The organism is Picosynechococcus sp. NKBG042902, from assembly GCF_963864045.1.
GTDB lineage: Bacteria > Cyanobacteriota > Cyanobacteriia > Cyanobacteriales > MRBY01 > MRBY01.
In genome coordinates, this window is record NZ_CAWLTV010000057.1 from 1 (window position 1) to 48,004 (window position 48,004).

General features: G+C 50.2%; 48 protein-coding genes and 2 pseudogenes. 19 read left to right on the top strand and 31 right to left on the bottom strand.

The annotated features are described in order from the left end of the window. The 6 genes from AACR41_RS03020 to AACR41_RS03045 form a co-directional block, all read right to left on the bottom strand. On the bottom strand, window positions 1-1,332 hold a 1,332-nt coding region (locus tag AACR41_RS03020), incomplete at its 3' end, for a glycosyltransferase (RefSeq protein WP_030007810.1). 271 nt (window positions 1,333-1,603) lie between these two features. Next, a complete protein-coding gene (folD, locus tag AACR41_RS03025; RefSeq protein WP_012306517.1) occupies window positions 1,604-2,470 on the bottom strand; it encodes a bifunctional methylenetetrahydrofolate dehydrogenase/methenyltetrahydrofolate cyclohydrolase FolD in 867 nt (288 codons plus the stop codon). 81 nt (window positions 2,471-2,551) lie between these two features. Beyond that, window positions 2,552-3,487, bottom strand: coding sequence for a succinate--CoA ligase subunit alpha (locus AACR41_RS03030; protein ID WP_030007811.1), 936 nt, complete (start codon window positions 3,485-3,487; stop codon window positions 2,552-2,554). Between the two features lie 46 nt (window positions 3,488-3,533). Further along, the gene (locus AACR41_RS03035) at window positions 3,534-4,700 is read right to left on the bottom strand and encodes an ATP-grasp domain-containing protein (protein ID WP_030007812.1); all 1,167 of its coding nucleotides are present in this window, start codon (window positions 4,698-4,700) and stop codon (window positions 3,534-3,536) included. A 285-nt stretch (window positions 4,701-4,985) separates the two neighbouring features. Then, window positions 4,986-5,612, bottom strand: coding sequence for a hypothetical protein (locus AACR41_RS03040; protein WP_030007813.1), 627 nt, complete (start codon window positions 5,610-5,612; stop codon window positions 4,986-4,988). Between the two features lie 641 nt (window positions 5,613-6,253). Further along, window positions 6,254-8,089: a PhoX family protein gene (locus AACR41_RS03045; protein ID WP_030007814.1), complete on the bottom strand. Its 1,836-nt coding sequence runs from the start codon at window positions 8,087-8,089 to the stop codon at window positions 6,254-6,256. A 518-nt stretch (window positions 8,090-8,607) separates the two neighbouring features. On the opposite strand from AACR41_RS03045, the gene AACR41_RS03050 reads away from it, so the two are divergent. From AACR41_RS03050 to AACR41_RS03060, 3 genes are all read left to right on the top strand, one after another. After that, window positions 8,608-10,176: a photosystem II high light acclimation radical SAM protein gene (locus tag AACR41_RS03050; protein ID WP_030007815.1), complete on the top strand. Its 1,569-nt coding sequence runs from the start codon at window positions 8,608-8,610 to the stop codon at window positions 10,174-10,176. 130 nt (window positions 10,177-10,306) lie between these two features. Then, on the top strand, window positions 10,307-11,038 hold the full coding sequence (locus AACR41_RS03055) for an SPOR domain-containing protein (protein WP_152551022.1): 732 nt from the start codon (window positions 10,307-10,309) through the stop codon (window positions 11,036-11,038). A gap of 62 nt (window positions 11,039-11,100) precedes the next feature. Beyond that, a complete protein-coding gene (locus AACR41_RS03060; protein WP_030007817.1) occupies window positions 11,101-11,391 on the top strand; it encodes a cupin domain-containing protein in 291 nt (96 codons plus the stop codon). Here the strand turns inward: AACR41_RS03060 and rsmA are convergent. From rsmA to AACR41_RS03080, 4 genes are all read right to left on the bottom strand, one after another. Continuing rightward, a complete protein-coding gene (gene rsmA / locus AACR41_RS03065; protein ID WP_030007818.1) occupies window positions 11,376-12,197 on the bottom strand; it encodes a 16S rRNA (adenine(1518)-N(6)/adenine(1519)-N(6))-dimethyltransferase RsmA in 822 nt (273 codons plus the stop codon). The two genes, AACR41_RS03060 and rsmA, sit on opposite strands and share 16 nt — an antisense overlap. Before the next feature lie 56 nt (window positions 12,198-12,253). Then, window positions 12,254-12,844: a precorrin-6Y C5,15-methyltransferase subunit CbiT gene (cbiT, locus tag AACR41_RS03070; protein WP_012306526.1), complete on the bottom strand. Its 591-nt coding sequence runs from the start codon at window positions 12,842-12,844 to the stop codon at window positions 12,254-12,256. A gap of 22 nt (window positions 12,845-12,866) precedes the next feature. Beyond that, window positions 12,867-13,814 (bottom strand): prolyl aminopeptidase, encoded by a 948-nt coding sequence (gene pip / locus AACR41_RS03075; protein ID WP_030007819.1) that lies wholly within the window; start codon window positions 13,812-13,814, stop codon window positions 12,867-12,869. Between the two features lie 72 nt (window positions 13,815-13,886). Continuing rightward, the gene (locus tag AACR41_RS03080) at window positions 13,887-16,169 is read right to left on the bottom strand and encodes a hybrid sensor histidine kinase/response regulator (RefSeq protein WP_030007820.1); all 2,283 of its coding nucleotides are present in this window, start codon (window positions 16,167-16,169) and stop codon (window positions 13,887-13,889) included. A gap of 263 nt (window positions 16,170-16,432) precedes the next feature. Between AACR41_RS03080 and AACR41_RS03085 the strand changes: the two genes are divergently transcribed. After that, window positions 16,433-17,140, top strand: a complete 708-nt coding sequence (locus tag AACR41_RS03085; RefSeq protein ID WP_030007821.1) for a hypothetical protein — start codon at window positions 16,433-16,435, stop codon at window positions 17,138-17,140. 86 nt (window positions 17,141-17,226) lie between these two features. Here AACR41_RS03085 and ftsH4 read toward each other — a convergent pair whose 3' ends face one another. Beyond that, window positions 17,227-19,104 carry an ATP-dependent zinc metalloprotease FtsH4 gene (ftsH4, locus tag AACR41_RS03090; RefSeq protein WP_030007822.1) on the bottom strand — a complete coding sequence of 626 codons (1,878 nt, stop codon included), beginning with the start codon at window positions 19,102-19,104 and terminating at the stop codon, window positions 17,227-17,229. Between the two features lie 191 nt (window positions 19,105-19,295). Next, window positions 19,296-19,931: a tRNA (guanosine(46)-N7)-methyltransferase TrmB gene (gene trmB, locus AACR41_RS03095; RefSeq protein ID WP_030007823.1), complete on the bottom strand. Its 636-nt coding sequence runs from the start codon at window positions 19,929-19,931 to the stop codon at window positions 19,296-19,298. A gap of 141 nt (window positions 19,932-20,072) precedes the next feature. Here trmB and AACR41_RS03100 point away from each other — a divergent pair, with 141 nt between their 5' ends. Together AACR41_RS03100 and larB are read left to right on the top strand one after the other, a co-directional pair. Further along, the gene (locus tag AACR41_RS03100) at window positions 20,073-20,510 is read left to right on the top strand and encodes a DUF2996 domain-containing protein (RefSeq protein ID WP_030007824.1); all 438 of its coding nucleotides are present in this window, start codon (window positions 20,073-20,075) and stop codon (window positions 20,508-20,510) included. 33 nt (window positions 20,511-20,543) lie between these two features. After that, window positions 20,544-21,314 carry a nickel pincer cofactor biosynthesis protein LarB gene (gene larB, locus AACR41_RS03105; RefSeq protein WP_030007825.1) on the top strand — a complete coding sequence of 257 codons (771 nt, stop codon included), beginning with the start codon at window positions 20,544-20,546 and terminating at the stop codon, window positions 21,312-21,314. On the opposite strand, the gene AACR41_RS03110 is transcribed toward larB, so the two are convergent. After that, entirely contained in the window at window positions 21,311-22,441 is a 1,131-nt protein-coding gene (locus tag AACR41_RS03110) for a PP2C family protein-serine/threonine phosphatase (RefSeq protein ID WP_012306534.1), read from the bottom strand. The two genes, larB and AACR41_RS03110, sit on opposite strands and share 4 nt — an antisense overlap. Before the next feature lie 49 nt (window positions 22,442-22,490). On the opposite strand from AACR41_RS03110, the pseudogene AACR41_RS03115 reads away from it, so the two are divergent. Both AACR41_RS03115 and AACR41_RS03120 read left to right on the top strand, forming a co-directional pair. After that, window positions 22,491-22,877: pseudogene (locus AACR41_RS03115) on the top strand (ATP-binding protein); the annotation flags it as partial. A 42-nt stretch (window positions 22,878-22,919) separates the two neighbouring features. After that, on the top strand, window positions 22,920-23,768 hold the full coding sequence (locus tag AACR41_RS03120) for a sulfurtransferase (RefSeq protein WP_030007826.1): 849 nt from the start codon (window positions 22,920-22,922) through the stop codon (window positions 23,766-23,768). Between the two features lie 16 nt (window positions 23,769-23,784). Here the strand turns inward: AACR41_RS03120 and bchM are convergent, their stop codons facing one another. Continuing rightward, window positions 23,785-24,480 (bottom strand): magnesium protoporphyrin IX methyltransferase, encoded by a 696-nt coding sequence (gene bchM, locus AACR41_RS03125; RefSeq protein WP_030007827.1) that lies wholly within the window; start codon window positions 24,478-24,480, stop codon window positions 23,785-23,787. A gap of 70 nt (window positions 24,481-24,550) precedes the next feature. Beyond that, window positions 24,551-25,036: a CYTH domain-containing protein gene (locus tag AACR41_RS03130; RefSeq protein WP_030007828.1), complete on the bottom strand. Its 486-nt coding sequence runs from the start codon at window positions 25,034-25,036 to the stop codon at window positions 24,551-24,553. A gap of 82 nt (window positions 25,037-25,118) precedes the next feature. Here AACR41_RS03130 and AACR41_RS03135 point away from each other — a divergent pair, with 82 nt between their 5' ends. From AACR41_RS03135 to AACR41_RS03150, 4 genes are all read left to right on the top strand, one after another. Continuing rightward, window positions 25,119-25,832, top strand: coding sequence for an ABC transporter ATP-binding protein (locus AACR41_RS03135; protein WP_052349711.1), 714 nt, complete (start codon window positions 25,119-25,121; stop codon window positions 25,830-25,832). 238 nt (window positions 25,833-26,070) lie between these two features. After that, window positions 26,071-27,126: a hypothetical protein gene (locus tag AACR41_RS03140; RefSeq protein WP_052349712.1), complete on the top strand. Its 1,056-nt coding sequence runs from the start codon at window positions 26,071-26,073 to the stop codon at window positions 27,124-27,126. Between the two features lie 133 nt (window positions 27,127-27,259). Further along, window positions 27,260-27,703 carry a SufE family protein gene (locus AACR41_RS03145; protein ID WP_030007831.1) on the top strand — a complete coding sequence of 148 codons (444 nt, stop codon included), beginning with the start codon at window positions 27,260-27,262 and terminating at the stop codon, window positions 27,701-27,703. A gap of 67 nt (window positions 27,704-27,770) precedes the next feature. Then, complete coding sequence (locus tag AACR41_RS03150; protein ID WP_030007832.1) at window positions 27,771-28,136, top strand: hypothetical protein; 366 nt, start codon at window positions 27,771-27,773, stop codon at window positions 28,134-28,136. Between the two features lie 119 nt (window positions 28,137-28,255). Here the strand turns inward: AACR41_RS03150 and AACR41_RS03155 are convergent, their stop codons facing one another. The 4 genes from AACR41_RS03155 to AACR41_RS03170 all read right to left on the bottom strand — a co-directional run bounded on the left by AACR41_RS03155 (window position 28,256) and on the right by AACR41_RS03170 (window position 32,248). After that, window positions 28,256-29,317 carry an Mrp/NBP35 family ATP-binding protein gene (locus AACR41_RS03155; protein ID WP_030007833.1) on the bottom strand — a complete coding sequence of 354 codons (1,062 nt, stop codon included), beginning with the start codon at window positions 29,315-29,317 and terminating at the stop codon, window positions 28,256-28,258. Between the two features lie 14 nt (window positions 29,318-29,331). Beyond that, window positions 29,332-30,219, bottom strand: a complete 888-nt coding sequence (gene crtR / locus AACR41_RS03160; RefSeq protein WP_030007834.1) for a beta-carotene hydroxylase — start codon at window positions 30,217-30,219, stop codon at window positions 29,332-29,334. A gap of 347 nt (window positions 30,220-30,566) precedes the next feature. Further along, window positions 30,567-31,373 (bottom strand): EI24 domain-containing protein, encoded by an 807-nt coding sequence (locus tag AACR41_RS03165; RefSeq protein WP_030007835.1) that lies wholly within the window; start codon window positions 31,371-31,373, stop codon window positions 30,567-30,569. Window positions 31,374-31,465: 92 nt separating this feature from the next. After that, the gene (locus AACR41_RS03170; protein WP_045442365.1) at window positions 31,466-32,248 is read right to left on the bottom strand and encodes an NAD-dependent epimerase/dehydratase family protein; all 783 of its coding nucleotides are present in this window, start codon (window positions 32,246-32,248) and stop codon (window positions 31,466-31,468) included. A gap of 69 nt (window positions 32,249-32,317) precedes the next feature. Between AACR41_RS03170 and AACR41_RS03175 the strand changes: the two genes are divergently transcribed. After that, complete coding sequence (locus AACR41_RS03175; RefSeq protein WP_030007836.1) at window positions 32,318-33,193, top strand: lysophospholipid acyltransferase family protein; 876 nt, start codon at window positions 32,318-32,320, stop codon at window positions 33,191-33,193. Here the strand turns inward: AACR41_RS03175 and AACR41_RS03180 are convergent. The 11 genes and pseudogenes from AACR41_RS03180 to pgl all read right to left on the bottom strand — a co-directional run bounded on the left by AACR41_RS03180 (window position 33,190) and on the right by pgl (window position 42,106). Next, complete coding sequence (locus AACR41_RS03180; RefSeq protein ID WP_012306547.1) at window positions 33,190-34,050, bottom strand: ABC transporter permease; 861 nt, start codon at window positions 34,048-34,050, stop codon at window positions 33,190-33,192. The genes AACR41_RS03175 and AACR41_RS03180 overlap by 4 nt on opposite strands. Window positions 34,051-34,102: 52 nt before the next feature. Beyond that, window positions 34,103-34,441: a circadian clock KaiB family protein gene (locus tag AACR41_RS03185; protein WP_012306548.1), complete on the bottom strand. Its 339-nt coding sequence runs from the start codon at window positions 34,439-34,441 to the stop codon at window positions 34,103-34,105. A 14-nt stretch (window positions 34,442-34,455) separates the two neighbouring features. Further along, window positions 34,456-35,619 (bottom strand): cysteine desulfurase family protein, encoded by a 1,164-nt coding sequence (locus AACR41_RS03190; protein ID WP_030007837.1) that lies wholly within the window; start codon window positions 35,617-35,619, stop codon window positions 34,456-34,458. Between the two features lie 166 nt (window positions 35,620-35,785). After that, window positions 35,786-37,252, bottom strand: a complete 1,467-nt coding sequence (locus tag AACR41_RS03195) for a hypothetical protein (protein WP_030007838.1) — start codon at window positions 37,250-37,252, stop codon at window positions 35,786-35,788. Window positions 37,253-37,502: 250 nt separating this feature from the next. After that, window positions 37,503-37,808, bottom strand: coding sequence for an NADH-quinone oxidoreductase subunit NuoK (nuoK, locus tag AACR41_RS03200; RefSeq protein ID WP_198158715.1), 306 nt, complete (start codon window positions 37,806-37,808; stop codon window positions 37,503-37,505). Between the two features lie 22 nt (window positions 37,809-37,830). Then, the gene (locus AACR41_RS03205; RefSeq protein WP_030007839.1) at window positions 37,831-38,448 is read right to left on the bottom strand and encodes an NADH-quinone oxidoreductase subunit J; all 618 of its coding nucleotides are present in this window, start codon (window positions 38,446-38,448) and stop codon (window positions 37,831-37,833) included. Between the two features lie 62 nt (window positions 38,449-38,510). Further along, complete coding sequence (gene ndhI / locus AACR41_RS03210) at window positions 38,511-39,122, bottom strand: NAD(P)H-quinone oxidoreductase subunit I (protein WP_012306553.1); 612 nt, start codon at window positions 39,120-39,122, stop codon at window positions 38,511-38,513. A gap of 51 nt (window positions 39,123-39,173) precedes the next feature. Next, window positions 39,174-40,292, bottom strand: coding sequence for an NADH-quinone oxidoreductase subunit NuoH (nuoH, locus tag AACR41_RS03215; protein WP_030007840.1), 1,119 nt, complete (start codon window positions 40,290-40,292; stop codon window positions 39,174-39,176). Window positions 40,293-40,502: 210 nt separating this feature from the next. Then, complete coding sequence (locus AACR41_RS03220; RefSeq protein WP_315862045.1) at window positions 40,503-41,141, bottom strand: FHA domain-containing protein; 639 nt, start codon at window positions 41,139-41,141, stop codon at window positions 40,503-40,505. 45 nt (window positions 41,142-41,186) lie between these two features. Next, a pseudogene (locus AACR41_RS16515) lies at window positions 41,187-41,279 on the bottom strand (hypothetical protein); the annotation flags it as partial. Between the two features lie 68 nt (window positions 41,280-41,347). Next, window positions 41,348-42,106, bottom strand: a complete 759-nt coding sequence (gene pgl / locus AACR41_RS03230) for a 6-phosphogluconolactonase (RefSeq protein ID WP_030007841.1) — start codon at window positions 42,104-42,106, stop codon at window positions 41,348-41,350. A gap of 95 nt (window positions 42,107-42,201) precedes the next feature. Between pgl and AACR41_RS03235 the strand changes: the two genes are divergently transcribed. From AACR41_RS03235 to nusB, 3 genes are all read left to right on the top strand, one after another. Beyond that, window positions 42,202-43,029 carry an HpsJ family protein gene (locus AACR41_RS03235; protein WP_030007842.1) on the top strand — a complete coding sequence of 276 codons (828 nt, stop codon included), beginning with the start codon at window positions 42,202-42,204 and terminating at the stop codon, window positions 43,027-43,029. Window positions 43,030-43,286: 257 nt separating this feature from the next. Then, window positions 43,287-44,051 carry a DUF502 domain-containing protein gene (locus AACR41_RS03240; RefSeq protein WP_030007843.1) on the top strand — a complete coding sequence of 255 codons (765 nt, stop codon included), beginning with the start codon at window positions 43,287-43,289 and terminating at the stop codon, window positions 44,049-44,051. A gap of 57 nt (window positions 44,052-44,108) precedes the next feature. Then, window positions 44,109-44,750: a transcription antitermination factor NusB gene (gene nusB, locus AACR41_RS03245; RefSeq protein ID WP_012306559.1), complete on the top strand. Its 642-nt coding sequence runs from the start codon at window positions 44,109-44,111 to the stop codon at window positions 44,748-44,750. A gap of 24 nt (window positions 44,751-44,774) precedes the next feature. On the opposite strand, the gene AACR41_RS03250 is transcribed toward nusB, so the two are convergent. Then, on the bottom strand, window positions 44,775-45,395 hold the full coding sequence (locus tag AACR41_RS03250) for a CPP1-like family protein (protein ID WP_030007844.1): 621 nt from the start codon (window positions 45,393-45,395) through the stop codon (window positions 44,775-44,777). A gap of 1,018 nt (window positions 45,396-46,413) precedes the next feature. Between AACR41_RS03250 and AACR41_RS03255 the strand changes: the two genes are divergently transcribed. The 3 genes from AACR41_RS03255 to AACR41_RS03265 are packed head-to-tail and all read left to right on the top strand — an operon-like array spanning window position 46,414 to window position 47,962. Further along, window positions 46,414-46,824 carry a hypothetical protein gene (locus AACR41_RS03255; protein ID WP_030007845.1) on the top strand — a complete coding sequence of 137 codons (411 nt, stop codon included), beginning with the start codon at window positions 46,414-46,416 and terminating at the stop codon, window positions 46,822-46,824. Between the two features lie 53 nt (window positions 46,825-46,877). Then, on the top strand, window positions 46,878-47,333 hold the full coding sequence (locus AACR41_RS03260; protein ID WP_143596760.1) for a hypothetical protein: 456 nt from the start codon (window positions 46,878-46,880) through the stop codon (window positions 47,331-47,333). Between the two features lie 11 nt (window positions 47,334-47,344). After that, the gene (locus AACR41_RS03265; RefSeq protein WP_030007847.1) at window positions 47,345-47,962 is read left to right on the top strand and encodes a hypothetical protein; all 618 of its coding nucleotides are present in this window, start codon (window positions 47,345-47,347) and stop codon (window positions 47,960-47,962) included. The last annotated feature ends 42 nt before the right edge of the window (window positions 47,963-48,004 follow it).

The window sequence follows — 48,004 nt, forward strand, 5'->3', positions numbered from 1 at the left end:
CACTTCCATATACCGCTCCACATGGGACTGCCAAGTATATACCCGGCGCACATTGCGAATCCCCTGTTGCGAAAACGTTTGCCACCGTTGGGCGTCCCCTAAAATTTTGCTAATCTTCGCCGCAATATCCTGGGGTTCAAGGGGATTGACCAAGTAACCATTTTGACAATTTTTCAAAATATCCACTGGCCCCCCATCCTCAGTGGCCACAATGGGTAAACCGCTGGCCGCCGCCTCGATCAACGTTAAACCAAAGGGCTCCGTTAAGGCTGGATTTACAAATACCCCTTGGGAAAGACTAGCCAGCCGATACAGTTCCCCAATTTCCTGGGCAGACAAAAATTTAGGATAGGCCACTTTGCCATACAGGTTATACCGATCAATTGCCCACAACAATTCCGTAAAGATCGCCTGGGCATTGCTGCTTAAATCCCGTGGATCGTCTCGCGTACCCGAAAAAACAATCAAATTAGCCTGCTGTTGCAACGATGGTGATGTCCCAAAAGCTCGAATTAGGCCCAGAATATTTTTGCGCTGATCCAAACGGGACAAGGCTAAAATCATCGGCTTACGGGGTTCCTGCAAAAACACCGCCAATTTCTGCCAAACTGAACCTCGCCATTCATCACCCGTAGGAGGATAAAAACATTGCAGATCCGTCCCCGGTGGAATCACCCGCATATTTTCCGGATGGTAAAAATCGTACTGGGCATACTGACCCTGGATTTCCTGTTGGGTACTGGTAATCACCCTGGTAGCTGAGGCAAGGGTTTCTTCCTCCGCATTAATTCGCCGGGTTAAACGGTAACGACTCTCGATCAGTTCCCCTTTAACCCCACTGGCAAGCAAGCGCTTGCGTTTGCTGCGACCGAGGGAATGGCCTGTGTGAAATAAAGGAATTCCCAGATGATTCGCTAGACGGATGCCCACATAACCGGCATCGGCATAATGACTGTGGATCAGATCCGGGAGTCTGGGTTGATGGTTGAGATAGGTTAAAGTGTTGTCTGCGAAATTATCGAGGTAATCCCACAGTTCTTCTTTGGGAATATAGTCATCGATCCCGGCCGAGATGCGAATAATATTGGCTTTTTCGCTAATGGGTTCGCAGGACTGACCATAATCGGCACTCACTTTTGGGTCAATGATCTGCTTGGTAATCAAATCGACCTGTTCAATGTCTGGGTGCTGGGCCAGGGCAGCCGCAAGTTCGACCACATATTTCGTCTGACCACCCGTATCAGCATCACGACCCAATTCTAAATTTTGACTGCGGATAAGACCGTGAATACTGATTAAAACGATGTATCGAGGAGATTGGGGACGCATCATCGTTGCTCTGGGGGCATACCCAATATCAACCGTCGCAAGGGGTTTGGTTCTCGTTGAAAAATGAATCGCAAAACGCAACCAAAAGGTAACTGCTGTTGTGATGTTAGCGTACCCTTTAGCCCAGTAAGGATCCTTGAAAAATATCTTCATTAATCAAAAATTGGCCAAAGTAGGTCAATTTCTCTGGGCAATTTCCCTGGCTAAAGACCATAAAAAAACCTCCCCGGAAGGAGAGAGAATTTCATACAAATCTGTACCTAAAAATAAATGCTTATTTCGCCTTAGCTTGGTAACTGTTGAAGGTATTTTGTAGGAGCATCGCTACAGTCATGGGGCCGATGCCACCGGGGACGGGCGTAATCTGGGCGGCGACTTGGGCGGCCTCTGTGTAGGCGACATCTCCCACCAGGCGCGATTTACCCGTTGCCGTATCAACGATGCGATTGATGCCCACATCGATCACCACAGCACCGGGCTTGATCATGTCAGCGGTAATAAATTCGGGTCTGCCAATGGCGGCTACGAGAATATCTGCTTCCCTGGTCACCGCAGCGAGGTCTTGGGTGCGAGAATGGGCGATCGCCACCGTGGCATTTGCTTCTAAAAGCATCAAGGCAATGGGTTTCCCGACCAAAATACTCCGGCCCACCACCACGGCTTTTTTCCCTTCGAGGGGGATGTGATATTCCTTGAGCAGTTCCATTACGCCGTAGGGGGTACAACTGCGCAGGCCCGGTTCGGAGCGTACAAGATGGCCTAGGTTTAAGGGGTGCAGCCCATCGGCATCCTTTTCCGGAGCAATGGTCAAGAGCAAGCCCACAGCATCTAGGTGGGGCGGTAATGGTAATTGCACCAAAATCCCGTCAACCCGCTCATCTTGATTCAGGTCTTGGATCACGGCTTCAAGTTCGCTTTGGGTGGTATCGGCGGGAAAATGCTTACCAAAGGAGGCCATGCCAATCCGTTCACAGGCGCGTTCTTTGTTACGGACATAGGCAGCGCTAGCAGGATTATCCCCAACCATCAGCACGGCGAGACCGGGGGGACGACCCATTTTTGGGGTGAGGGCCGCGATTTGGGTTTTGAGGTTTGCTTGGATTTTTTGGGCAAAGCTTTTGCCGTCAAGGATTTGTGCCATGGATGTCGGGGATGCTGAGCATTTCGGTTGCCAAGTTTATCTTAGATCCGATGCTGGGGATAGGGCTTGAATCAGGCAAATTTAAGGAGTTGTAGGAGAATTTTTGGGGCGACGGCTGCGACTGCGTGGGGGTTGAAGGGCTTTTTTGATCAGGGTTGGAATTTCTTTAAGATTACGGCCAAAGGCGAGTTTTTCCCGTTTAAAGGCGCTGTGCATTTCCGCAGGGGTGTAAGTGTCGCTAATGCAGTAGGAAAGTTGGTTGGCGATGATGGTTCCGGCATCATAGCAACTGCGCTGGATGGGAGCGTGACTGCCACAGAGGTAAGTGACCACGGGGGTTTGGATCTGGTCGCGGATCAGAGGAATCAGATCGATTTCTTCTTGGGAGCCATAGCGACCTAAAAGGGCGATCGCCTTGGTTTGGGGATCTTGATCGAGGTAGTGGAGCCACTGGGCAAAATGGGAACCCGGCAGATCAGCGTTGCCCACATCCACCACATAGGATTGGCCTAAACCCGCTTGATTGAGCAAAATTGCCACTTCCTGGGAGAGGCTACTAAACCGACTGAGAAGCGCAACCTCACCGGGTTGGAAATGATTAACGAAGCTTGTCCCTAGCCACAGTTGCCCCGGAATCACGAGTCCACTGCTCCCTGGCCCTAGGATCTGCACCTCTTCTTGTTGGGCTTGGCAGAGCAGACGCACCATATCCAGGGGCGGCACTCCCGCAGAAACGATGATTAGTTGTTTAATCCCGGCGGCGATCGCCTCAAAGGCCGCATCCAAAACCTCAAAGGGTTCGACAAAGATCAAACTGGTGGTAATCTCGCCGACCTGGGCCTTGGCTTCCATGACTAAATCAAAAATGGGAATGCCGTCAAGGGTCTCGCCACCGCCCCCAGCACTGACGCCCCCAATAATCTCGGTGCCATAGGCGACCATCCGGGGGAGATAATATTGGGCGAGGGGCGTATGGATCCCTTGAATCAGAATATTGTGATTTGTGTGCCAAGCCATTGCCGTTGTGTCTAAGTCCTGTGTGTGAGAAAAGTTGAAAGGCGTTTTAGGTTCCGGGTTTACTGAGGGCGATCGCCTGTTTGACGGCGGCCTCTAAATCTTCTTCCCAATGGCAACCGGGCGCGATCGCCGGGTCAAGGGAAGGTAAACAGCGCACAATAATGTGTTGGGGCAACTCAGGTAGCTCTGGATCGGGGTCAGCATCCGGGGCGATCGCCAATTGGGGTAAACGGGCCGTTAAAGTTGCCAAAATGCGTTGGTTAATTTCTGCTTCCGCCACCAAGTTCAACAAAACCACCTTGATCTGCGGTAGTGCAGCCAATTGTTCAAGAATGATCTCGATCTGTTCATCTAGGTCGTAGGGTGAAAACACTCGACCCTGGGCGCGGGGGCCAAGGAGCCAACAACAGGCTGGATGACCCTTGAGATCATGGAGCATATCCCAAATCACCGCCGCTGCCCCCACCCCATAACAAACAATGCCCACCGCGCCCCCCTGGACATCATGTTGCCAAGAGAGGGGGGCCGCCTCTGGGGTAAAGCTGAGTTGGTTTTGGTGCTCGTAAAATAGGGCGATTTCAGGGTGCTTACGGAGAGCCGTATCGTGAACCGTGACCTTACCATCAAGGGCCATTAATTCCCCTGCTTGGTTAATGCCCAGGGGATTGATTTCCACCAATTCCAAGTCCTTGGCAAGGAGCAAATCGTACATTTTTTTGATGATGTCGCTCAAGGCGGGGACTAATGCGCCCCGGATACCCATTTTGTTGAGGAGATGGCGCGCTTGGAACGGGGAGAAAAAGTCTTTGATCACCACTTGATGGAGGTTCGCCAAAAGCTGATCGATTTCCATGCCGCCGTGGGCCGACCCCAAAAGCACAGGCCGCTGCAATTCGTAGTCTAAAACCACCGCCAAGAAAATTTCCTGCTTGCGCTCGTAGTGGGCCTCGGCCAGTAAAACATCAGGGTATTGCCCAGCGATCGCCAAATTAAAAATATTCCGCGCGGCGGCGATCGCATCGATGGTATTCTGCACCCGTTTAATGCCCCCAGCTTTACCCCGTCCCCCAGCCCGCACCTGGGACTTCAGCACAATGGGATAGGGAATTTGCAACTGTTTCAGTTCCCGGGGATCCGCAATAATCTGGGACGGCAACGTGGGTATCCCCACCTGTTCAAAAAGTTGTTTTGCTTGGTATTCGAGCAATTCCATTAGCGCAGAGGCAACCTCTATATTTCTCAACTCAAGCCTAACTTAAAACCTGAACCCTAGTCATCAAGGCCAGAGGTTCCAGTGCCGAGGCGCAATGATTGGGCTTTATCTTTTTTCACGTATTTAGGTAATTAGGCGAACAAGGGAAAAAAGTTAATTGCAGTTAAAGAAATGGTGTTTTTTAGATTAAGTTTTATCTGGGATCTCAACGGATTATTTAGGGTTGTTTGCACCCAATAAATTCTGAGCCATTCGCCCCCAAGACAAGCCATGGATCGCGGCGGTCTAGCCGGGAAAATACGCATCTAGCTTTTGTTTTAGGCGGATTTGGGCTTCAAACAGATTTGGGTAAGCTTCCCCCCGGTGGGTATGGTGATCGTAAAGGAGATTCTCGCCCGCAAAATGATCTGGATCGCAAACATAGCTGATTAGATTTAACCCCAAAGCTCGATTTTCAAAGATCAAGACCGGGAGCAAGGATGGGTCGGGCACGGCATAACCAAACCGGGCGATCGCCTTTTCTGCCACCGTAATTCCAATGATCGTTTCATCGCCCCAGAGAATCTCACTATCGGGAATCGTCAAAGCATAAAACCACAGGCGATCAAGGGCTTGCCAGTCCGTTGCCGTAGCCCGTTTGGTCAAATTTTCCCAGCGACTGGGGTCAGGTTTTAACAAGGTCGCAAAGGCTGCCACCAAACCATGACTCGGTTGATAGCCAGCGGCGGTACGGTGCAGTAACACCTCAACGTAATACCCCCGGCGCTGTTCTCGACAAATGACCTTGAGGCTCCCCTGGGCATCCGCAATTTCCCACCAAAGTAGTTGCAGAGGCTCCTCATAGGCTTGGGTACAAACCCGTTGGAGCTGGACTTCAGGATCTTGGCCCGTGGCGTGGGTCGTTGGGGACATGGACAAAAATTGGGTGGTGACAGAGCGAAATCTAGCTTAACCCCTAGGCCGATGAAAGAGAAAAGTCACCCCAGAGTTGAACCGTTGGGGTGACCGGACTGTAACGCCAAATCCTAAGTGACATACTCCCGACTCTGATGCTTATGCATACGGAGCGGGCTTCTCACCAACTCCAGCCATTGCTTCGGATACTCGATGAGCTTTATTAACGACACGAGATGCCCCTCCGCGCCGGAACAATACAAAAAAGATTTGTTCATCCTTTGTACTGCTGGAATTTTACCCGCCCACAGAGGCGACTACGAGCAGTCTGTTACTGGACGGAACCCCATATTCCAGGTTTTCAAGGTTCGATGCACAGGAAGCGATTAGCTTTTGTTGGTTTAACCTGTGCGCTACAATGGTAGCAAATTAAAAGCACATTGACAACTATGAAGCAAGTAACGACGCGAATATCAAGTAGGGAGTACGAACACCTGTCCAAGTTTTGCGAAGTAACGGAGAGAACTCAATCCGATGTTATTCGTGAGTTGATCAGAAAATTGTCAATCTCAGGGGTGTTGAACCCCATCGATTGACCACCTGTCCATCCCGACGCCGAAGTCGCGGGGCTTTCGGTGAAAAGCTAAATCATCAAAGTGCTATGAACCAACGATGCCGCCATCTTTACGGGTGATGACCACGGTGCTATCCCGGGGCACCATCCCACTCCCCTGGGGAGCCGGGAAATTGGTGGTGGCTGGGTTGCCGTTGCCTGGGTGCTGCACGTTAATAAACATCGTGCGACGCTCTGGGGTCACCGTAATCCCCGTTACTTCGCAATCAGTCACCCCAGTAAAGAGACGCCGAATTTCCTTGGTATTGGTATCCGCTACGAGCAGTTGGTCATTCAAGCCGTCCTTCTGGGCACCGTCGGTTTGGATAAAGAGACGGCCATCGGGGTCAGCCCATAGTCCATCGGGGGAGGCAAAAGATTCTTCGGTGCCATGGGTATCTTGGGCGATCGCAAAAATATCCCAGGTGAAGGTTGTCCCCACGTGGCGATCGCTATCCTGCCAGCGAATAATGTGACCATCGGGATTCGGTGCCAGGGGGTTCGCCGCATCAGCTTCCGTGCGACGGCTATTGTTAGTGAGAGCACAATAAACGTTTTCCTCGGTGCCGACAGTGATCCATTCCGGACGATCCATCGGCGTTGCCCCAGCCGCATCTGCCGCTAAGCGAGCATACACAAGGATTTCAGCCTGGTCTTGGAATTTTCCTTGTAAGGCTGGGTTATCCATGCTGAGGGGTAACCACTCTCCAGAGCCATCATCGTTGAACTTTGCGACGTACAACTGGCCTTCATCGAAAGGACTGATCCCCCGCGCCCGCATTGACTGCCAATTGTTTGCCGAAACGAACTTGTAAATGTAGTCAAAGCGTTCATCGTCACCCATGTAGCAGACCACACGACCACCACGGCCAACGACAATTTCTGCCCCTTCATGCTTAAAACGACCAAGGGCTGTCCGCTTCACAGGGGCCTGGTTGGGATCCATCGGGTCAATTTCGACGACCCAACCGAAGCGGTTTTCTTCATTTTTGTAGGCCGCCTTTGACAAGTCGAATCGCTCGTCATAGTTTGCCCAGCCATAGCGAGAACTGCTGGCGAGTCCATAGCGGGCCTGGGCTTCGGTGGGTGTCCATTCTCCGGTTGCCCCGAAGTAGGTGTTGAAGTTTTCCTCACAAGTGAGGTAAGTGCCCCAGGGAGTGTGACCGTTAGAACAGTTATTGATCGTCCCTTTCGGCGCATTGCCCGCTGCCGTTTTTAGGAGAGGATGATTTGCTGCAGGGCCACTGAAGGCCATGGGGGTATTGGCATGGATCCGGCGGGCATAGTTACTGCGCACCACTTCCCAAACGCCACGATTATTTTTCTTAATTTCAACGACGGAGGCACCATGGGCGTGTTGAGACAATCGCACATCCTCAAGGCTGGCGGGATCTGCTTTACCCAGGACATGTTCGTTGATGCCAAATTCGTGGTTAATCGCCAACAAACCATGGTCATTGTTTTTGCCGAGGGGGAAAAACCACATCCCATCATGGCCGATGCCGATCTGTTGGGCCTGTTCGTCGGCAGTGGGTCGGGTGTTGGGGTCGCCATTGTATTCGGGGCCACCGGGTTGGATGGGGGTGCCCCAGGGGATCAACACTTGGTATTGGTAATCACTGGAGATACTGGGGACAGGGCCATTACCTTGGGCTAAGGTTACAGCATTGAATCCCAACAGGGGACTGGTGCGCCGTTGGGCAACTTGGGTGGCGGCGGTGCTGGGTTTGAGGACGCTATTGCCGGCGATCGCCCCGATAAAACCAGCGGCGGAGAGCATCATGCTTTTTTGGAGCATACTCCGGCGGGAGAATCGCGCCTTGAAAATATCTTGGAAAGGACGATTATTTGAATAATTACTTCTGCCGTCGTCGTGAATCATGATTGTAGGGTGCTTAGTTTACAGCGTCTCAAAGATGTTTTAAGGAAGAAATATTTTAATTTGCCCCTGATTTTGGTTTTGAATATTGAGTGTTTAGTATAAAGAATTATGCCATTATTTTTTTATGGCGAATCAATTCCCGAAATACACTTTTATCCAAATGAATGTCCTTAAACAGGAAGTGGTTAGGGCCTTTCAAGTATTGTTTAAACAAAGGCTTTAGCCGTGGTTAGAAAACATCTAATCAGTTAAATGGGCAGACATAGAGGATGCCGATTACAATTATCGCCATGGGAATTAAGTAGAAATTAAGATTGGCCAGTTAAAACTTTAAATTTTCTTTCAATCCGTTTAAGAAAGAAGCTGATCTATTGAATTTAAAATCGATAATTACGGTATATTTTTGGGCTGCTCGTTTTGCGAACAGGCACCCGTCACTACCCCAAGGCGATCGCCCCGCTGCGGATTTTCCCTATAATGAGAGTTAACTTATGTAACAATGCCTGCTCATTTTCACCATGACTCAGCGCCTCCTCTACGTCCGCCTCCCTTGCAACCCCATCTTTCCCATTGGCGTGGTGTACCTAGCAGATCATGTCCATAAGCTCTTCCCAAACCTCGAACAAAAGATTTTCGACCTGGGGGCCGTACCGCCCCTGGACTACAAAAAAGCCCTCGATGACTGTATCGCCGCTTTTAAGCCGACGCTGCTGGTCTTTTCCTGGCGCGATATCCAGATCTATGCCCCTGTGGGTGGTCGGGGTGGTAACCCTTTACAAAATTCCTTTGAAATCTTCTACGCGAAAAATCCCTTCATTAAACTGAGGGGAGCCTTCGGGGGCCTGAAGGTAATGGCGGCCTACTACGGCGAACTGTGGCGCAACCTGGGACTCATCAAACGCGGTCTCCAAAAAGCCCAACAGTATAATCCTGAAGCCCAGATGGTCGTTGGCGGTGGGGCAGTCAGTGTCTTCTATGAACAACTGAAAACCGCATTACCGAAAGGGGCGATCGTCTCCATCGGCGAAGGGGAGACCCTACTAGAACGCCTACTCCGGGGCCAAGACTTTAGCGATCAACGTTGCTATGTTGTGGGTCAGGCAGAGCTACGCCCCGGCATGATCCACGAGGAACCCACTCCCATCGAAAAAACCGCTTGCAATTACCAGTACATTGCTGAAATTTGGCCGGAGTTTGATTATTATCTCCAGGAAAATGATTTTTACATCGGTGTCCAGACGAAACGGGGCTGCCCCCACAACTGTTGCTATTGCGTCTACACTGTCGTCGAAGGCAAGCAAGTCCGGGTCAATTCAGCGGCGGAAGTGGTGGCAGAAATGCGCCAACTCTACAATCGGGGAATCCGCAATTTCTGGTTTACCGATGCCCAGTTTATCCCGGCGAAAAAGTACATGGATGATGTGGTGGAGTTGCTCCAGACGATCCGCGATTCGGGCATGGACGATATTCACTGGGCTTCCTACATCCGCGCCGATAATCTGACCCCAGAGATCTGCGATCTGATGGTAGAAACGGGGATGAATTATTTTGAAATTGGCATCACCAGCGGCTCCCAGGAACTCGTGCGGAAAATGCGCATGGGCTACAACCTGCGGCGGGTCTTGCAAAACTGCCGGGATCTCAAAGCGGCGGGCTTTAATGATGTGGTCTCGGTGAATTATTCCTTTAACGTCATTGATGAGACCTTTGATACGATCCGCCAAACCATTGCCTACCACCGGGAACTCGAAAAAATCTTCGGGGTCGATAAGGTAGAACCCGCCATTTTCTTCATTGGCCTCCAGCCCCACACCCACCTTGAACAATATGCCTTTGATCAAGAAGTGCTAAAGCCGGACTATAACCCGATGAGTTTGATGCCCTGGACAGCGAAAAAACTCCTGTGGAACCCGGAACCCCTCGGTTCTTTCTTTGGGGAAGTATGTCTCCAGGCGTGGCGGCAAAACCCCAATGATTTTGGTCGGGAAGTGATGGCCATTCTAGAGGCTCGTTTGGGGCGATCGCCTTTGGAAGAAGCCCTAACAGCGAAAATTGTGTCCCAAAAGCCGACCCTGATCACTGCTTAAATGTTTAATCTCGGTGGGTCATGGGTTCGGAATCTTCAGGACTGGGGGTCAGCATTTGCGTTTGGCCAAATCTTTAATAAGATTGTCAAAAAAGCCTATTTACCCCGTCTGTTTACGGAGGAAAAGATCGGTGTTGAAGTCTTGCCCTAATCTGTGTCCCCTATTGGCTGTTCTTGGGGGATTTGTGCTGCTTTCGCCTGGGGCGATCGCCCAAGAAGTTTTCACCTTTGAGCCGTTACCCCCCGTCCCCCCAGTGATTCCCCTCTGGGAAGACCCCCCCGCCTCGGAACCTGTGTTTTACGATGGCCCTGCAACGACGGTGGCCCCTGGTCAAGAGTACATTTTTGAGGCTCCGGCTCCCACCGCGTCCCCTCCGGCATTTGTTCCCTCGACGCCGCGGTCAAGCGCCCGCTACCGGGTTGAAGTAGTCGGGTCTAGTCCCTTGATGTTGGCAACAGTGCGCCAGGTGGAACCAACTGCTTTCGTGAAAGGCGATCGCATCCAGGCTGGTTTGTTTTCTGAGCGCGAAAATGCAGAAACGCTGCGGGCCAACCTCCAAGCCAGCGGCATTGCTGCCCAAATTACAGACATGGGTTCCGGGGATTCATTCGCTGCCAATAGCACCACAGCAGCCAGTAGCCATGGGGGTTATTTTGTGGCGATTCCCAGCCGCGGCCAAGGCCAAGATATCCAAGACCAACTGCGGCGCATGGGCATTCAACAGGATTTGATCGAAGCAAAAAGCGCTCCCCGGGGGCCTCACATCGCCATCGGTCCTTTTGCTCAACGGGAAGAGGCAGAGTTGATGAATGTGCGAGTCCGACTGATGGATCTCGATGGTCGCCTGTATTTCCGCAACTAGCTTTCATCGGCTTTCCCTTACAATCGAAACGCACTTGATTTGTCGTTTTTTTCAGAAAAACCATGGTCACAACAAACCAGCAAGCCATTCAAATTGAACGTCAACCTAGCCCAGAACGATTAGCGGCACTGGGGGTCAAAACTTGGGGCATTTGGACGAAGGAAGTCTCCACCTTTCCCTGGTCTTACGACGAAGCGGAAACCTGCTATTTCCTTGAGGGGGAAGTGACTGTAACCCCAGAGGGCGGCACCCCGGTCACCATGGGTAAAGGAGATTTAGTGACCTTTACGGCGGGCCTGACCTGTACCTGGGAGATTACCCAACCTGTGAAAAAGCACTATTCCTTTGGGTAATCATTGAGGCGATCGCTCAGGGCAATCCATTGTAAAAGATCCACTTCTTCCCCCCTCGCCTGGGGACTAATGTCGAGATCCGCAAAAATTGGATCGAGAATTTCTGGCTTGTAAAGGCTTTTAAGGTTATTGCGCAGCATTTTGCGTTTGCTGGCAAAGCCCACCTTAATCAGGGTTGCGAGTAGTTTGGGGTTCTGGGCTGGCTGGGCGAGGGGCCGGGGCCGTAGGCGCACCACCACGGATTCGACCTTTGGTTTCGGGTAAAAGGCCTTCGGCGAAACGACACAAACCGTTTCACAATCGGCCAAATACTGAACCCGCAGAGTCAAGGCCCCAAAGGCTTTGGTACAAGGATGAGCCACTAGGCGATCGCCTACTTCCTTCTGAATCAGCAGCACAATCGACTCAAAGGGATTCGGGTTCGGTCGGTCAATGGTGCCCAGGAGCTTCTCTAAAATCGGCCCGGTGATGTTGTAGGGAATATTTGCCACCACCTTGCGGGGGTTCTGAAATTGGGGAAAATCCCCCAAAAATTCATTAATATCTGCCTGGAGATAGTCCGCTTCGAGGAGTAAAAAATTATGGCGATCGCCATAATTTTTGACCATGTACTTGCATAGATCCCGGTCAATTTCTACCGAGAGCAAGGCTTCTACTTGAGGCAATAAACGGCTGGTTAACGCCCCTTTCCCTGGGCCAATTTCCAAGACCCGGTCTGTCGGTTGCAGGTTTGCCGCCGCAACAATCTCATCTAAAATCTGTTGATCCGTCAGCCAATGTTGACCAAACCGTTTTCGGGGGCGCATCGTTTTGTCTCTCTCCATCCAGGGGCAGGGGTTTATTTTACAAGCATTTTCTACCCCTAAATTTTTTCCCCACTCAAGATAAACATCGGGTCTACCGCCGCAAACACCTGGCGCATTCCCTGGGTTTCTAAACGGTTAATTGCCGCCTGAACCACTTCCACATTCCGGGCCTGCAGTTCCGAAAAACCCTCCGAAAGCTGATAAAGCTGCTCCAAGTTAGTCGCCATCGCCACCGCTCGGCCCCCTTGCCGTAAGCATTGCCAAGCCTCACTCAACAGCACTTTGATCGGTTTGCCACCCCCAAGACAAATCCGATCCGGCTTCGTGGCAATCTGGGCAAAACATTCCGGTGCATTCCCCTCAATCACCGTAATATTGTCGGTTTGAAAATGTGCACAATTGCGACGCACTAAATCCGCGACCTCCTCATCCCGTTCAACGGCGATCACCTGGGCTTGGGGGCATAAAAGGGCGATCTCAACGGAAATTGTCCCCGTCCCGGCCCCAATATCCCAGAGTACAGAATCCGCCTCCATCCGTAGGGCCGAGATAATCAAAAGCCGCGCTTCTCGTTTCGTCAGGGGAATGCCCGGTAAACGTTTAAATAGGTGATCCGGAATGCCAGGGGTCTGGTAATGCCAAGCCATAAGTGCTGCTAAAAAATAAAAACTATAGGGTTGCAAACGCATCCGTTGCGTTCAATAATTCCGTTTGAATCCCCGGTTCAAAGGCCGAGTGACCTGCCTCCGGGACAAGGACAAACTTTGCCTCTGGCCAGGCTTGATGGAGTTCCCAGGCACTGGTCATCGGACAAACCACATCATAGCGACCCTGGACAATGACTGCCGGTAAATGACGGATGCGATCAATGTTTTCGAGGAGTTGATTTTCCGTGGCAAAAAAACCTTTATTCACGAAGTAATGGCATTCAATCCGGGCAAAGGCTTCGGCAAATTCTGGGCGTGCAAAACTCACTTTACTGGCCGCCGATGGGATTAACCGACTGGTGCTACCTTCCCACACAGACCAGGCCTGGGCTGCTTCTAGGCGAATGTGGGGATCGGGACTGGTTAAACGTTTGTAATAGGCACTGACGAGATCGTGACGTTCTTCGGGGGGAATCGGTTTGAGATAACTTTCCCAGGCATCGGGGAAAATTTCGCTGGCCCCGTACTGATAGAACCACTGGATTTCTTTTTGACGGAGCATAAAAATTCCCCGCAGGATCAGACCAAGGCAACGGTCTGGGTGGGTTTGGCTATAGGCGAGGGCGAGGGTACTGCCCCAACTGCCGCCAAAGATAAACCATTGATCAATGGCGAGATGGTCACGGATTTTTTCGATATCTGCAACGAGATCCCAGGTGGTATTTTCCCGTAATTCTGCCCTGGGGGTACTCTGGCCTGCGCCCCGCTGGTCAAACAGGATAATGCGCCATTGTTGCGGATCAAAAAATTGGCGATAGATCGGGGGACAGCCACCCCCAGGGCCACCGTGGATGAAGACGACGGGTTTACCATCTGGATTACCGGATTCTTCGTAATAGAGGGTGTGGAGCTCAGAAACAGGGAGTTTGTCGCTGTGGTAGGGCTGGAGAGGGGGATAGAGGTTGCGCATGGCCGAGGTGAAGGGGTGGGCGTAGTTGAATCGTGCCAGAAACAGCGGGCGATCGCCAATGGGTTGGCTGTCCTAGAGGGTGCTGGCGAGATAGTGACGGGTGACGTAATGGTTCACCATATCAATCAGTTTTTCACTGTGGATCGGCTTGGGGAGGTAATCTTGGAAACCATGTTTTTGGAGTTTTTGCCACTGGTCATCGCTGAGGCGATCGCCCGTCAAAAGCGTGGGAATTTGTTGGGTTTGGGGAGCCATTTTGAGGCTATCGATAATGTCTTCAATTTGAATTTTATGTTGGTGGGCATCGAGAATCACTAAAATCGGCTGGAGAGCACTAATCTGACGGCTGGCAATTTCGCTATCAATCAGCCAAATCACTTGGTAGTTCGTCGCCGTTAACAACTCACAAATCAGGGTTGCCATTTCTTCATCCTGGGAAACCAGCACAATGGTGCCGCCTTGGTTACCGCCCACACTCCCCTTACCCACGGGGTGAAGATTGCGGGGCACTTGGTTGGGGATGCGGACGGTGAAGATGGAGCCTTTTTTTGGCGTGGAGGTGACGTGGATTTGTCCCTGGTGAATTTCGACGAGCTGTTTGACGAGGGCTAAACCAAACCCCGCCCCATCGTAGCGACGACTCATGGAAGGTTCGAGTTGCTGGAACTGCTCAAACAGGAGGGGAATTTGCTGGGGGGGGATGCCAATGCCCGTGTCTTTGACCTGGAAGCTGACATCTTTTTGTTTTTCGCGCCAAATACTGAAAGTAACTTCGCCACCGTGGGAGGTGAATTTAATCGCATTGGACAGGAGGTGACTGAGGATTTTTTCCAGGCGGATCGGGTCGGCGTAAAAGGAATCTTGTTCTGGTTCTAGTTGATTGATGAATTTAAGGCTGATCCCCTGGCGATCGCCTAATTCTTGGAACCCATTGAGGACGCGGCAACACAATTGTTTCAGGGAAAATTTCTGTAAATCCAACACGGAGCGGGCCGCTTCCGTTTGAGAAAAATCAAGGATATCTTGGAGCAAATTACGCAGGCGAGTGCCGCTTTCATGGATGGTTTGGAGATAGACGCGCTGTTTTTCGGGGGAGAGCTTTTTCGAATTGTCGTCGGCTGTCCAATAGCTGAGGGTATTCGAGAGGCCAATGATCGACGTGAGCGGAGTCAAAAGCTCGTGGCTCATGATGTGGATAAATTCTTTTTTCGATTGGCTGGCCACTTGGGCAGAGAGGAGGGCATCTTCTAGTTCCCGGGCGCGGCGTTGGGCGAGGGTCTCAAGGCTGGTTTTTTGTTCTTGCAATTGCTGGTAAGAACGGGCTTGGAGGATGGCGATCGCCAAATATTCCGCCACGTGGGTCAGGAAAGTAATTTCATTTTTGCGCCAACGGCGGGGGCCATGGCATTGGTGGGCGATGAGCAAACCCCAGAGGCGCTGCTCGACGATGAGGGGCACTACCAACTTCGCCTTGACCTGCATCCCTTGGAGTTGTTGCTTAAAACAGGGACTGAGGTTTGGTTGGGTCTCGATGTCATTTACCGCCAAGTGCTTCCCATTCAGATAGGCATCTTTGATCAGTTGATTATTCGTCAGGCATTCATCTTGGTCAAAATGCAGGAGGGAAGTGACTTTGTCTGAGGACACCACTTCAAAGGTGACGCGATTGACGAATTTCTCTGGATTCGCCGTCGGTAAATCGAGCTGATAAACCAGCAGCCGATCAACCCGCAAGAGGCGCTGGGCTTGTTCGAGGGCCATGCGTACCGTCACCATCAGGTCTTGGTTTTGGTAAATGCGATGGGTGACATTATTGAGGATTTTTTCCTGTTCTAGGCGCTGGCTCAGCAACATATTCAGGGGTTGGTTGGGCACCACCGCCTCGTCAGGTGCAGTTTCTTGGATGGACGGCGATCGCACAATCTCCAAGAGGCCCACCATCAGATCCGGCGGAATCGCAGAGCGTTGGGGCAAAATCTTTTTTCGCAGGGCCTTCAATTGGGGAAAGTCCACATGACTACCGAGGAGGGTCGCAATCAGGGGGGCGATCGCCTGGGGATCAAACGCCATAGAAATTTCATACTGTTCCCCTGGGGCTGACGGCGTATCCGGAGTAACTGCGGCGGGATCAATAGCCTTCGCCCACAGCAGAGCCGTAAAATCCGTTTCGATGAGGAGGTGAAAAACGTCGTAGTCGAGGGCCAACCCTGCCTCTTGTAACTGGGCACCACTGATGTATAGGCGATCCTGGGGGTCGATGCCAATGCCAAACCGCCGCCAAAGATGACACAGCTGTTGCAGCACATTCCAGGGGGCAGTCCAAGCAATATCGGGGGTAATGGCGTTAAGAATCATGAATTACGTCAAGAGACCAATCAGACAGACCTCGTTGCTGTCTAGCATGGCCCTAATTTTTGGCGGGAGCTTTAGATCTAAGCTTTTCTAAAGAAAGTTTATGGCAAGCTGAGGGGTTGCCGAAAGAATCTTCTTGTCTTGAAACGAAACGTGTCAAGGGCAGAGGATGATCAAGCCTGACTTGGCGACAGGTATTTTTTCGGTAGGATGATATCATACAAGGCTTTTGCCTTCCTTTCGCGCTCCTATTGTAGGTTTCGCCGATGTTCTATAGTTTTCAAAACCGCATCTCTATCCCAGGGATTTCCCCATTGGCCCTGGGTTTCGCCTCTAGATCTTGTTTGGGTCTGGTGGGCTTAGTTGGACTATTAAGCTTGACGCTCCCCCAGGCGATCGCCCAAGCACCGCCCCAACTGACCTGTGATTATGCCGAGCTTCCCCAAGACCCAGCGATCACCCCAGAAATGTCTTGTATGCTCCGTTTTGATGCCATTGAAATTAATGGCCTAGAACCCTTAAGTTCCGGTCAACCCCCCAGCCGCTATTCCTGGTTTATGCGCCAGGCCGAAGACCGCACCGAATTGCTAATTCCTTTATTATTTAGGCAAAGTCCCACCCCCAGCACTTTGGATCTTTTGGTACTTGGTCAAAATGATGTGGCGGTAGCCCCTCTATTTAATCTGCGTATTTCCCAACAGGATTGGCAACGGAACCCCAATATCAAACAGTGGGCCAGTTATTATCCCGAAGTAGATGTCCTCCTGAACCTCAGTCAGCCCGTAGCGAGTAACGAAGCTGCAACATCGCCAGCATCGCCAACCCCAGAGACAATCACGCCACCCCCAAGCTTAGATACGACCCCAACCCCAAGCGAAGGGTTAGTTCCCGATGCGGGGATTCCTGCTTTACCTAGCATTCCTACCCTACCAGACGTGGAAAATGTGAGCCCCCCAGCAACCACAGCACCATAAAAAAGTTCCCATGACCCTTGGAAAAGCCATAGGAAACTATTTTTTATTTCTAAGTTACTAATCAGGCAACATTCAAGGTTTGGGGCCTAGGCTGAAGCTGAAACTTCTGGCTTAACGGCTTGGTTCAAAAGTTCCTGGAGTTCATCGCCTTCAATGACCTCTGTATCGAGGATTTTTTGGGAGATGGTTTCGAGTAAATCTCGGTTGGCCCGCAAAATGGCGATCGCCTGATCATGGGCAATCTCGACAATTTCTTTCACCTCTGCATCGATGGCCTGGGCTGTCTCATCGCTGACCATGCGCCGGGGATTCATCATACTTTCACCGAGGAAATTATTTTGGGAACCCCGTTCATAGGCGAGGGGGCCGAGGACTTTGCTCATGCCGTAGGTGGTGACCATCCGTTCGGCGAGATCCGTGGCCCGTTGCAGATCGTTGGCGGCACCTGTGGTGATCGAACCAAAGACAATTTCTTCTGCGGAACGGCCTCCGAGTAGGGTGGCAATCTGGTCGCGCATTTCCCGCTCATCCATTAAAAATCGGTCTTCCGTAGGCATTTGTAGGGTATAACCCAAGGCTGCCATTCCACGCGGCACAATGGAAATCTTGGCAACTCGGCCTCCCCCAGGCAACAAAGCACCAACAAGGGCATGACCGACTTCGTGATAGGCGACAATTTTCTTTTCTTTGTCCGACAAAACCCGGCTTTTTTTCTCCAGGCCAGCGACAACCCGCTCAATTGCTTCTGAAAAATCCGCTTGGGTCACCTTATCGCGCTTATTACGAGCCGCTAGCAAAGCTGCTTCGTTAACAAGGTTTGCCAAGTCAGCCCCCGCAAATCCAGGGGTGCGAGTCGCAATTTCTTTTAAATTGACTTCGTTATCGAGTTGGACTTTGTTGGCGTAGATTTCGAGGATCTTCAGACGTCCGCCGAGATCCGGGCGATCCACTAAGACTTGACGGTCAAACCGTCCTGGGCGGAGCAGGGCAGGATCAAGGGTTTCGGGGCGGTTCGTTGCAGCTAGGACAATCACGGTGGCATCGCCCGCCGAAAAACCGTCCATTTCGGTTAAAAGCTGGTTGAGGGTTTGCTCCCGTTCGTCATTGCCCCCCATCATACCGCCACTGGCCCGGGATTTGCCGATGGCATCTAATTCATCGATAAAGATAATACAAGGGGCTTTTTTCTTGGCTTGTTCAAAGAGATCCCGTACCCGGGCGGCACCGGCACCGACAAAGAGTTCAACAAATTCCGAACCAGAAATACTAAAGAAAGGCACGCCAGCTTCGCCAGCAACGGCCTTCGCCATGAGGGTTTTTCCAGTTCCCGGAGGGCCAACCAATAACACCCCTTTGGGAATTTTGGCACCGATCGCCGTGTAACGTTGGGGGGTTTTGAGAAATTCAACAATTTCCGTGAGTTCGGTTTTGGCTTCCTCGACACCAGCCACGTCATCAAAGGTAATTTTTGTGGCTTCTTCCTCAACGTAGACTTTTGCTTTGCTGCGGGTAAAGGAGAGTGCTCCCCCGGCTCCCCCGGCACCGCCAGCACTGCGCCCAATGAAAAATTGCCAGATTAAGACAAAAATAATCGGCGGGATCACCCAACCCAAGATATTGCCGAAGAAATTATTTTTTGGGGGTGGTGCGGCAAATTCAACGCCACTGGCTTCGAGACGCTTGGGCAAATCTAGATCAAAAATGGGAGTGGTGCGGAGGATTGTGCCCTGTTGTTCTTCGCCTTCGGTTTTGAGTTGGTAACGGATTTCGCGATCGCCAACGGAAGCGCGGGCCACCTGACCATCTTCTACCTGATTGATAAAAAGACTGTAGGGCACCTGGGGGGTCGGATTACCAAACAAATTGGGGAAAAAGGCATTCACCAGGAAAAAAAGTCCCGTCAGCCACAACAAAATGGAGCCAATTTGCCTCGTCCGAGAGGGGGGTTTATCTTTGATGCTCATAGCAATGTTGTCCGCAGAAAGCTTTGTATTCCCCCATTGTAAAGATCGTTACATTTTTGATACAACGCGGTTAACCGAAATCAACGGTTCGGCTTCAGACGAGATCATTTGTGTTAGTGGGCTAGGGCTTGGCCAAGGTATTTAGGCGCTTTAGGGGCGATCGCCAAGGCATCTGTTACGCGCTACTTTCTTCATTTTTTATGCAAAAGAAAACGGTAGACAGGTTCGCCTTTGTTGGCCGTGGCGACTTCCCGCTCCGTCGGCACTGGAAAAATATTCTCCTTTAGCCAAAACGAATCATGGGTGAGGATGAATTTTTCATGCTCCAGAAATTTTTCTCTCATTTCTAAAGCAACTTCTTCAACGTCCGACTGACAAAACAAAACCAGCTTTTGGGGTGTATGTTTCGCCAGAATATCGACTAGATCTGGTTGCACAACCCGGCGTTTGTGGTGCTTTTTCTTAAACCAAGGATCAGGAAATTGAATCGTGATCCAAGTCAAAGTTTCCGTCGGCAAGGAGTCCAACAGCACCTGGAGAGAAGTATTAATATTCGCAAAAACGTAGTGAAGATTTTTTAGCCCCAGTTGATCCCGGATTTCGTTGGCATCGTCCACGAGGGGTTCGCGAATTTCTACCCCAACAAAATTACGCTCTGGAAACCGTTGGGCCATCTCTAAAATAAACCGCCCCCGCGCACAACCAATATCGAGGTGTAAAGGAGCCGTTAGATCAGCAAAAAGATCTGACCAATCTGGCATCTGAAACACCTGTTGATACTTATCGGTTAAGGGATTGACATGCTGTCGAACGCGCGATCGCCCCACGAACTCACTCCTTAAAAATGTCCAACGAAAAAATTTGCCATCCCATTGTGCCACGTCCCCCACGCTAAACTTGGATATGCTTAAATGAAAAAGAGCAAAAACCCTTTGCCCTTCGTGAACCCCTCAACTTTTCGGCAGACTATGGCAGAAACCACCGATCCCAAATCCAAAGCAGCCCCCGCCGCGAAAAAAAAGGAAAAGCCCCCCGCAGTAGAAGACAAACCCTTTGCGGAGTTTATTGAGAATCACTTCCTCCCGGATCTACAAACTGCCCTCAAGGAAAATGGCATTGGGGACATGGGTCTCAAATTTATCGAAACGAATATTCCCATTAAAGGTTTAGAATCCCAAGTCTGCTGGCAGGTTCAAGGCAGTTGGCTCAACAACAAACGGCAATTTATCCTTTATTTCATTGATGCAGACATCAAAGGTCAGAAAGCTTGGTCTTTTGCGACGGATGGCTCCCCCCACAGCACCCTAGAGTCTTTCATGATCGATGAACGTCGGGTGAATCTTCCCTTGATGGTCGGCTATGTGCTCCAGCGGCTCAATGGCCAAAAATGGTTAGTTCTCAACTAAGGCGCGGCGCGATCTGTACCGACAAGGTTATCCATGAGCGATCCTGAGGCCCTCAAACAGTTACTCGAAGCGGTGGCCCAGGGGGTAGTTAGTCCCCAAAATGCGCTGACAGAGCTGAAGCATTTGACCTTTGAAGCTGTGGGTGACTTTGCCAAAATTGACCACCACCGCCAACTGCGCACGGGCTTTCCGGAAGTGATCTGGGGGCCAGGGAAAACGCCTGATCACATTGCCCAAATTATGCAAACGATGGGCGATCGCCACCCGGTTGTCATGGCTACCCGCATTGATGTGGAGACCTACCACCAACTGCAGCCCAAGGTACATAACCTCACCTATTTCCCCGAAGCCCGCATTTGTGCCCTCATCCAGGCACCGCCCCAGGTACGCCATCGGGGGACGATTTCGATCTTGACCGCTGGCACTGCCGATCTCCCCGTAGCCGAAGAAGCGGCTGTCACCGCAGAGTTATCGGGTTTTGTGGTAAATCGCCTTTGGGATGTGGGGGTGGCCGGAATTCATCGTCTTTTAAGTCATCGCCATGTAATCGAGCAAGCAGACGTTCTGATTACGGTGGCGGGCATGGAGGGGGCTTTGCCTAGCGTGGTGGCAGGTTTGGCCGATTGCCCTGTGATTGCGGTGCCCACCAGTGTTGGCTATGGAGTGAGTTTTGGGGGCGTTTCTGCTCTGCTGACCATGCTTAATTCCTGTGCGGCGGGCATCGGTGTGATGAATATTGATAATGGCTTTGGGGCGGCGATCTTGGCGGGACAAATTTTGCGGACGGCGGCAAAGTTACGCTAGAGGGTCAAACGCAACAGTGAAAAATCGTCTTCGAGGTGATTTTGGTGCAGGCGATCGCCAATGCTTTTGACCAGAGGCTGGAGAGAAGTGCCTTGGAACCGCTGTAGAAAGTTCAAAAACAGATTCCATTGCTGTTTGTGGTTTAGGGCCGCCGTATTTTCATAGACCCCATCACTAAACAAATACAAGCGGGAATTAAACGGCAGATAAAGGCTATGTTCTTCGTAGATGCTGAGGTCGGGTGGCAACATCCCAATCGGGAACCCCTGGGCCTTTAATAATTGCGGCGGTTCACCAGTATTGGGCTTCACCAGAACCGCCGGGGGATGGCCCGCACAGGCATAGGTAACAATCCGGTCATCCACGTCATAAATCCCATACCACATGGTGAAGTATTGCCCTTGCTGTTCGAGAAATTGGCAAGTGCGGTTGAGGTGATTCAGAACAGCCTGGGGGCTGCGGTAGTCAAGACCTTTAGTTTTGTTCCGCGATCGCAGGAGGTTCAAAATACTAATGGAAGGAAGTGCGGCTTTGAGGCCGTGGCCCGACACATCCAAAAGATAAAACACCAGTTCCTGGGGACTGAGCCAAAAATAATCAAAGCCATCGCCCCCCAATTGGGAAGACGGAATAAAGCAGCTATCGATCTGTAAATGATCTTGATAGAGGGGGTCTGGTAAAAGGGATTTAACGTATTGGGCGGCTTCGGTCAGTTCCGACTCTAAAGCGCGTTTCTGGGCAGTCAGATCCTGGGTGAGACGACAGATTCGCAGGCCAGATCTAACCCTGGCTTCTAGTTCGTGGCTGCTAATGGGTTTACAGAGAAAATCATCGGCTCCCGCATCTAAACCCATCACCTTATCTTCGACGGCATCTAGGGCACTCAACAAAATAAAAAAGGTAGTCGAGAGATCGGGGTGTTGTTTCACTGCTTGACAGACTTCAATGCCATTCATTTCCGGCATCATCCAATCGGAAATGATGAGATCGGGCCGGGTGGCGATCGCCAAGTCCAATCCCGTTTTGCCATCACTCGCAGTGGTGACTTGATAACCCTTACGTTTGAGGGTCCGTTCCAAGAGAACCCGCATGGCAAGGTCATCATCAATGACAAGAATCTGAGGCATTACTTAAGCTAAACTACCAAGGGAGACTATCCCTTTTTATGGCTGTACTTTGGCTATCTTAGACCAATTTCAATTCCAAATTCCCAGTGATACGGCTCAGTTAGACCAAGTCCTCCAGCACTGTGAGGCTTTTCAACTGCGTCATCACCTGGCCAGCCAAGATTGGCTCCAGTGCAAAATCGTGATCGCTGAGGGATTTACCAATGCTGTTCGCCATGCCCACGGCGAAGATCTCAAGCAGTACCAGATCACCGTTGAACTCTGCCTCAGTCACCATAGCCTCGAAATCCGCATTTGGGACCATAGCCCCACTGTCTTTGACCTAGAGCAATATTACGCCACCCAACAACACCAACAAACCACCCTAGAAGATGCGGGGGGGCGTGGCATGATGATTTTGCAGAAAGTGGCCAATCATCTCACCTATCGCCGTGATCCCCAGCGGCAACAGAATTATTTACATATCGTTAAACATCTGATGCCCCGTTTATCTTCCCATTTCATCACCACTGATCAATTGGGCGATCGCCTAGCTGATCCCAACCTTGTCATTGTGGATTGTCGCTTTCGGCTCAATGATCCGACCTGGGGGGAAACGCAATACCAACAAGGCCATATTCCTGGGGCCTATTACCTGCATTTGGATCGGGATCTCTCTGGCCCTGTGCAACAACATGGGGGGCGTCATCCTTTGCCTGACCCAGAAGCTTTTGTTTCGTTACTTTCTCGCCTCGGCATTGAGCGCAATCGCACCGAAGTGATTATCTATGACGACTTTTACTGTGCTTTTGGGGCGCGGTTTTGGTGGTTGCTCAAATACTATGGCCACGACAAAGCCCGCCTGTTAGATGGCGGGTTTCCGGCCTGGCAGACTGCCCAAGCGCCGATCGCCGCTGATATTCCTGGGTTTAAACCCGGCCAATTTGAGCCAAATCCCCAACCTCAATTGGTGGTTAATCGTCAGGATTTACTGATTGCGACGGACAATCAACGGCTGGCGATCGATGCCCGGGATGGCGATCGCTATTTGGGAAAAGTTGAACCCATTGATCCAATTGCTGGTCATATTCCTGGGGCGCTCAATGTCCCCTGGAAACAAGTTACCGATGCCCAAGGGTTCGCTCAACCGCCGGAAGTGCAACAAACCCTCTGGGAAAACCTATCCCCTAATCAAGAGATCGTGCTGTATTGTGGCTCCGGGGTCACGGCCTGCGTCAATTGGCTGTCTTTGGAGCTGACGGGCCACCATAATTTGAAACTGTACCCTGGGGGCTGGAGTGATTGGTGTTCCTACGTAGCCCCCTCGTTCGATACAAAGTCTCCTTAGGAAATTTCAGGCAATATTACCGGAGGCGAACCGCTTCCAACAAACGGGAATAGTAAAAACGGGTACTGGTCATTTCGGTGCGGGCGATCGCAAAACCGTTATCGATTAAGATTTGGCGGATATCCTGTTCCTTGTGTTGGTAGGCGCGGGTGGTCTTGCTGGGGCCAGGGAAGAATTCACCAATTTTCTTGAGGATCGTCAGCCAAAACGTTTTCGGCGCAAAGCTCAAGATCAAGCGATCTTCACTGAGGGATGCCAAGTGGGCAATCATTTTTGCCGCATCCTCGGTGGGGTAGTGGATCAGCACATCCAAGCAAATCACCGTGTTGTATTTGCCGCTGATGCTTTCGAGATCTTTGGTTTCAAACTTTAGATTAGGGGTGTTGCCAAAGATTTTTACGGCCCGTTCCTGGGCTTCTCCGACCATTTTTTCAGAAATATCGCTGGCATAGATTGAGCGGGCATCGGCCTCCATGAGGGGAATACTGAGGCTACCGACCCCACAGCCAGCATCACAAATGCTTCTGAGGTTGAGATTTTGATCGGCCTTGAGCCAAGCCACCACCTTATCAATGGTCTGTTGGTGCCCGACGCGGATATCAGCCTGGACTTTGTTGACATCCCCGTCACCATAGATGCGCCGCCAACGGTCAAAGCCCTTGGCATTGAAATAATCTTTGACGATGGTTTTGTCATTGAGGGAGGAGGTCATGGCGCTTTGGATTTAGAAAAAATTAAAAGATTTTGTTATCGATTCAATAATGTAGCAGCTTTGGGAAACCCTAGGGTGATTGTTCTGTGGGAGACCATTGACAGTAGGGATAGCTAACGAGGTTGGCGTTGTAATAGCGGGGTTCGTGACTCACTTCAGGGCCAACCCAATTGGGTTTTGGGAAAGGTTGATCAGCATCTGTGAGTTCAATTTCTGCCAGGATTAAGCCTTGGTTCTCGCCGAGAAATTCATCGACTTCCCAGAGGAAATTATCGAGGGGAATGCGGTAGCGGATTTTTTCAATCTGGGGGCGATCGCCAAGATGCTCTAGCATTTCTAGGGCTTCGATTAAGGGAATTGGGTATTCAAATTCCAAGCGCCCAATCCCCTCGGTTTTACCTTTAATGGTCAAAAAAGCCTGCTCCCCGGCAATGCGCACCCGCACCGTTTTTTCGGGCGTCCGTTGGAGATAGCCTTGGCGATAGGGAATCCCTGGGGCCAGATCCCGCCAGCGATCGCCGATGACGAGAAATTTCCGTTCAATTTCTTGGGGCATAGCGTGAAAACCTCCACAGCAGCAGACCCCAAAGATTGTGGCCTAGAATGAAGATCAACTGTGCGATCGCCAACAAAAATCAATGATCGAAATTCATAATCTCTCCAAGATTTACGGCCAAGGGGACACCCAAATCTATGCCCTCAAACAGGTAAAACTCAGCATCCAAGCGGGAGAATATTGCGCCATTATGGGAGCGTCGGGTTCCGGCAAATCAACCCTGATGAACATCATTGGTTGCCTCGATCAGCCCACCAGTGGCGATTATTTCCTCGATGGCCAAAATGTCGCCACCCTCAGCGATCGCCAACTGGCCACCATCCGGAATCGCAATATTGGCTTTGTTTTCCAGCAATTTCATCTCTTGCCCCAGATGAGCGCCCTTGAAAATGTGATTTTGCCGATGGTCTATGGCAATGTTCCTCCCCACGAACGGCGGGACCGGGCCGTCGCCGCTTTAACCAAAGTCGGCTTGGGCAGTCGTCTCTATAATCGTCCCAACCAACTCTCTGGGGGACAACAACAACGGGTGGCGATCGCCAGGGCGATTGTGAACAAACCCTTGCTACTGCTAGCGGACGAACCCACCGGGGCTTTAGATTCCCGAACCACCCAAGAAATCTTAGCGTTATTTCAGACCCTCCACGACGACGGCATGAGCGTGGTGATGGTCACCCACGAAACGGAAGTGGCCCGGCAAACCAAGCGGATTATCTGGCTCCGGGATGGCAGTATTACCCACCCAAACCTCAGTCCTGCGGAAATGATCCAAGTGGCCCTGGCCCCAAGCCCCTAAGAATCCTACGGGAGTGGTATGCAATTTGGCGATCGCCATGGTTCAATTCAGATACACTTGGGACAAGACTTTGGGGAACCCTATCCCACCACCATAATTCCTTGGGGATAAGTCCATTAAAAAAACGATAAAATTCGCAAATTTTGTCAAAGTCGGCCAAATCCCTTGTTACACTGCAGAGCAAAACCCCATTGCCTCTCCTGTTTTCCTTTCGCGTCCCGTCTACATCAGCACAACTATGAGCAACTTTAACTTCCCCTCGCCAGAGCCCACGCCCCCCGAGACCGAAGCGAACCTCAATCAGTCTCCGCCCCAGGCCCCCGAGACCGAAGCGACCAGTGCCGTAGATCCGGGTCATTCTGAAAAACAACAACCAGAGTCTGTGAGTCCTAGCCCGACGATTCCGAAACCGAATCCCAACGCCGATGGCTATGTCATTGCCCACAAACTAAGGCAGCACAACCGCGAACTGGTCAAAACCGTTGTTCAACTCGAAGAAGCCTTGGCCGAATCCCAAGAAAAACTCCAGGCACACATTATCCGTTCCCGCAGCGCCGACAGCCTCATTACCCAGCAAAGCGACGAACTGAATACGAGCCAGCAACAGCTCAGTCAGTTGGGGCAAGAACTCGAACAAGCCAAACAAAATGCCCGCCAATACCAAGAGATGCTCGCAGAACTAGAATACAAATTCCAAACCAGCCAAACTCAGTTGGCGAAAATCGAACGCGAATGTGCCCTCCTCCAGGAAGCCTATAACGAGCAGCAGCAAAAACTATTCGCCGCCGAACAGGAAATTAAGGATCTCCAGGTGCGACTCCAGCGGCAACAACGCTACACCTTACAGTACAAATCAGCCCTAGATGAATGCGCGGATATTCCCGTCGAAAACGATTTGGCGACCGGGGAAGCCTCCATGCCCAAGGCGTCGAATATTCAACCCTGGTCTGAGCCGGAAACAGCGACAGCTGAGCCAACAATGCCGGCGATCGCCAAAGCAGATCCAAATACCGAAGCTGACCTGGATCGTCAGTTAGCGGCCCTCGAAGAAGAAATTGAAGAAATGGAAGAATCCGCCGGGGCCGCTTCAATCCTGAAGCCCACCATGAGCCTAAAGGCCGCCCTACGGATTACCCCCCCAGTGACAAAACGACGGGTCAGTGCGCCCATGGGCACCCCGGCCAAAGCAGAAACCAACCACAACTGGCCAGCGCCGACCCTCAACAGTCCCCGGAGCCAGAAGCGGCCGATGTCTGCGGCAGTGGTGGATCTACCAGCCTTTTTACGGAACTAATTGCTGTCCTAAAATATTGGGTCTCCCTAAGACCCCGTTGGTGATTGACCCAGTGGCGATCGCCAATCTTTTTTTGTCACAATATTTAACAATAGAAGTTGCAAATTTTATCGACGTTTATTTTTAAGTGATTATGCCTAGAACGTTACCTGCAAACCTCGAAAAGATCGTCAGTCGGTTTAAGCGAAAAACAGATCCCAAACAAAAATATCAACAGCTTTTGTGGTACGCCAATAAGCTCGAGCCCATGGCCGACAGTGAGAAAAACGCCAACAATAAAGTCCATGGTTGCGTTTCCCAGGTCTTTATCACAGCAGACTACGAAGCGGGCAAAGTGACTTACCATGGGGATTCTGACGCCCAGCTCGTGAAAGGATTGGTGGGCCTACTGATTACAGGTTTAAATGGTTTATCGCCCGCCGAGATCCTGGCGGTCACCCCAGATTTCATCGAAGAAACGGGATTGAATGTGAGCCTAACGCCGTCTAGGGCCAACGGTTTTTACAACATTTTTAAAATGATGCAAAAAAAAGCAAGGGGCTTTGAAGTGGGGTTAGAAGCGAGTTCCAACTCATAAATGAGAAAATTTTGATATCATTTACAACAAGTAATGTTGTTTGTTAAAAAAAGAAAATTTAAATCCTATGGCACTTTTTGGCTTATTTGGCGGCAAGAAAAAGAACGAAGCTCCTAAGGGTGATTACTTCCTCGACTTTGAAGAAGCCCAGACCCTTGGTGATACTGAATTGATGAAGAAATCCGTAACTATTAAGCGGACTTTCCCGAAACTTAAGGGTCAAGAGGGCGCGACCGTTGTCACCCAAGTCTCCTCGGAGATCGCCCGTAAACTGAACAAAAATCAACAAGCCACATCCCAGGCAACGGAAGCAACCAAGACTTCTTCTGAAACCGCCAGCACTCCCATTACCCCGGCAGCACCTCGTCCTAACCTGAAGGTCGATAGCAGCATGGACATGTTCCGTAACATGGCGAAGAAAATCAACCGCTAATCGTTAAGAACTATTGCGATTTTCGACGGTGATTTTCAGGATTTTCAGAAATATTCACTAAAAAGCTGGGGGCGTTGGCCCCCTTTTTTATGCCGATCAGTTGGATTTAAGTATTCAATTTAAGCGAGGGCCGCCACAGAAACTTTCGCGGCGATCGCCTTAGCGATGGTAACTAAAGCTTTGGCTGAAGCAGATTCTGGTTGGGCGACCACAATCGGTGTACCAGTGTCGCCCCCTTCCCGGAGCGCAATTTCTAGGGGAATGCAGCCGAGGAGAGGCACATCCAATTCGTTCGCGGTTTTTTCGCCGCCCCCAGAGCCAAACAGGTCATATTGGCGATCTGGCAGATCCGGCGGAATAAAATAGCTCATATTTTCAACAATTCCCAGCACATTCACTCCCATTTGCTGGAACATCTTGAGGCCCCGGCGCGAGTCTAGGAGAGAAACGGTTTGGGGGGTGGTGACAATGACAGCACCGGCCATGGGCACCGCCTGGGCCATCGTTAGTTGGGCATCACCCGTACCAGGGGGCATATCAACGATGAGATAGTCTAGTTCGCCCCAGTTCACCTGGTAGAGAAACTGACGAATGATGCCGTTGAGCATCGGCCCTCGCCAAATCACTGGTTGGTCTGGGTCAATCAGGAACGCCATGGAAACGAGTTTGACCCCATGGTTAAATTCTGGCTGGAGAATATCTTGGCCGCCTGTTTTATCGACCTTGATTTCGACTTCGCCAATGCCCATCATGTTCGGCACATTTGGCCCGTAGATATCTGCATCCAAGAGGCCGACTTTTGCGCCAGTTTGGGCCAGGGCGATCGCCACATTCACCGCAACGCTACTTTTACCAACGCCCCCTTTGCCGCTGGAGATGGCAATGATATTTTTGACGTTATCAATGCCCTGTTGATTAGGCAGTGCTTTCTGTTGAGGCGTTTCGGCGGTGACTTCCACATCCACAGCGTTTACCCCAGGTAAAGGCAGCACAGCATTTTTGCACTCCTCGACGATAAATTCCTTGAGGGGACAAGCGGGCGTTGTGAGCACCAGGGTGAATTTCACCGTACCATTCTCCACAGAGACATTGCGGATCATATTGAGATCCACCAGGCTTTTTTGAAGCTCAGGATCTTGAACGGGACGGAGGGCAGCCAGAATTGCTTGGGTATCAGCCATAACTTCAGGAAAATTTAGGATTTGGGTTTGTGGTGCAGGCGAATGCCCACAAAAATATCGTAGAGGAAACTGAGAAAATCTTTTCCCTGGAGCAGCCCTAATGATTGGGGAGAACCTTTATGATCTAACAGGGGCTTGATGTAGTAATAGGCGGGTTGATACTTATACCAAGGAATCGAGGGCCACAGGTGATGAACCAGGTGGTAATTTTGCCCAAGGATCAAAAGATTGAGGAGCTTGCTTGGGTAAACCCTGGCATTTTTCCAGCGATCGCGTTCTTCAAAGGGACGATGGGGCAAATAATCAAAGAACAAACCCAGGGCAATACCAACCACCAGGGCCGGGACAAACCAAAAATTCATGATGTAGCCAATAAAACCATACTGGATGCCCAGGTAGACAATGACCCCTAAAAAAGAACGGCTAAGGAACCACTCCAGTAACTCGTAATTTTTCCACAGACGACGCTTAAAGAAAAAGATTTCGTGGTAGAAAAAACGGGCTGCAATCATCCAGAGGGGGCCGCCAGTCGAAACGAAATGATCCGGATCATTTTCAGGATCATTGACATGGGCGTGGTGCTGCAGATGGACTCGGGTAAAGACCGGAAAAGCAAATCCCAGCATTAGGGCACTGGCATGGCCCAAGATGGTATTGACCGCACGGTTGCTATGGGCGGCACGGTGGGACGCATCGTGGATCACCGTTCCCGCAAGGTGCAGCGCTAAAACGTTTTCTAGGAAGCAAATCCAGTCATACCAACCCCAAAACCAATAGCCTCCCACGGAGGTGGCGATCAATCCTACTGCGATGATGACCATCCACACATTGGGGTTCATCCCACCAGGGGGACGCAAATACTCCCTTGACATTACCAATGATGACGCTGCCGCCGCCGTCATAAGCTCCTGTTCTCCTCGATGTCTGTGAAATTTGGTTAATCCTTGGGTAGTTTACAATACTTAAGGCTAATTCATAAACCTTGATGTGCCATAAACACTGTTTAGAAAAAACAAAAAACGCTTGTAATTCAACGTTTCTAGGCTAATTTCAAGCTAGCCATTTGCTGCTTCGCTGCGTTTGTAAAATACCAAGTCCACGGTTACTTTCTGAAGTTTATCGTCTTCTTCCGTGGCGATCGCCTCGTGGAGTTTGACAATTAAGAGGATTAATGTTCCGTGGCGTGATTGATAAACAATCGGTTTTCCTGCATTGGGAAGAGTTTAAGAGAGTATCCTGTTCTCGGTTCCTAATCGCTGGCTGGGGGATTTAGCTTTGGCAACAGGCGATCGCACACAAACAAAGTGCCAGAGGCAACGCAGAGGGGAATTGTCACGAGATTGAGAAAAGGCAAACTGATCAACCCTAGACAAACCAGCCCAAACCCCGCACTCCCCGGCAAGGCCCGGTAAACTTGTCGCAACTTTTGACGAAATGTAAATCGCCTCCTCTCAAGGGTGGCATCGAAAAAATCAAGGCAAATGATCGTTAAAGTCACCGCCAAGCCTCCCAGGGAGGACAGCACGCTACCAATCCCCGGCAAAAAGTTGATCCCAAACAACAAAGGGGCGATCGCCAAAACCAAGGCTAATTTTTTTAGTTCAAAGAGAATGGCGCGGCCAATGTCGCGGAGAATACCCACTTCAATAATTTCCAGGCGACTGGTGCGGAGTTTTTCAATCTGTTCTGAGAGTTGGCCATACCAAGGGGCACCAAGAATAACGCCAAACTGCACCAGCAGTAGTCCTACAGCAATAAACACTGCCGCAATGAAAATCAGGCCTAACAATCCCCCCAGAAAATTTGCGCCGTAATCTAACCACTGCAACCAGGCAGGCAAGCGATCAATTAAACCAATCAGACTGGTGCTAATCCAAGTGTAGCCAGCCCCCGCCGTCCGCCACGCCCAGCGCAGAGAAAAAGTATAGAGCAATCCCCCCAGCACAACATTGACGCCAAGGGGAATCGCTAAATATTGGAGAAGCTTCGGGTGACGGGAAAAAAATCTCGCGGCGCGGAATGGGTAACTGGCCCCCCGAATGAAGTCAATGGGCATATTTTTCGGGTCAACTCTACCTTGAGTCGTAATTCTCTGTCTTTCAATCTAAACTTCAATGGTCGGATGGCGGAATGTAAACCCTAAATTTTTTAATTTTGGTTAGATACACGCACATTTAAGGGGCGATCAGAGGGTTGGCTCGCATCCCAACGTACTGGGGCCTGGGCATATTTTTCGGCCAAACGAGAGAGTAATTCTCGCCGGGGCAGTGGTTCATCACAAACCAGATTGAATAAACCGCTCAGATTATGGATCTGGGCAAACTCGATCGCTGCCACAATATCTGCTAAATGAATCCAGTTACCATATTCGCTGCCGTCACCAGGCCGCACCTGGCCCATGGCCCGTTGGAAAATTTTTTTAATTTCCCGCCCTTCACCATAGATTCCCCCCAAACGGAGAATGCAAACCTGACGTGCATCGGTGGCGATCGCCTTTAGGGTTTGTTCCGTTGCCAAAAGAATTTCTGCAAAAACATGAGGTGGTTTGTCGGGGGTCTTTTCATCAACCCAAGCACCGTGGTGATTGCCGACGATGGCGTAGCTGCTGGTATAAATCACCTGTTTAACGGTGTCGTTATGGGTGAGGGCCTGGGCGAGGTTTTGGGCTGTTTTGAGATAAGCCTGCCGATAATTTGCTTCGGTGCGCCCCTTGGAACCCACGGCCAAAAGAATAACATCTTGGCCTTCACAAAGCTCCTGGAGGGCTTCTGGTTGATCACCGCTAAGGACTTTCACCTGGTGGGCTATGCTTTGTAACTGGGAGACTTTTTCGGGGGTCGTTGTTGTCACGGTCACTTGATGACCCGCAGTTGTCCACTGCTTGGCGATCGCCTGGCCCACATAGCCACAGCCAATAATTGCAATTTTCACCAAGGGAATTCCTCCTTAACAAACCGTGCCATAATTTTAAGCATTGTAAAGTCTTGTTTTATCGCTATTATGCCCCTTTTTCCGCCATTTCCGCCCCTGGATCCGCCCTTGGATGGCTGGTCTTTAGAAGGGCGCGACCCAGAAACTATCCGGCGTTTGCTGCCCCTCTGGGAGTGGCTCTACAAATTTTACTTTCGGGTAGAAACGAGCGGCTGGGAAAATTTGCCGACGGCTGAGCCGGTGTTAGGGGTTGGTTCCCACAATGGCGGCCTTGCGGCACCGGATATGTGGATGATGATGTATGACTGGTTTCGGCGGTATGGAGTTGAAAGGCCCACCTATGGCCTGATGCATCGCAATATTTGGCTCGCTTTCCCAGAATTAGCAAAAATTGCGGTCAAAACGGGGGCAGTGCAGGCCCACCCGAAAATGGCGATCGCCGCTTTGAAATCCGGGGCCAATGTCCTTGTCTATCCCGGAGGTGGCCAAGATGTCTTCCGGCCCCATGCCCAAAGAAATCAGATTTATTTTGCCGAGCGGCGGGGATTTATTAAACTGGCCCTGCGCCAGGGGGTGCCCATTGTGCCACTGATTTCCTGGGGAGCCCACGACAGTATTTTTGTCATTGAAGATATCTATGAACCCCTCAAAGAATTTTTAAAAGCGTTTAACCTGCCGTGGCTATTTAACATCGACCCAGAAGTTTTTCCTATTTATCTCGGTTTACCCTGGGGCGTCGCCTTTGGCCCCCTGCCCAACTTTCCCTTACCCACAAAAATGTACACACGGGTCTGTCCACCAATTCGCTTTGAAAGATATGGCCGGGCCGCGGCGGGCGATCGCCCCTATGTTGAAGCCTGCTATCAGCGGGTTTTAGGGGAAATGCAACGGGAATTAGACCAATTAATCGCGGAGGTCGAATCTCGCCCTAAAAGTTGTTCCTAGCGACGGTTCGCAGGATTTAGCCAGGTGTTTAAGCCTTCCCCTAGCAAAGATAAACCCATCACCATCAGGGTCATCGTTAACCCCGGAAACAGCGCCGTCCACCAAATTCCCGTTGGCAAAGCATCGAGGGCGAGGCGCAAATCATGGCCCCATTCCGGCGTGCCATCGGGCAAACCTAAACCCAAAAAGCCCAATCCCCCCAGGATTAAAATCGCATCAGCAGCATTGAGGGTAAACAGTACCGGTACACTCTGGATTACATTGAGAAACAAATATTTCGATAAAATTCGCCTCGGCGTTGCGCCCATGGCCTGGGCTGCTTCGATAAACAATTCTGTTTTGGCGCTCGTGGTGCGGTTGCGGACAAGACGGAAATATTGGGGCACATAGGAAATACTCAAGGCGATCGCCGCGTTAATCACTCCTTTGCCCACCACAAAGGCGAGGGTAACGGACAACAGCAATCCCGGTAGGGTATAAATCGTATCCATTAAGAAGAGCAGCACCCGGTCTACCTTGCCACCAAAATACCCACTCACCATCCCCAGGGGGACGCCGATTATTAAACTGAGACTCGTGGCTAGCAGCACTACCTTGAGGGCTGCCTGGGTACCAAAGAGGGTGCGAGACAAGACATCGTAACCCTGGCGACTGGTGCCAAACCAATGGTTCCAACTAGGAGGACTATGGATCGGGAAACTGAGGGAATCGAGGGGGTCTTTCAGCCAGCCGACATTTTCTAATAAGGGTGCGCCGAGGGCGATCGCCACAAATAGCCCGGTAAGCGTCACCCCCACCAGAGCCAGGCGACGCGAAAGTTTTGCCTCAGGATTTTCCCCTGCCATAACAGCCCACATTAAAACAGAACGTCTGTCAGTATAGCGGTTGGGCGGTCTCTCCCCATGGCTTTTACCAAATATCTAAACCAATCAGAATACTTTCTCGATCAGATAAATCGCCGATAAACTTTCGCAAGGGGGGCGGCAATTTTTTGATCAGAGTCGGGGTCGCAACAATCCGTTCTGACTCAGCGAGGTCGGGGTGCTCGTAAATATCAATGATCCGGATTTCGTGGCGTCCGGGCAGATATTCGCTGCAAATGCTTTCTAGTTCGTTGATCGCCCAGCGGGAATGGCTATTACTGCCAGCAACGTAGAGATAAAGCACATAGAATTCATTTTGTTTGTGGTGGATGGGAGGGCTTGGATCTAGCCGCGGGGAGGGATCCTTAGAGAAGTCAGAAGCCATGTATTTGGGTCAGGTTATGCCAGAAGCACGGTAGGTTGTCGCTGCAAAATTTGTTCGAGGGCGATCGCCGTCCATTCTATATCTTCCATTTGAGTTTGTGCACCTAGGGTTAAGCGAATTCCGGAGAGGGCCTCTTGATCGCTATAGCCCATCGCCTTCAGGGTTGTGCTGGGATTGAGCTTACCGCTATGGCAGGCAGACCCCGCACTAATGCCGATGCCAGCGAGGTTCATTTGACGCACGAGGGTTTTCCCGGTTAGGCCCAGGAGGGGCGAATCTTGGCGCAAGGCAAAACTGACATGGTGGGGTAAGCGGGCATGGCGATCGCCTGTAATTTGTAGATGTGGGCTACTGCTCCCTCGGTTTAACAGAAAATTGCGGAGGCGACTCAATCGTTCAATTTCTTGAGGCATGGTTTCCTCGGCGAGTTCAGCGGCCATGCCCAAAGCAACGATGCCGGGTAAATTTTGGGTGCCGGAGCGTAAATTGTGTTCTTGGCCGCCGCCGTAGAGTCGGGGCTGAAGTTTAATACCGTCGCGCACATACAACGCACCAGCCCCCTGGAGGCCATAGATTTTGTGCCCAGACAGGGAAAGCAAATCCACGGGAAGCTGGCGGAGATCAATGGGAATGCGTCCCACGGCCTGAACTGCGTCGGTGTGAAAGGTGATGTGATGTTTTTTGGCGATCGCCCCCAGTTCCGCAATGGGTTGAATGGTGCCCACTTCACTCTGGCCATAGATCACCGAAATTAAAACCGTGTTGGCTTGAATCGCCTTTTCTAGATCCTGAGGATCTACTTGGCCACGACGATTAACTCCGAGGCGTGTCACTTGCCAGCCTTGGGTTGCGAGGAAATCTGCGGCCTTGGCGATCGCCGGATGTTCCACCTGGGAGATAATCAAATGTTGCGGCTCTCGGTACTGGTCTGTAATGCCAAAAATCGCCAGGTTATCGGCTTCGGTGCCCCCTGCCGTAAAAATAATTTCATCGGGGTTCGCTGCACCAATGAGGCTCGCCACTTGCATCCGCGCCATTTCCAGGAGGGTAGCGGCTCGATTGCCCCAACCATGTAAGCTTGAGGGGTTGCCCCAGCTTTGGCCACAGACTTCTTGCACCCGCTGGATCACCAAAGGATGGGGGGGCGTTGTTGCGCTGTAATCAAGGTAAATTTGCATGGTGGGCGATCGCTCAATGGTTCCCTTAGCATACGCAAATTAGGGCCAACCCGTCAGCCCGTGCGACCAAGGGAGTATCCCAGGATAAGCCAAAGCCGCAACAAGAAAAAACTCCCCCAGTCCAAGACCAGAAGAGTTTCGCCATCACATCACTCTAGTACAAACCCTAAGCCAAACTTGCAAGCCCATCACTGTAGAGCTTCCGGGCGTAGTCCGTCCAAGTGCCCTGGCCCCAATAGCGGAAACAACTGGTTTCTACCAACAGCAAATACAACAGAGATCGTTGATAAGCTTCTGTTTTCGTTACGCTGGGGTCTTCGGCCACGAGGCGGTCATATTTTTCGTGGAATTTAGCGCTCAGTTCGTTCATCGGCTCCAGGACATTTTCATAACCCTTGACCCAACTGAGATCATTTGTCCAGGAAGCGCCATCCACATGGAATTGGTGGTCATGTTCATTTAAATAGGCGATCGCCTGATTGACAGTTTCCGGCGTAACACCTTGATTTTCGGCCTCCAGTCTTGCCCAAATCTTCGCTTGGCCCACCGCCTGACACACTGGATAATCGGCTTCGGTAATACCCTTCGCTTCTAGAAGTTCAAGATATTCCGTGCCATTAAAACCGACAACACTACCGTCATTTTTAATGTCATGCCAAGCCGGGAGATAACCTCCAGGAAACTCATTCATCATCACGCCGCCATTTTCCCCATCGGCAATCTGGGAAACTAAACAGGGCACTGATTGACCCGCTAATTCCTGGCGATCGCGACTCTTCGCTTCGTAATAAGGTTGCATCTGGGCCACCAGTTTCGTATCAGACCCCTGGGTTTTAATCAGTGCCGTAATGCTGATTTCTTCGCCCCGGGAATTTTTCACCACCAGGCGATTGGGGAGATATTTATCATCATGGTGTAAACCAGAACCATCCAAACGCTCCACGGAATGTTCCTGCACCAAGAGCCAACGGTAACCACATTCCTTGAGGGCTTTGATGTATTCAAATAGCGTATCCGGATGATTGGGGAGGTGCATTTCTGGGGGCGAAAATCCCTTAACTCGCTTCAGGGCTTCGACCCCAAAGATTTCTGCAAAATAATGCTGCCAGGCCTGAATTTGCAATTTTAAATCGGGGATGGGCGTCGAAGGGGCTACCGCATGGCTCCACATAGTCCCTAGCCATTCCACATAGGGCTGATAACGGGCATCTGTGGTGATTTTCTTAAGGTTATCGAGGACATCTTCCCGGCCCATTTGCCGTAGACCCCAGAGCAGGTTGCCAGAATAATCCAACATAATCCGGGGGCTACAGCCTGCAGCTACTAGCTCAGGGATAAACTCTCCCATGCGGCTGTAGCACCAAGCAAACACTGTGGCATTGTGGTTATCACCATCGTGGGGATTTTCCATCATGTGCTGCAAGTTGCAGATGAGTGCGCCATCGGTTCCGGCGGGAATGGTGGGTTGGTGCATATGAAGGGCACAGGCAAACCCAGCCTTCACTTGATCAAGATTGAGATCACTCCGGTCGAGAAAGATTTTTTCACTGTGATTGACAATCTCTGAAATTTCCTGCTCCTGACCGCAAATATTGGGTAATTGGGTTGCTTGAGGAGAAAGTGTCGAAACCATGTATTTTTCCTTATATATCTTTATCGCAATCACGGGACGATGCTTGAAGATCGCTACGGTCAATCCCACAAGGTCGTTTGTGCTGTCGTGGTCTTAATGTTATCTCAATCCTTTGGGAGTTAAGTTTAAGTTTTAGTTTATCTTGTTATTATTTGATAACCTTATATTTTGTGAAGAAAAAAAGAGAGACCAGTGGACTGATCCCTCTCAAAAAGATGAAGTTTATTAACTTTGCTTGGTTTTTAAAGGGCTACCATTTCAACAAATTAAACTGTTCCATATCGATGGTGTTGCGGTTGCGGTAAATGGCAAGGATAATCGCCAAACCCACGGCGGCTTCGGCAGCAGCAACAGTCAGAACAAAGACGGTAAAGACTTGTCCTTTGATTTCGCCGGGATCGAGGAAGTTAGAAAAGCCCATAAAGTTGAGATTGACGGAGTTTAGCAATAGCTCAATGGACATCAACACGCGGACGGCATTGCGACTGGTCACTAAACCGTAAATGCCGATGCAAAATAGGGCGGCAGCGAGAACCAGGATGTATTCGAGTTGAATTTGCATGGGTGTCAAGAAAAGCTTAGTTTTGTTTGGATTTGGGGCTATTTGCGCCAGCGAGCTCCCGAGGACGCTCTGGTAGTTGGAGGCCAGTACTCCCTTCTTCTGTGGTTGTAATCTCAGGAATAATATCGCGACGGGCCAGGATAATCGCGCCCACCATAGCAATGAGGAGGAGCACTGAAGCTAGTTCAAAAGGCAGGAGGAAATCGCTAAAGAAATGTTTGGCGATCGCCACCACAGAATTGCCCACTGCTGCCGGAGAAATTGCTGACAATTCCCAAGGAGTTACCAAAACCATCGTGCCAAGGAGGGCGAAAAGACCCAAGCAGACCAGAGCCGTTGCCCCCTGACGAAGGAGGCGACCAGGCATCTGACTGAAGTCTTCTTTTTTATTCACCAACATGATGGCGAATAAGATCAAAACATTAATCGCCCCGACATAAATCAAGACCTGGGCTGCCGCGACGAAATCCGCATTTAACAGAATATAGAACCCAGAAATACTGATAAACACGCCCCCCAGCAGGAACGCTGAGTAGACAATATTTTCAAAGAGCACAACCCCAAGGGCTGACCCCAGCATCATCATCGTGAGGATGACGAACGAAACAATTTGAACACCTTCTGCTAAATTCACAGTTTTTTTAAAACTCCTGCTAAATTCACACCTGCACTAATCTTGCTTAGTCTATCTTGGCTTTATTGATCTGCTGTTTCTTGTTGCTTTTCGGCCTGTAAGCGTTCGAGAATATCCTCTGGATGCTCGCCAGCCCGCTGACTGCCTTGGGGGAGATCATGGGGGTCAATGACACCTTGGGGCAAGTAGGCCAACTCCCGGAGGGGGGTCACCATTGGATCTTGGGTGACTTTGTAGGGCAGACGACCCAGGGCCACATTATCGTAGTTCAATTCGTGGCGATCGTAGGTGGCCAGCTCATATTCTTCTGTCATCGATAGACAATTGGTGGGGCAGTATTCGACGCAGTTGCCGCAGAAGATACAAACCCCAAAGTCGATGCTGTAATGCTTGAGGGTTTTCTTTTTGATGCTTTTATCAAATTCCCAATCCACGACGGGGAGGTTGATCGGACAAACTCTTACACAGACTTCACAGGCAATACATTTATCGAATTCAAAGTGAATTCTGCCGCGGAACCGTTCTGAGGGAATCAGCTTCTCGTAGGGATATTGCACTGTCACGGGGCGTCGCCGCATGTGATCAAAAGTTACCGAGAGACCCTGGCCAATATACTTCGCTGCCTGGGCTGCATCCTTGGCATAGTCACCGACTTGTTTGAGGATTTTAAACATAGGACATAGGGTGAGAAGATCAACAAAGAAGGAGAAAGAAACGACGAAGCCTTAGCCCCCAAAAGCAATGGGGAAAGCAAGTTTTAGGGCCGCCGTGAGCAATAGGTTAACAAGGGCAACGGGGAGGAGAAACTTCCAGCCAAAGTTCAAGAGTTGGTCAATGCGTACCCGCGGTAAAGTCCAGCGTAGGAGGACAGCAATAAAGACCAGGGCATAGGTTTTCACGAGGGTCATAATAATCCCCAAGGAGGCGGTGATCACCTGGAGCCAAGGGGTGCTGGGGGCAACATTTAACCAACCGGCAAGCTTATCGAGGGGAATCGGGAACTCCCAACCGCCTAGGTAGAGAATCGAAACAATCAGGGCCGAAAGCACGAGGTTGACATAGGAGCCAACGTAGAACAGACCAAATTTCATCCCGGCATATTCGGTTTGGTAGCCAGCAACGAGTTCTTCTTCTGCTTCGGGTAGGTCAAAGGGGAGTCGTTCACATTCGGCAAGGGCGGCAATCCAGAAAATGAGGAAGCCAATGGGTTGTCGCCAAATATTCCAGCCTAAAATGCCGTAACCAGATTGTTGTTCAACAATGTCAATGGTGCTCAGGCTATTGGACATCATGGCGATCGCCAATACAGCCAGGGCCAGGGGAATTTCGTAGCTGATTGATTGGGCGGCAGCACGCAGTCCCCCCAGTAACGCATATTTATTATTAGAAGAGTAGCCTGACATCAAAAGGCCAATGGGAGCGATGCTTGAGAGGGAAATCCACAGAAAAATCCCCACGTTCAAATCCGTAATCACCAGGTTTTGCCCGAAGGGAACGATGAGATAGGACAAAAAGACCGGAATGACCACGAGAGCAGGCCCGAGGGTAAAGAGCCAGGGATCTGTTTTAGCGGGGACCACATCTTCTTTAAAAACCAGCTTTAAACCATCGGCCACCGGCTGTAAAACCCCTAGGGGGCCTGCATATTCCGGGCCAACCCGTTGTTGGGCTGCCGCTGAAATTTTTCGCTCTAACCACACCACGACTAAAACACCCACTGTCGCGCCAATAATCATCAGTAACAACGGTAGGGGTAGCCAAATAGTCTTGGCAATTTCATGGGACAACCCAAAGGATTGGAGGGTTTCGATAAAACTACCTTGAAGATCGATTCCTGAGTTCATAGGGGTTCTTTGGCCTGCACGATGGATTGTTAAGGGAATGTATCGAGGCAGGGATTTCCAACAAAAGTGACATCACTGAATTAGTATATCGTTGTTCCGGGAAACTCCGTTATCAGAACCTCTTAGGGAATTTTAGGGGCTATTGATAAGTTTTTCTAAACCAAGGTACGTCAATGGCCACGGCAAAACGCCAGGATTGGAAAATCGCCCTTAACTGATTTGGAAAATAAACGTCACCTTATCGCCTTTGCCTAAACCAATGCGATCGCCGGCCCGGAGTCGATGTCGATTACCGACAGGGAGGGGCACATGGTTGATATAGGTGCCATTGGAACTACCGGTGTCTTCGATATAGTAGAGGCCCGCTTCTTGGCGCAGGTCAGCGTGTACCCGTGATACCACTTCAGAACTCGGAAAACCAGAAACATCAATATCTGGTGGGACGGTCTCATTCGGTTTGCCGATGTGAATCACATCGAGGTGTTCAGGAATTTCTAAGGCCACCTGGGTTTGCACATGGAGCAAGCTGGCGGTCTGCACTTGAATTTGGGTTGCCTGCATTGACCCCTGGACAGTGGTTGGGGCAGGAGCAGGAGCAGGCGTTGGCGGCACCCCTGGGGCAGGGCTTGGTTCTTCAAAATCGAAAGTGAAAGGATCAGGCAATTCTGGAGATTCGGCAACGGCAGGGGCAGCGGCTTCTTCTTCCTCGAAAAAATCAGGAAAATCAGGGAAATCTGCTTCGGGAATCTCTGGGAAATCCAGGGTGGGCTCAGGGGGAGCTGTGGGGGGGGCGCTGGCACTGGGGGCATTGGGAACCACAGTTTTGGGTAACTCCTCTGTTACTGCCATGGGAGCGGCCTGTTGCAGGTTAAAACCACATTGACCACAGAAGGCGGCATTACTTTGGACACTAGCGCCACATTGGGGGCAAGCCGATGCTTGGGGAGGGGGTATAACAGGCTTCGCATTGGACAGCGCCGTCAGGATTTTGGTGGTTACAGTTGGGACAACTAATCATGACAGTGGGTGGTCAAAGGGAAAAGAATGGTTTTATTTTAAGGCTCTGGGCGAGATTTCGTTTGATAGATTGCTTGATCGGGGGCGAGGCGATCGCCAGCAGCAGCATCCAGGAGCCACCAGAGAACGCCGTGGTCTGGGTTGATCAGTTTACTGGGATAGGCAAACCCATCGGCATCGCTATGGAAAATTTTCTGGAGCGCCTCCTGTTTATTTTCTCCAGCGACTAGGAAAAGAATGTTCTGGGCGGCATTAATCAGGGGCACGGTAAAGGTCAGCCTGGGTTCTCCCTGTTTCTCGCCAACGGTGATGAGGCGATCGCCAACGGTTAGGGCCGCCGTTTGGGGAAATAACGAAGCAGTATGACCATCGTCCCCCATGCCCAACAGCACAATATCGAAACTGGGCCAGGGGCGATCGCCAAAAAAATTTCTCAACGTTGCATCATAGGCCGCTGCATCTTGCTGGGGGTCTGCGGCTGCGGTCGGCATCGGGTGAATATTGCCCTCCGGAATCGGCACCTGATCCAGCCAGGCGAGCCGGGCCATCCGTTGATTGCTATCGGGGTGATCGGCCGGTACATAGCGTTCATCTCCCCAAAAAATGTGGAGTTGCGCCCAGGGGAGGGATTGCTCTGCTAATTTTTCGTATAAAGGTTTGGGGGTACTGCCGCCGGCAAGGGCAATGGTACAGACACCACGACGGGCGATCGCCTCCTCAATCCGGCCCATGACAATACGCAGCGCCCGTTTAATGAGTTCCGGTTTATCATCCAGGATTTCCAGGTATTTTGTCATAAACTTTACAGAGGACGAACTATGCCCCCTAAAATAGCGTTACTCGTCATTCTAGTGGTGACACCCATAAACGCCCATTGACTGATACATAAAGTATGAATAATGTTCGCCTTGCTTCTTTTACGTCCCTGAGCCTCAAGATTTTGGGGGGCGTACTGTTAATTTCTTCTTTCGTTGATTACGTCATTGCCGCCTTCCCGTGGCTGCCCCTGGACAATGCTTGGCAAATTAATTTCACAAATCAGGTAGTCGGTAGAGGGCTTAACCCTTTGATTGGGATTGTGGCTCTGCTTCTGGGCAGTTGGCTAGATGACAATGCCGGAAAATCAGCAAAACTGCGCGCCTCCATTACAGATGGTCGCTTTTTAAGTTTTCTTTTTTCCCTCGTCCTTGGGGTGATCTTCTTGATTCTCATCCCTATCCACCTCGACAATATGCAGGGCATTCGGGAACAGGCGATCGCCCAAATTGAACAAGAAACCCAACAGCGAGAACAACAAGTCCAGCAGCAATACAGCCAACTCCAGGCCCTTGCCCAAAACCCCGAAGCCAAACAACAACTAGAGCAACAGATCCAAGAAATCGAAACAGCCCTCAACTCTGGTCAAGTTCCCCCCCAGCAGATCGCCGAAGTCGAAGCCCAAAGGCAAGAATTCCTCAACTACCAAACATTCGTCAATGACCCCGAAGCCCTGAATGCGCGGCTAGAAGAATTACAACAAAGCGTTGTTGAACTCCAGACACAACAGCGCCAAGAAGCCAACCGCAGTGTCCTCCAGGAAATTATCCCAACCACTATCCGCAGTCTCTTGTTAGGAATTGCTTATCTGATTGTGGGTTGGCTTGGCGTTCGCAATGCTTGGTTCAATAAAACAAGCCCATCCCAAGCCCCCAAACCTGAAGCACCTGCCGATTCCGAATAATATTTTTCCCGCTTGGGGTGACCTCGATGGGTACTTGTCACCCCATTTTTTCCAGCACAGTAGCACCCAGACACGTTGGCAACCCCAAAGAATTCAGTAAAATAGATTACGTCGTCTTTTTTCTTAACATTTCACTTATTTTTCTACCCTAGTCCCCAAAATTTCCCTGATTTCCTAAACCGACAAAAACGACTACCCACTGTATATATTCCCGCCATTTCGTCCACCATCTCCCTACCAGGAAACCTCGCCCTACCGTGTTAGAACGTCTGAAACAAGATTTAAAAAACGATCTGATTGCCGGGTTGCTCGTTGTTATCCCCCTAGCGACCACCATTTGGTTGACGATCACGATTGCGACTTGGGTGATTAATTTTTTGACGCAAATCCCTAAGCAGATTAATCCGTTCGATGGCCTGGACCCAATCTTGACCAATGCCTTAAATATTGGCGTTGGGATTACCGTTCCCCTGACATTTATTCTGGTGATCGGTCTGATGGCACGAAATTTTGTCGGACGTTGGCTGTTGGATGTGGGGGAACAAATTCTCCAGGGAATTCCCCTAGCAGGCGCAATTTATAAAACCCTCAAGCAACTATTAGAAACTCTCTTGCGGGATTCCCAGAGTCGCTTCCGACGGGTAGTGATGGTGGAATATCCGCGACCTGGTGTTTGGACGCTAGGTTTTGTCACAGGAACAGTCAGTCCCCAATTACAGGCCCAGGTGGCCGATCCTCTCTTGAGTGTGTTTATTCCGACGACTCCGAACCCCACCTCTGGCTGGTATGCAATGGTGCCAGAAGATGATGTGATCAACCTCTCAATGTCCATTGAGGATGCCTTTAAAGTCTTAATTTCTGGGGGCATTGTCAGCCCGGATGCAGAGACCGAACGAAAATCAGTGCGGGGCACAATTCCCCTCAATCTGACCCGCCGTAAAAAGTCCCGTGAATTGGAGCGTCCTCTTGAAGAATTGAATAGTCCCCAGGCGGATATGCTTTCTCTAGAGGAAGAAGTGTAGTTTAATGGTGCCTCTGAGTGACGTTGATTTTCCTTATTGTTTATCCCTAGTTAGACTATGCCCGCCCGTAAACAGCCCCGTAGTGTTGCCCGTGAAATTGCTCTATTGAGCTTGAGTCAGATCAAAGGCAAGCCCGATAAGTTAGAAGCCGTAGAGCTTGATGAATTGATGTTGGCAGCGGTTCGGACCCTGAGTAGCGAAATCCATGACATTTTAGAGGATGCGGCGAGTGAAGTTTCCCGGGCGGAGGAGCAATTACTCAGAAGTGAAACGTTAGCGGTCAATGTCAAGAGTGCGCGCACAATGGCCGCAGATGCCCTGGAATTGACCCGTGCGGCAATTAATCGTTTGGGTCATGTGGTGGAATTGCCAGAATTTTTGCAGTTGACCCGCCAACATGAGGTGCGCAATTTTGCGTTAGAGATTCTCACAACCCTCCGCCGTCGCAATGATCAGATCAAAGAGGTCATTGACGGGTCTTTAGTGGATTGGCAATACCATCGTCTGCCCCGCTTAGACCGGGATATTCTGCGCATCGCTGTGGCTGAAATTTTGTTTTTAGAAACGCCCTATAAAGTGGCCATCAATGAGGCCGTAGAACTGGCAAAACGCTATTCTGACGAAGACGGCCATCGTTTTATTAATGGTGTTCTGCGCCGGGTTAGCGATCGCCTCCGGGCTGAGGACAGCCTCAAATAGATGCCCTTCAGGTCGTTATTGTCATTATCTTAAGAAACTCGTCCCTAAGCCAAAAACAATACTGGTGAACACTAATAGGAGATGTTCGGGGGCGATCGCCACTGTGACACCAGTGCTATTGAGGAGGGCATTCACACCACTACCGAGGGCAATCCCTGCCACCAAAACCACAAACCCAATGGGGGCAGCCCGTTCAAAGCGCTGTTCTTTACGGTAGAGCAAGTAAATATTCGCCACCAAGGCCACGGTCAAAAGGGTTGAGGTCAGATCCGTTGCGAGGAATATTCCGGCAATGGCGATCGCCCCATTGACACCGAGGGCAGTATATAGAGTGTTGGTTTCTGGTGTATCCCGTAAATTGACCAACCACTGGGGCAGTTCGGGAGACTTCACCAACGGTTGAGACGCCTGCGCCTTCTTCTGAGAAGTTTCTGCAAAGCGAATTTTATCCGGAACATCTAGGGTGCCCTGTTGTCGTTGTCTAAGGCGATCCATAATAATCGCATCGTAGGCCGCTTCGAGTTTGTCCACTACGGCGCGATCGCCTTCGTATTGGGCGCTTAGTTTTTGTTTGGCTGCTTGGATCTCTTCAAATGAAGCCGTTTTTGCAAGCCCAAGGGTTTCGTAGGGATTTTGTTCGCTCATTCTCCTCCTCCTGTGAGCATGCCACTGGGTTATTGGAACATCCTTAGATTCTTAATGTAACCCAATCATCATACAGTTTATTATTATGAGCGTTTTCCGGTGCGCTTTCCATAGAGCAAAATTTTTTCTGGTGATGATAGCCGGGGCGATCGCCTCAAGACTTGCCTAGACCAGAGAGCATACATCCCCATACTTAACGCTAGCTGATCAACGGAGTAGGTACTTGAACCACTCAGGCTCCCTAACTCGCTGCAATGTACAAAATCTCAGAGACCATCCCAAAGACCCTCCACTAAGCGATCGCGTAGAGGCCAATGAACAGACAAGCACAAAAATACAATCCTCCCAGACTGTGGTTCGTGCCCGTTGATCGCACTCGGCACTAAAATAAGTCCATTTTGTCGATCCATAAAAACTCAAGCTTGAGTTTTTATGGATCGTCTTTCTTTCGATCTGGCTTTGTAAACATAAGTTTATGTTAATTAGTTAAAGACGTCCTGAATTTTGTCAGTTTCATGAAGCTTCTTTTAATCTCAGATTAATTAGGCACTAATTTTATAGAAAAAAGCTTCATTATATAGAATTTATAAAAATCAAGCTTTAAAGGGTTGACCTTCCTTTTGAAAGGGAATAAAACTGAAGTACAAACAAATACGTAAGTAACAAAAAGAAGTAAACCACAATCTGCTTCAGTATAATCACGTACTCTTACCCCAAAAGAAGTATTTTATTCATCTTTCTTCTTTGAGAGAAGGTTCATGGAGATCCTTCTGGGGCACTTGAAACCTCTACTTGCAAGGATCAAAGCGATATACGTACGTGTTTTCCCAAAAAAATCCTAGAAGTAGGGAGTAGTTCTTCTACCGAGATTTCAAGGAAATTAAGTGTTCTGAGGCTTGGTTTATACGGGAAATTTAGACTTGATGGTTTGGGTCTTACCTTTGCCTAGCAGCAAGACTAAATTAATTAGTTACGCATTTGTTGAAATCAAACTGAATTCTATTGAGGATTCCTTACAATGGCTAAATTCAATTCTTCTACAATCGCATTCGCAACCATCATCGCTTTTGGTGCCATCGGTCAAGCCGCACAGGCTGGCGAAAGCTACGTTACTAACAGAGACATCACTAGCTGGTCTCGAACGACTACTAACCTTACCTTAGACAGTGATGAATGGTCTAATGGTCGCCGTGATTGGGGCAGCTACGCTTACAAAACATATCAAGATGGGTCTGTAACACAGGAAATCGACTGCTACTGTGGTGGCTATGACGTTACGACAACTTTTAAGGACTTTACTTTCCATACTGCCTCTGCTGGTGAAACTGGTTATGAAACTTTCGGCAGTACAACGAAACTTGATGGTAGCATTTTCACGCAATCTGGATCTGACACTACAGAGCATGAAACTGCTGCCGGCAACCGATAATCTCATCGGTAATTTATCACGTAGCTAAGTTTCTAACTATTACAGATAGAATCATGAAAAGAATGCTAGGTTTGGCGATGGCATTGTTCATCGCCAGCCCGGCATCTGCGGGTAATCTGCTCCAGGGAGAGCCTTATTATGATGGTTTATACACAGGCGCTCCTTTATCTTTGGATATAGAGCCAGATCCTTTTGCATCTGTACCCACAATCCGGGCTAATTTTTTTCATTCCATTGAGCCATTCTACGGCGGCTCCACAGAAATTGATATTACAGAAGAATCTCGTGGGCAATCCAGCATTTTCGAAACAGAATTCTCTCAAAATGTAGTTTCTGGATCGATGAACCCCATCAATGGTGGTGTCGAATTCGAAAATTACACAGTCGAAAGTCAATATTCGTACGCATCAGAATTTACAACACGAGGTTCCTCTACAACGGTCAAAGGCTCAGCAGAGACCTATGGCACCACCTTTATTTTTGAAAGCAATCTCTCCGTTGATTTCTAAAGGTTTCATTTATGTTTGGTCGAAAATTCTTCACACTTTTAACGGCTGTCTCCACAGTGTTCCTGACTCCTATTTACGGAGCGGCTCAAACGATGCAAGATCAAAGTAATACGATGAATAATGAAAATTCATTGGGGAATAGTGCGACTGGGGTAGTCAACCAAACCGCTGTGTACAACTTAGGTCAAAGTGCCACCTACGGTTTTAGAGGGATCGTTTGTCCCCGCCCTTCCTTTGTGCTCAGTGGCTCTGCAAATGGCAATACATTTGATGGGGAGAGTTCAAATTCCTACGCTCTTTCCGGTGCCATTATTGTGCCCCTCGGTGGTCAAGTGGGCAGCAACTGTAGAGATTTCAGCACTACCCTACTGGAAAGAGAGCAAGCCGAATTAGAAAAGTTTCAAATCCAAACTTCAGCGGAAACAGTCAAACTTTGTGCTGACATGATTTCTTCAGGCATTCAAGTAGATCCAGAGGTTTATCCAGTATTAGCGCGGCAATGTTCTGCGGTTCGGTTGGTTTCACAAGGACGGACTTCTAGCACAAATGAAGCCCGACAAAATGAATCGACTCACAATAAGCTAGATGATGATGTAGAATTGTCTGCTAATTACTTAAAGACTGATTAAATATAATATTTTGAGTGGTGAGGAAAAATATCTCAAAGGCTA

What these genes read in the sequence shown, in the direction of transcription:
- folD (WP_012306517.1), bottom strand. Translation starts at nt 2,470, where the DNA reads ATGGCACAAATCCTTGACGGCAAAAGCTTTGCCCAAAAAATCCAAGCA.
- AACR41_RS03030 (WP_030007811.1), bottom strand. Translation starts at nt 3,487, where the DNA reads ATGGCTTGGCACACAAATCACAATATTCTGATTCAAGGGATCCATACG.
- AACR41_RS03035 (WP_030007812.1), bottom strand. Translation starts at nt 4,700, where the DNA reads ATGGAATTGCTCGAATACCAAGCAAAACAACTTTTTGAACAGGTGGGG.
- AACR41_RS03040 (WP_030007813.1), bottom strand. Translation starts at nt 5,612, where the DNA reads ATGTCCCCAACGACCCACGCCACGGGCCAAGATCCTGAAGTCCAGCTC.
- AACR41_RS03045 (WP_030007814.1), bottom strand. Translation starts at nt 8,089, where the DNA reads ATGATTCACGACGACGGCAGAAGTAATTATTCAAATAATCGTCCTTTC.
- AACR41_RS03050 (WP_030007815.1), top strand. Translation starts at nt 8,608, where the DNA reads ATGACTCAGCGCCTCCTCTACGTCCGCCTCCCTTGCAACCCCATCTTT.
- AACR41_RS03060 (WP_030007817.1), top strand. Translation starts at nt 11,101, where the DNA reads ATGGTCACAACAAACCAGCAAGCCATTCAAATTGAACGTCAACCTAGC.
- rsmA (WP_030007818.1), bottom strand. Translation starts at nt 12,197, where the DNA reads ATGCGCCCCCGAAAACGGTTTGGTCAACATTGGCTGACGGATCAACAG.
- cbiT (WP_012306526.1), bottom strand. Translation starts at nt 12,844, where the DNA reads ATGGCTTGGCATTACCAGACCCCTGGCATTCCGGATCACCTATTTAAA.
- pip (WP_030007819.1), bottom strand. Translation starts at nt 13,814, where the DNA reads ATGCGCAACCTCTATCCCCCTCTCCAGCCCTACCACAGCGACAAACTC.
- AACR41_RS03080 (WP_030007820.1), bottom strand. Translation starts at nt 16,169, where the DNA reads ATGATTCTTAACGCCATTACCCCCGATATTGCTTGGACTGCCCCCTGG.
- AACR41_RS03085 (WP_030007821.1), top strand. Translation starts at nt 16,433, where the DNA reads ATGTTCTATAGTTTTCAAAACCGCATCTCTATCCCAGGGATTTCCCCA.
- ftsH4 (WP_030007822.1), bottom strand. Translation starts at nt 19,104, where the DNA reads ATGAGCATCAAAGATAAACCCCCCTCTCGGACGAGGCAAATTGGCTCC.
- AACR41_RS03100 (WP_030007824.1), top strand. Translation starts at nt 20,073, where the DNA reads ATGGCAGAAACCACCGATCCCAAATCCAAAGCAGCCCCCGCCGCGAAA.
- larB (WP_030007825.1), top strand. Translation starts at nt 20,544, where the DNA reads ATGAGCGATCCTGAGGCCCTCAAACAGTTACTCGAAGCGGTGGCCCAG.
- AACR41_RS03110 (WP_012306534.1), bottom strand. Translation starts at nt 22,441, where the DNA reads ATGCCTCAGATTCTTGTCATTGATGATGACCTTGCCATGCGGGTTCTC.
- AACR41_RS03120 (WP_030007826.1), top strand. Translation starts at nt 22,920, where the DNA reads ATGCCCCGTTTATCTTCCCATTTCATCACCACTGATCAATTGGGCGAT.
- bchM (WP_030007827.1), bottom strand. Translation starts at nt 24,480, where the DNA reads ATGACCTCCTCCCTCAATGACAAAACCATCGTCAAAGATTATTTCAAT.
- AACR41_RS03130 (WP_030007828.1), bottom strand. Translation starts at nt 25,036, where the DNA reads ATGCCCCAAGAAATTGAACGGAAATTTCTCGTCATCGGCGATCGCTGG.
- AACR41_RS03135 (WP_052349711.1), top strand. Translation starts at nt 25,119, where the DNA reads ATGATCGAAATTCATAATCTCTCCAAGATTTACGGCCAAGGGGACACC.
- AACR41_RS03140 (WP_052349712.1), top strand. Translation starts at nt 26,071, where the DNA reads ATGAGCAACTTTAACTTCCCCTCGCCAGAGCCCACGCCCCCCGAGACC.
- AACR41_RS03145 (WP_030007831.1), top strand. Translation starts at nt 27,260, where the DNA reads ATGCCTAGAACGTTACCTGCAAACCTCGAAAAGATCGTCAGTCGGTTT.
- AACR41_RS03150 (WP_030007832.1), top strand. Translation starts at nt 27,771, where the DNA reads ATGGCACTTTTTGGCTTATTTGGCGGCAAGAAAAAGAACGAAGCTCCT.
- AACR41_RS03155 (WP_030007833.1), bottom strand. Translation starts at nt 29,317, where the DNA reads ATGGCTGATACCCAAGCAATTCTGGCTGCCCTCCGTCCCGTTCAAGAT.
- crtR (WP_030007834.1), bottom strand. Translation starts at nt 30,219, where the DNA reads ATGACGGCGGCGGCAGCGTCATCATTGGTAATGTCAAGGGAGTATTTG.
- AACR41_RS03165 (WP_030007835.1), bottom strand. Translation starts at nt 31,373, where the DNA reads ATGCCCATTGACTTCATTCGGGGGGCCAGTTACCCATTCCGCGCCGCG.
- AACR41_RS03175 (WP_030007836.1), top strand. Translation starts at nt 32,318, where the DNA reads ATGCCCCTTTTTCCGCCATTTCCGCCCCTGGATCCGCCCTTGGATGGC.
- AACR41_RS03180 (WP_012306547.1), bottom strand. Translation starts at nt 34,050, where the DNA reads ATGTGGGCTGTTATGGCAGGGGAAAATCCTGAGGCAAAACTTTCGCGT.
- AACR41_RS03185 (WP_012306548.1), bottom strand. Translation starts at nt 34,441, where the DNA reads ATGGCTTCTGACTTCTCTAAGGATCCCTCCCCGCGGCTAGATCCAAGC.
- AACR41_RS03190 (WP_030007837.1), bottom strand. Translation starts at nt 35,619, where the DNA reads ATGCAAATTTACCTTGATTACAGCGCAACAACGCCCCCCCATCCTTTG.
- AACR41_RS03195 (WP_030007838.1), bottom strand. Translation starts at nt 37,252, where the DNA reads ATGGTTTCGACACTTTCTCCTCAAGCAACCCAATTACCCAATATTTGC.
- ndhI (WP_012306553.1), bottom strand. Translation starts at nt 39,122, where the DNA reads ATGTTTAAAATCCTCAAACAAGTCGGTGACTATGCCAAGGATGCAGCC.
- nuoH (WP_030007840.1), bottom strand. Translation starts at nt 40,292, where the DNA reads ATGAACTCAGGAATCGATCTTCAAGGTAGTTTTATCGAAACCCTCCAA.
- AACR41_RS03220 (WP_315862045.1), bottom strand. Translation starts at nt 41,141, where the DNA reads ATGGCAGTAACAGAGGAGTTACCCAAAACTGTGGTTCCCAATGCCCCC.
- pgl (WP_030007841.1), bottom strand. Translation starts at nt 42,106, where the DNA reads ATGACAAAATACCTGGAAATCCTGGATGATAAACCGGAACTCATTAAA.
- AACR41_RS03235 (WP_030007842.1), top strand. Translation starts at nt 42,202, where the DNA reads ATGAATAATGTTCGCCTTGCTTCTTTTACGTCCCTGAGCCTCAAGATT.
- nusB (WP_012306559.1), top strand. Translation starts at nt 44,109, where the DNA reads ATGCCCGCCCGTAAACAGCCCCGTAGTGTTGCCCGTGAAATTGCTCTA.
- AACR41_RS03250 (WP_030007844.1), bottom strand. Translation starts at nt 45,395, where the DNA reads ATGAGCGAACAAAATCCCTACGAAACCCTTGGGCTTGCAAAAACGGCT.
- AACR41_RS03255 (WP_030007845.1), top strand. Translation starts at nt 46,414, where the DNA reads ATGGCTAAATTCAATTCTTCTACAATCGCATTCGCAACCATCATCGCT.
- AACR41_RS03260 (WP_143596760.1), top strand. Translation starts at nt 46,878, where the DNA reads ATGAAAAGAATGCTAGGTTTGGCGATGGCATTGTTCATCGCCAGCCCG.
- AACR41_RS03265 (WP_030007847.1), top strand. Translation starts at nt 47,345, where the DNA reads ATGTTTGGTCGAAAATTCTTCACACTTTTAACGGCTGTCTCCACAGTG.